The sequence below is a fragment of the Streptomyces sp. NPDC041135 genome (assembly GCF_055592085.1).
The window spans coordinates 110,446-168,116 of record NZ_JBVIYZ010000004.1 but is presented as its reverse complement, the minus strand read 5'-3'; the positions used below and the strand labels follow the sequence as shown (position 1 = coordinate 168,116).

Sequence of the window (57,671 nt, the reverse complement as noted above, 5' to 3'; positions counted from 1 at the left end):
CACCACGGCCACGGCCGGCCCGGACTCCCGTAGTTCCGCCCGCACCTGGAGTCGCATGTGGGCCTCCCGCACCAGGTCCCGGGGCCGCCCGCCGGTGCCGCAGGTCTCCCGCAGCGCCGTCATGGCCTCCTCCAGCGCGGCGAACGGCGCCCACGCGTCCCGCTCCCCGGGCCCTCGGTGCTCGACGACGTCCTCCCACCAGCGCTCGGGGTCGTCGTATCCGGCGGCCCCGGCGAGCATGCCGAGAGGGTCGACCCGAACGTCGCGCGTACGGTCGCAGGGCTCACCGCCGGGCTCGTCACCGGGCCCCTCGCCGGTGTCCGCGTCGCCGGGCAGAGCCGTCCGCCCGCTGTCGCCCTCCCACGCCAGCGTGTGCGTGGCGGGCAGGTCGATGAAGCGGACCGCGGCCCCGTGCTCCAGGGCCCACCGGATCGCCACCCACTCGGGGCTGAACCCGGCCATCGGCCAGAACGCCGAGCGGCCGGGCTCGTCCACGGCGTGGGCGAGGAGGGCGACCGGCGGCCGCATCGCCGGGTCGGCGGCGAGCGGGAGCAGCGCGTCGGCCTCGGGCGGCCCTTCGATCAGTACCGCCCGCGGCCGGGCGGCCTCCAGCGCGGCCCGGACCGCACGCGCGGACCCGGGCCCGTGATGCCGCACCCCGAGCAGCAGCGGTCCGGACGCGTACGCCCCGGCGGCTCCGGTCATCCGCCGGCCTCCCGGCAGGCGCGGTAGAAGTCCGTCCAGCCGTCGCGCTCGCGGACCACCGTCTCCAGGTACTCCTGCCAGACGACGCGGTCGGCGGCCGGGTCGCGGACGACGGCGCCGAGCAGGCCGGCGGCGACGTCACCGGCCCGCAGCACGCCGTCGCCGAAGTGGGCGGCCAGCGCGAGGCCGTTGGTGACGACGGAGATCGCCTCGGCCGTGGAGAGGGTGCCGCTGGGCGACTTCAGCCGGGTCCGCCCGTCCGCGGTGACGCCGTCACGCAGCTCGCGGAAGACGGTCACCACGCGGCGGATCTCCTCGATGCCGTCGGGCGCGGCCGGCAGGTCGAGGGAGCGGCCGATCTGGTCGACCCGGCGGGAGACGATGTCCACCTCGGCGTCGGCGCTCCCGGGCAGCGGCAGCACCACGGTGTTGAAGCGCCGGCGCAGGGCGCTGGACAGCTCGTTGACGCCGCGGTCGCGGTCGTTGGCGGTGGCGATCAGGGTGAAACCGCGGACCGCCTGCACCTCCTGGCCCAGCTCCGGGATCGGCAGGGTCTTCTCGGACAGGATCGTGATCAGCGTGTCCTGCACGTCGGCCGGGATGCGGGTCAGCTCCTCCACCCGGGCGGTCATGCCCTCCGCCATGGCCCGCATGACGGGGCTGGGCACGAGGGCGGCGCGGCTGGGGCCGTGCGCGAGCAGCTCCGCGTAGTTCCAGCCGTACCGGATCGCCTCCTCCGGGGTGCCGGCGGTGCCCTGCACCAGCAGGGTGGAGTCACCGCTGACGGCGGCGGCCAGGTGCTCCGACACCCAGGTCTTGGCAGTGCCGGGGACGCCGAGCAGGAGCAGGGCGCGGTCGGTGGCGAGCGTGGTGACGGCGACCTCGACGATGCGGCGCGGGCCCACGTACTTCGGGGTGATCACGGTGCCGTCGGGCAGGGTGCCGCCGAGCAGGTAGGTCGCCACCGCCCACGGCGACAGCTTCCAGCGGGCCGGGCGCGGCCGGTCGTCCTGCGCGGCCAGCGCGGCGAGTTCGGCGGCGAAGGCGTCCTCCGCGTGCGGACGCAGCACCTGCGCGACCCCACCGTCCGCGCCGCCTGCTCCGGTGCCGCCCTGCCCGGCGCCGCCGTCACCGCCGCCGTCGTCCTCCCGCGTCTGCCCCATGGACACAGTCATGGCCGAGGCCCCCTCCAGCTCTGCCGGTTCGGATCTGCTGTCCACCGTGCACCACACCACTGACAATCGCCCTGACCTGCGAGGACGCGCCGGCCGGGGCGATTGTCAGTGGGGGGATCTACCGTCGTTCGCATGACTTCGCAGGGGGTGCGCCGGACGGCGGAACAGGTGCTGGCACTGGCGCCCGACGCCGCGTCACGCACGGCGGGAAGCAGGCTCGGCACGGCCGGGCCGTGGTCCGGCACGGGCACCCGCGACGAGGCGGCGGTGTGGGGGCTGTGCAAGGGCGGCGGCGCCGTCCCGTACCGGACGGTGGTCGACCTGGCGGACCCCGCGGCCCCGGCCTGCACGTGCAGTTGCCCGAGCCGGAAGGTCCCGTGCAAGCACGCCCTGGGCCTGCTGCTGCTGTGGGCTGACGGGGCGGTGCCGCCGGCGGAGGGTGCGCCGGACTGGGCCGAGGAGTGGCTCGCGGGCCGACGCGGGCGCACCGCGGGCGAGCGCCCGGCGGACGGCGGGGGCGCCGCGCCCGGCGGCGGTGATCCGGAGGCGGCGCGGCGCCGGGCGCTGCGGCGGGCCGAGCGGGTCACGGCGGGCGCGACGGAGCTGGAGCAGCGCCTGGCCGACCTGCTGCGCGGCGGTCTGGCCTCGGCCGAGCAGGCCGGTCACGGGCTGTGGGAGGAGACGGCGGCGCGCATGGTCGACGCGCAGGCACCCGGGCTGGCCGCGCGCGTGCGGGAACTGGCGGCGATCCCGGCGTCCGGTCCGGGCTGGCCGGTGCGGCTGCTGGAGGAGTGCGCGCTGCTGCACCTCCTGGACCAGGGCTGGCTGCGTCACGACCGGCTCCCCGGCGCCCTCGCGGCGACGGTCCGCTCCCGCGTCGGCCTGCCCGTCTCCGCGGACGGCCCGCCGGTGCGCGACCACTGGCTGGTCCTGGCCCAGTACGACACCGCGGACGCCCGGCTGACCACCCGCCGGATCTGGCTCTACGGCACCCGTTCCCACCGCGTCCACCTGCTGCTGTCCTACGGCGCGGCGGGCCGGGCACCGGAGCTGGCGCTGCCGGTCGGTCTGGCCGTGGAGGCGGAGCTGTCCGCGTATCCCGGTGGCGGGCGGCCGCGAGCGGCCCTGGGCGAGCGGTTCGCGCCGCCCGCGCCCTCCGCCGTCCGGCCGCCGGGTGTGCGTACGGCCGAGGCGGCGGCCCGCTACGGCGAGGCGCTGCGCGCCGACCCCTGGCTGGACGCCGTACCGGTGACCCTGGACCGGGTGGTGCCGGTACCGGACGGGGAGGGCGGCGGGTGGCAGCTGGCCGACGCCGGCCAGGACGCGGCGCTGCCGATCACCCCGGCCGCCCGTGCCCGGCCCGGCCTGTGGCGGCTCGTCGCCCTCTCCGGCGGCCTGCCGGTCACGGTCTTCGGCGAGTGCGGCCACCGCGGCTTCACCCCGCTGGCGGCCTGGCCGGAGGGCCCGGGAGAGGCGGTGGCCCTGTGCTGAGCGGACCGACGCCCCCGGGACACCCGACGGAAGGCACCCCTATGCACGGCACGCACGGCACCGGCACCGGCACCGGGTCCTCCGCAGACCTGCGGGCGGCTTCCGCGGCGCCCGGGGCCGCACACCCCGGGCCGGCCTCCTGGGAGGACCTGGTCAGCACGGCCCTGCTGGGCACGGACCGGCGTCCCTTCCCCGGCGCCGCCGGTCGGGAGGCCCCCTTGGCGCTGCTGGACGCGGCGGCCGAGGCGACCGTACGGCGGCGGGCCGGTCTGCGGCCCGCCCGGGCGGCACGGCGCCCGGAACCAGCCCCCGACGACCCGCGCCCCGCGCTGCCCGCCGCGGCGGCGCGCAGGCTCACGATGCTGCTCGCGGACCGCTCCGGTGCCCCGGGCGGCGGCCGCCGCAGCGCCGCCCCCGACCTCATGGAGCTGCTGCCGCAGTGGCTCGCCGCGGCCAACGCGCGCGGTTTCGCGGCGCCTCCGCAGGCGCTGCCCGCGCTGCTGGACGCGGCCCGGGGGCGGACCGACCTGCGGCCGGCGGCGCTGGCGTTCGCGGGCCCGCGCGCGCTGTGGCTGGCCCGGCTGAACCCGGACTGGCGGTTCGCGCTGCGCGCCGCCCCGGGCGGCGGGACGGCGCTGCCCGGCCCCGAGGACGTCGCCGCGGTGGACCGGCTGTGGCAGGAAGGGCTGTTCGCCGAACGGGTCGCCCTGCTGTCGGCCCTGCGCTCGCACCGGCCCGCGGCCGCCCGCGAGCTGCTCGCGGCGACCTGGGCGACCGAACGGGCGGAGGACCGGCTGATGTTCCTCGACTCGCTGCGCGCCGGTCTGTCCGCCGCGGACGAGCCGTTCCTGGAGCAGGCGCTCGCCGACCGCAGCCGCAACGTCCGGGCGACGGCCGCCGAGCTGCTGTCCGCGCTGCCCGGCTCGGCCCTCGCCGCGCGGATGGCGGTGCGGGCCGCCGCGTGCGTGGCCGTCGACCGCACCGGCACCGCCCGTGCCCAGGACGGCGGCGCCCTGGCCGGACCGGTGATCGCGGTCGAGGCACCCCCCGAGTGCGACGCCGGGATGGAGCGCGACGGTGTGGTGGCCAGACCTCCCGCGGGCCGGGGCGAGCGGTCCTGGTGGCTGGGCCAGCTGGTGGAGGCGGCGCCGCTGCGGACCTGGCCGGCGCGGCTGGGCGGACGGACGCCCCGGGAGATCGTGGCCCTGCCGGTGGCGGACGGCTGGCAGCAGGAGCTGCACGCGGCCTGGTGCCGGGCGGCGGTGCGGCAGCGGGACGCGGAGTGGGCGCAAGCCCTGCTGGGAGCGCCCTCGGCACCGGAGGCGGGCGGCCCCGGCGCGGTGTCCCTGGCCGAGCGGGCCAAGCTCCTCGGCACGCTGGGAGCGGCGCCGCGGGCGGACTGGGTCGCCGGGTTCATAGCGACGCACGGGCTGTCCGAGGCGTTCCAGCTGCTCGGCGTGTGCACCGTGCCGTGGGCCCCGCCGCTGGGCCGGGCGGTCGTGGACGCCCTGGACATCGCCCGGGAGGCGGGCAGCTATCCCTGGAGCTTCAGCGGGGTGATGGGGCTGGCCGAGCGCTGCCTGGACCCGGCCGAGGCCTCGCGGCTGGACGGGCTGCTGGCCGTACCGGACGAGCGGGAGGACGCGGCGCCGGGGGCCGGGGGCTACTGGGCGGAGGCGTTCCAGCGGCTGGCGGGCACCCTGCGGCTGCGGGCGGCGATGGCCGCCGAACTGACGGCGGACGAGGAGGACGGCTAGCTCGGCCACGGCAGCGGCACTGCCAGCCGGAGCCGTAGGGAACGTGCAGGGCCAGCAGGTAGCCGGGAGCGGGCAGGGGGCAGCGGGCAGCAGGCAGCAGGCAGTGGGCAGCGGATCGTGCGGCCGCTGCCGCGCTCTCCGCCGCTTCCTCCGACCGCTCAGCCGCCGGAGGCGGCCGGCTGCCGTACGTTCTCGCGCACCCAGTCCACGATCGAGGTCGTCGTCGCCCCGGGGGTGAAGATCTCCGCCACGCCCTTCTCCTTGAGCGGCGCGATGTCCGCCTCGGGGATGATGCCGCCGCCGAAGACCAGGATGTCCGCGGCGTCCCGCTCCACGAGCAGGTCGATGACCGCGGCGAACAGCGTGTTGTGGGCACCGGAGAGGATGGACAGCCCGATGGCGTCGGCGTCCTCCTGGATGGCGGTGTCGACGACCTGCTGCGGCGTCTGGTGCAGGCCGGTGTAGATGACCTCCATACCGGCGTCCCGCAGCGCCCGCGCGATGACCTTGGCCCCGCGGTCGTGGCCGTCGAGCCCCGGCTTGGCCACCACGACGCGGATCGGACCGGCTGCCACACCCATCACTGCCTCCATGAAGCGACTGCAGAAGCGACTGCTTCCGTCCGTACGGACAAGTACCGCACACCCCGCGCGGTCCGTCACGCGCCGCGAAGTGAACGAACGTTATCTCCAGGATCCCGCAGCCGTCAGTTTTACGAAACGGACAGAGGGGGAAATCACACAGTGGGACATGAGGGCACACGGGGCTTCGATGCATCATCCCGTGTGCCGACAGGAGGTCGGCCAATGAAGGTCACCGGGATACTGGAGCCGTTCTCTCCGCTGTGCCACCGGTTCCTGCCCGGCAGACTCGCGGGTCTGTCGCTGGCGGTGCTGAAGGCGGCGGCGCTGGAGGCCGCGATCCTGGCGGGCCACCTGCTGCTCTATCCCACCGGCTTCGCCCAGGAACGCCGCGCCTCCGCGCTGCCCGCCCCGGACGGCACCGCGCGCCTGCCGGTGCGGGCCGGCCCCCCGGTCGTCCTGCTGCACGGGTTCATCGACAACCGCTCGGTCTTCGTCCTGCTGCGCCGCAGCCTCGCCCAGCACGGCGGGCAGCGCGTGGAGTCGCTGAACTACTCGCCGCTGACCTGCGACATCCGGATCGCGGCCGAGCTGCTCGGCCGGCACATCGAGGAGATCTGCGAGCGTACCGGCAGTGCGCACGTGGACATCGTGGGGCACAGCCTGGGCGGGCTGATCGCCCGGTACTACGTGCAGCGGCTCGGCGGGGACCTCCGGGTGCGCACCCTGGTGACCCTCGGTACGCCGCACTCCGGGACCCGGGTGGCGCCGCTGGCCAACGCCCACCCCATCGTCCGCCAGATGCGCCCGGACTCCCAGGTCATCGAGGAGCTGCGGCGTCCCGCGCCGGGCTGCCGGACGCGGTTCGTGGGCTTCTGGAGCGACCTCGACTCGCTGATGGACCCGCTGGAGTCGGCCTGTGTGGACCACCCCGACCTGCTGGCGGAGAACATCCGGGTGACCGGGATCGGGCATCTGGCCCTGCCCGTGCACCCCGCCGTCGCGGCCGGGATACGGCAGGCGCTCGACTCCATGCGTCCGGAGGACCGGCGCGCGGGTGGCCTGACGGTGGCCTGAGCCGCCTGGCGAGGGCACCGGCACGGCCGGTCCACAGGGCCCGGACAGCTCCCGGTATCGAACGAGCATCGAACACAAGGCCAAGCCCGCGCCCAGCGCCCCCCGAAACACGGCCGAATGCCCGTTTCCGGCCGACGGGAAACCTGCCGAAGATTGTCGCGCCCGCATACCGCCGGGTACAGTCGCCGCACTGCTCTGGCAGCCCCTGTTGTCGAGGCGAAAGAGAAGTTGGTGAACGACCGTCACCCGTCGGGGACCATGACCACCCCGGCTCCGGCTTCCGACGCCTCCCCCGCGCCCTACGCGCCGTACGGAACACAGGAAGCGCAGTACGGCGACTTCACCACGTACGGGGACTACGGTGCCACCGGTTTCCCCGATGCCGCCCAGGCAACCACCACTTTCGCCAGCGACCCGCTTTTCGGGGACCTGCCGGGCACGGCCGCGGGCACCGGCGCCTACGACGGCACGCAGTGGCAGACCGGCGCCGGTCACACCCTGGACTACGACCAGGGCGCGGGCTACGACCCGTACGTGGCCCAGCAGCACGCCGCCTACGACACCGGCGCCTACGACACCACCGGCTGGACGGTCCCGCCGCAGGCCGCGAGCCCCGACACCGGCGCCCACTGGGACACCGGCGCCTGGGCCGGGCCCGAGCAGGCGGGCACCGCCGACCCGACCCAGCAGTGGGAGTGGGGCACCCAGACCTTCGACACCGGCGCGTACGACGCGACCGCGTGGAACTCCGGGGAACCGGCCGGTCCCGCCGAGCCCGAGCAGCCCGGCGAGCCCTTCGAGCAGCAGGCCCCGGCGACGTTCGAGCAGGCCGGCCACGAGGAGACCGTTTCGGCGGAGGAGGGCGAGGACCCGACCGCCACCGGTGAGCTGCCCGCCGTCTCGCCCCTGCTCGACGACCAGGAAGAGGCCGCCCCCGTCCCGGCGACCCGCGCGGCCGCCCGCGGTGCGGCGCGCTCCCGCCGCCGTACGCCTCCCAAGCGCTCCGCGCTGCTGACCGTCGCAGTGCCGTCCGCCTGCGTGATGGGCGTCGCCGGGATCGCCGCCGCCTCGATCACCACCCTGACCGGCGACGGGGGCGGCAGCGACACGACGGCGTCCGCCTCGGACGCCCACGCCGTGAAACCGTCCGCCGCCAACAACAAGCTGGACACCCAGCTCGCAAGCCTCTCGGCCGGCGCCGACGACTTCGCGGACCGGGCCAGCCGTACGCAGGAACGCATCGACCTCAAGGCGCAGCAGGAGGCCGAGAAGAAGAAGGCGGCCGCCGAGGCCGCGCTCAAGGAGCGACTGCGCCCCAAGTTCGCCCTCCCGGTCACGCAGCAGGGGCTCAGCGCCTACTTCGGCCAGGCCGGCGTGAACTGGATGTCCGTCCACACGGGCATCGACTTCCCCGTCTCGTACGGCACCACGGTGATGGCCGCGACCGACGGCACGGTCCGCACCCAGTGGAACAGCGCCTACGGCAACATGCTGATCGTGACGGCGAAGGACGGCACGGAGACCTGGTACTGCCACCTCTCCAGCTACCGCGTCGCCTCCGGCACCACCGTGAAGGCCGGCCAGGCGGTCGCCTACTCCGGCAACTCGGGCAACTCCACCGGCCCGCACCTGCACTTCGAGGTCCGGCCGGCCGGCGGGTCGGCCATAGACCCGCTGCCCTGGCTGCGCAGCCACGGACTCGACCCCACGTAGTCACCCCGGGACCGGCCCCCCGGGGTGAGTTCCCAGGGGGAGTCCGTGTGCTGAGTGCTGAGTCCCTACAGCTTCTCCACCGGCGCGTACCGCAGCAGCAGCCGCTTCGGCTTGGTGTCCCCGAAGTCGATCGTCGCCTCCGCGTTGGCGCCGGTTCCCTTGACGCCGACGACCGTGCCCAGCCCGAACTGGTCGTGCGTCACCCGGTCCCCGACGGACACCGACACCACCGGCTTCTCCGCACCCCGCCGCGTGGCGAACCCGGAGGCGCCCGACGCCGACGAGCGGGAGCGCGACGAGGACAGCGACGCCGCCACCCCGGCGGCCGGCCCCGACGACACCGGGGAGGTCCCGCCCGTCCGCTTCCACTCCACGTGGGCGGCCGGGATCTCCTCCAGGAAGCGGGAGGGCGGGTTGTACGACGGCTGCCCCCACGCGCTGCGCAGCGCGGACCGGGTGAGGTACAGCCGCTCCCGCGCGCGCGTGATGCCCACGTACGCCAGGCGCCGCTCCTCCTCCAGCTCCTTGGCCTGGCCCAGGGCGCGCATGTGCGGGAAGACGCCGTCCTCCATGCCCGTCAGGAACACCACCGGGAACTCCAGGCCCTTGGCGGTGTGCAGCGTCATCAGCGTGATGACGCCGTCGCCGTCCTCCTCGTCGGGGATCTGGTCGGAGTCGGCGACCAGGGCGACCTGCTCCAGGAAGTCCGACAGCGTGCTCGACTCGTCCTCGCCGCGCTCCTGCTCGAACTCCAGGGCCACGGCGGCGAGTTCCTGGAGGTTCTCGATCCGGGTCTCGTCCTGCGGGTCGGTCGAGGACTGGAGCTCTGCGAGGTAGCCGGTGCGTTCGAGGACGGCTTCCAGCACCGTCGCCGGGCCCGCGCCGGACTCGACGATGGTCCGCAGCTCCTCCATCAGCACGTTGAACCGCTTGACGGCGTTGGTCGACCGCGCGGCCATGCCGTATGCCTCGTCGACCCGGCGCAGCGCCTGCGGGAAGCTGATCTTCTCGCGCTGGGAGAGGGCGTCGATCATCGCCTCCGCGCGGTCGCCGATGCCGCGCTTGGGCACGTTCAGGATGCGGCGCAGCGGGACCGAGTCCTCGGGGTTGGCGAGCACGCGCAGGTAGGCCAGGACGTCCCGGACCTCCTTGCGCTCGTAGAAGCGGACGCCGCCGACGACCTTGTAGGGCAGGCCGACGCGGATGAAGACCTCTTCGAAGACACGGGACTGGGCGTTCGTGCGGTAGAAGACCGCCACGTCACCGGCCTTGGCGTCGCCCGCGTCGGTGAGGCGGTCTATCTCGTCGGCGACGAACTGGGCCTCGTCGTGCTCGGTGTCGGCGACGTAACCGGTGATCCGCGCGCCCGCGCCCGCGTTGGTCCACAGGTTCTTCGGGCGGCGCGACTCGTTGCGCTCGATGACCGCGTTGGCGGCGGAGAGGATCGTCTGCGTGGAGCGGTAGTTCTGCTCCAGCAGGATCGTCGTCGCGTTCGGGTAGTCCTCCTCGAACTGGAGGATGTTGCGGATCGTCGCGCCCCGGAAGGCGTAGATCGACTGGTCGGCGTCGCCCACGACGCACAGTTCGGCGGGCGGCAGGTCGTCCTCGCCGGGCGGCACGTCGACCGGGTGCTCGGCGGTGCCGACCAGCTCCCGCACCAGCGCGTACTGGGCGTGGTTGGTGTCCTGGTACTCGTCGACCAGGACGTGGCGGAAGCGACGGCGGTAGTGCTCGGCGACGTCCGGGAAGGCGCGCAGCAGGTTCACCGTCGTCATGATCAGGTCGTCGAAGTCGAGGGCGTTCGCCTCGCGCAGCCGCGACTGGTACAGGACGTAGGCCTGGGCGAGGGTCTTCTCGAAACCGTCGGTGGCCTGCGCGGCGAAGTCCTCCTCGTCGATCAGCTCGTTCTTCAGGTTGGAGATCTTGGCGCTGAAGGACTTCGGCGGGAACCGCTTGGGGTCGAGGTCGAGATCACGGCAGACGAGCGCCATGAGCCGCTTGCTGTCGGCGGCGTCGTAGATCGAGAACGACGACGTGAAGCCGAGCCGCTTGCTCTCGCGGCGCAGGATGCGCACGCACGCGCTGTGGAAGGTCATCACCCACATCGCGTTGGCGCGCGGGCCGACGAGCTGCTCGACCCGCTCCTTCATCTCGCCCGCGGCCTTGTTGGTGAAGGTGATCGCGAGGACCTGACCGGGGTGCACGTTCCGCTCGGCCAGCAGGTGGGCGATGCGGTGGGTGAGGACCCGGGTCTTGCCGGAACCGGCGCCGGCCACGATGAGCAGCGGCGAACCCGCGTGCACGACCGCGGCGCGCTGGTTCTCGTTCAGCCCCGCCAGCAGCGCGGCCGCGTCGAGGGCCGGCCGCGGGGCGCCGTCGCGGTAGTAGGCGTCCCGGTCCGGCGGCACGTCGAACCGGCCGCCGAACAGGTCGTCCGGCACCTGCTCGGGAGCGTGGTCGTCGTCGGGCGGCGGGGGCTCCTCCTCGTGGGCGCGGGGGCCCTGGAGGTCGGCCAGGAAGCTGTCGTCAAAGAGGCTGCTCATCGCTCTCCGAGTCTAGGGCGCCGCACTGACAGCCGACCGCCACCCTGAGAAGTCGGCCCCCACGACCGCGAGATCTCGCCCACGCACGAGGGAGGAAGCGGGTGATGACGGCTGCACGCCGGTCGCCCACCGCGCGCGTGGGAGGTCCGGCGTGAGCCCCGGCGCGCCCCGGCTCCCGCGTCGCGCGCGGCTGCCTAGCATCGGGGAGTGCCCGGCTTCACACCCTTGAGCGCCTGGTGGGCGCACCGGCGGCCGGCGGCCGGGGCCGCCGTGATGGCGACCGGCATCGTCTCGGTGGGCCTGCACCTGACCGGCGACGAAACCCTGTCCCGGTGCGCCCTCGTGCTGACCTGCGTCGCCTGGCTGGCACTCGCCGCCGGTTTCGCCGTACGGCTGCTGCGGGAGCGGCGGCGGTGGCTGGCCGACGCCGAGTCGCCGGGGGCGCTGACCGCCGTCGCCGCGACCTGCGTCCTCGGTACCCGGCTGGCGGCCCTGGGCCGGCACGGAGTGGCCGAGGCACTGCTGGCGCTGGCCGCGCTGCTGTGGCCGGGCCTGCTCCTGCTGGTCGTACGGCACTGGCGGCGGCGCATGCCGGGAACGGTGTTCCTGGCATGCGTGGCCACCGAGGGGCCCGCCGTCCTGGGGGCCGCCCTGGCCGGCGCCGAGGCGAGCGCGTGGCTCGCGCACACCGCGCTGGTGCTGTTCTGGCTGGGCCTGGTGCTGTACGGGCTGGCGCTGACCCGCTTCGATCCGCGGCAGCTGGCCGAGGGCGCCGGGGACCAGTGGATCGCGGGCGGGGCACTGGCGATCTCCGCGCTGGCCGGCACGGGGCTGCTGGCCGCCGACAGCGCCCGCCTGTACCTGTGGAACGACGACGACCGCGGTGTCCTGCGCCATGTGACGCTCGCGCTGCTCGTGCTGTCCCTGGCCGGGTACGCCGTCCTGCTGGCCGCCGAGCTGAGGTGGCGGCGGCCGCGCTACGACGTGCGGCGCTGGGCCACGGTGTTCCCGATGGGCATGACGGCCTCGGCGGCGCTGTCCGTCGCGGGGGTGGTCGGCGTGCGCCGGCTGGAGGGGCCGGGACGGGTGCTGGTGTGGGTCTCGGTCGCGGCCTGGCTGGCGGTGGCCGCCGGCGCGGCCCTGGCGACCCGCGCGAGACTCACCGCGGCCGCGGAGGCCCCGGAGGTCACCTAGCCCCCCTAGGTCACCTAGGTGACCTGAGTGCCCAGGGGTCCGGATGGCTCACGTCCACAGCACGGCGATGAGGATGTTCGCCACGGTCAGACCGCCGACCAGCGCGAAGGCATCCTTGTCGACCTTCTCCTCGTCCCGCTTCACGTAGACCAGCCCGAGGATCACGATCAGCAGGGCGAGCTTCACGCCGATCTTGACGGTGTCGACGTGCTGGTCGTCGGCCTGGTTGAGGCCGACCAGGACGACACCGGTGACCAGCATGGTCAGCGCGCCGTGCAGCATCCCCGGCACGAACCGGGCCGTGCCCTGGCCCATCGCCTTCATCTGGGTGAGGAAACCGCCGAGCAGCGCGGCGATGCCGATGATGTGCAGGGCGACGAAGAGATGGATGAGTACGGCCATGGGCCGGAGCCTAATCAGCGGCCGGCCCCGTCCTCCCACCGGGGCCCACCCTTGTCCCACCCGCCGCCTGGGGCGCACAGGCCGCATATATCCACGCCATAGCACCCCACCCTCCCCACGGGTCCCGGAATCCGCGCATCGGTCAGCAGGCAGCGGCAAGCGGAACTCCGCGCCCGGCGAAGCCGGTCACAGGAGGTCCCGCCGCGGTCCGGTGCGACCAGTTCCGTACATCGCGTCACCAAGCCGTCACACCCCGGTTTAGCGTCCTCCCCCAGGTGACCGGCTCTCCGACGCCGCCCGGGCCAGGGGCGGCAGCCGGCCACCACCGCCGGGGAGGTCCGGCGGTGGCCCGTCGCCCCTGTGCGGGCCGCCGCCGGACGCGAGGATCCGGCCTGGTACTCGACTCGTACGGAAGGACGTGACGGGCAGGTGGCAGCGCACCGCAAGCCCAGGCAGCGCTCGGTCAGCGGCAGTACGGCCAAGGCGGCCGCCACCCTCGCCCTCGCGGGCGCCGCGACCGCGACGGGCTTCGACGGGACGGGACACGCGGCGCCCCAACTGACACCGGCTCAGGTCAAGGCCAGGGTGAACACGCTGTACCGGGAGGCGGAGACCGCCACGGAGAAGTACGACGGCGCCGAGGAGAAGGCGGCGGCCGCGCGGCGGCGGCTGACGGGGCTGCGCGACCAGGCGGCCCGCAAGCAGGGGCGGCTCAACTCGGCGCGCGAGGCGCTCGGTTCGGCCGCCGCCGCCCAGTACCGCGACGGCGGCATCGACCCCGCCTGGCAGCTGGCGCTGTCCGGCGATCCCGACAAGTATCTGGACGGGGCCGCGTTCGCCGAGCGGGCGGGCCGGCGCCAGGCCGGGGCCGTCGCCCGGGTACGGCAGCAGCTGCGGGAGATCGAGCAGCTGCGGGGGGCGGCCCGGGTCGAGCTGACGTCGCTGCGCGCACGGCAGGCCGAGCTGAAGCGGCAGAAGCGGATCGTCACCGGGAAGCTGGCCGAGGCGCGGCGGCTGCTGTCCCGGCTGACCCCTCGGGAGCGGACCCTGGCCACCGCCGACGGCTCCCCGGCGGGGCACGCCTCGCGCGCCGCCGCCGACGCCCGGGACGCCCTGGACGCGCCCGGTACGGCCGGCGCCGTGAACTCCCGTGCCGCGGCGGCCGTCGCCTACGCCTACCAGAAGCTCGGCAGCCCCTATGTGTGGGGCGCGACCGGCCCGGACGCGTTCGACTGCTCGGGGCTGGCCCTGGCCGCCTACCGCTTTGCGGGTGTCTCCCTCCCGCGCACCACCTACGCCCAGATCGACGCCGGCCGGCGCGTCTCCCGCTCCCAGCTCCAGCCCGGGGACCTGGTGTTCTTCTACTCCGGGATCTCTCACGTCGGCATCTACGTGGGCAACGGCCAGATGATCCACGCCCCGAACCCGTCGGCCCCGGTCCGGCTGGCGCCGATCGACCAGATGCCGTTCGCGGGGGCGACGCGGGTGGCGTGAGACCCCGCCGGGTGCTCAGACGAGGCGGCGGGCCGTCGCCCAGCGGGTCAGCTCGTGACGGTTGGACAGCTGGAGCTTGCGCAGCACCGCCGAGACGTGGGACTCGACCGTCTTCACCGAGATGAACAGCTGCTTGGCGATCTCCTTGTACGCGTAGCCCCGCGCGATCAGCCGCAGCACCTCGCGCTCGCGCTGGGTGAGACGGTCCAGGTCCTCGTCGACCGGCGGGGCGTCGGTGGAGGCGAAGGCGTCCAGGACGAACCCGGCGAGCCGCGGGGAGAAGACGGCGTCCCCCTCCTGGACGCGGAAGACGGAGGCGACCAGGTCGGTGCCGGTGATCGTCTTGGTGACGTAGCCGCGGGCGCCGCCCCGGATCACGCCGATCACGTCCTCGGCCGCGTCCGACACGGACAGCGCGAGGAAGCGGACCGGCCGCTCGGGGTCCGCCGACAACGCGGCGCAGCGGCGCAGCACCTCGACTCCGCCGCCGCCCGGCAGATGGACGTCGAGGAGGACCACCTCGGGCCGGGTCGCGGTGATCACCGCGACCGCCTGGTCGACGTCCGCGGCCTCGCCGACCACCTCGACGCCGGTCTCCTCGGTCCGGCCGATCTCGGCCTGGACGCCCGTGCGGAACATGCGGTGGTCGTCGACCAGGACCACACGGACGTGCCGCCCCCCGGCAGGTCCGGAACCCGCACCGGCCGCCTCCGCGGCCCCCGCCGTGCCGTTCCCCTCGGTCGCGTCGCTCATGACGTCCTCTCCGCCCTCTCCATCTCCAGCTCGACCTCCGTGCCGCCGTCCGGCACCGCCCGCAGCCGGGCCGTGCCGCCGTTGCGCTCCATACGGCCGATGATCGATTCTCTGACGCCCATGCGGTCGTCGGGTATCGAGTCGAGGTCGAAGCCCGGGCCGCGGTCGCGGACGGACACGAAGACCGTACTGCCCTCGACCTCCGCGTAGACCTGTACGGCGCCGCCGTCGCCACCGTACTTGGCGGCGTTCACCATCGCCTCGCGCGCGGCCTGCATCTGCGCGGCGATCCGTTCGTCGAGCGGGCAGTCGCCGACCACGACGACCTCTATGGGGACGCCGTGCTTGTCCTCGACCTCGGCGGCGTTGCGCTTCACCGCGTCGGCGAGGGTGGTCGGTTCGTCCGCCTCGTCCTTGCCGTTGCCCTCGGGCTTGTACAGCCAGGCGCGCAAGTCGCGCTCCTGGGCGCGGGCGAGGCGGCGGACCTCGCCGGGGCTGTCCGCGTTGCGCTGGATCAGGGTGAGGGTGTGCAGCACCGAGTCGTGGACGTGCGCCGCGACCTCGGCGCGCTCCTGGGCGCGGATGCGCATCAGGCGTTCCTCGGAGAGGTCCTGGGTCATGCGGACCAGGTAGGGGCCCGCGAGGAGCGTGATGCCGACCAGCACCGCCAGGGCGGCCTGGAGCACCGAGCCGAGGTGGGCGGCCGAGCCCTGCATGACGAAGATGGCGGAGACCCCGGCCGTGACCAGCAGGACTCCGACACCGGCGCGCAGCAGCGTGAGCGTACGGCGGCGGCTGCCGACCTCGACCCAGCGGGCCCGGCGGGCGTTGTCCGCCTGGCGCCAGACCAGGGCGACACCGGCGGCGACGAGGACGGCGGGCAGGAGGTAGGCCTTGGCGCCGTTGCTCAGGTTGACGCTGCCCACGAAGACCATGGACACCACGACCATGAGGAGCAGCGCGACCATCTGGCCCCGGTCCGGCTTGCGGGCGACGAGTCTGCGGCGGCCGTCCGGTGAGGTCTCGGTACCGACCAGGGAGGGCGACTTCTGGTCGCCGACGCCGCCGACGCCGAGCGGGACGAAGAACCAGAACGCGGCGTACAGCAGCGCGCCGAGGCCGTTGGCGAGGAACAGGCCGGCGAAGACGAGCCGCACCCAGATCACGGGCAGCCCGAGGTGCCCGGCGAGGCCCCGCGCCACCCCACCCAGCCAACGGCCGTCGCTGCTGCGGTAGAGCTTGCGCGGCGGCCGCGGGTCGTCGAGTGGCAGTGCTGCGGCGTCCGGCATGCCATCGATGGTCACACGGCGGTGGGCGCCGGGCATCAGGGTCCGCCCCCTAGTCGCCCCTGATCTTCCGCCGGGCCACCGGCCGAACACTTCCCGCCCGCCGTCTCGGGGCCGATATCAGGGTCCGGCCAGGGTCGTTCCGACTGCCGCCGCGGCGGCCGGGCCGTCACCATGGACGCATGACGGATCACGAGCACGCCGCGACGGGTCCGGGACCCGGCTCCGGCCCGCGCCCGGCCCCGGGCCCGGGCCCCGGGCCGACGGATGCCGCGTCCGCCGCGACGGGGAGGACCTCGGCGGCAGGGGCGGCAGGGCCGACGGGGACAGAGGGAATGACGGACACCGCCGGAGCCTCGGGCGCCGGCGGCGGGACGGGGCGCGCCGGCGGCGAAGGTGCGGCCGGGGGTGCGGCGGGGGCAGCGGGGCCGCAGACCGGTGCGGTGATCCCGCCCTTCCGCCGGGACCCGCGGCAGAAGGTGATCGCCGGAGTCTGCGCCGGGCTCGGGCGGCAGACCGACCTGGACCCCGTGATCTTCCGGATCACCCTGGCCGTGCTGGCCGCGACCGGCGGCCTCGGTCTCCTCTTCTACGGCTTCGCCTGGCTGCTCGTGCCGTACGAGGACGAGGAGGAGAACGAGGTCCGCAAGCTGCTGACGGGCCGGGTCGACGGACAGGCCCTGGCCGGGGTGCTGTTCGCGCTGGTCGGCTGCGGGGTGTTCCTGACGATGCTGCGCAACGGCGGCGTGCTGACGTTCTCCGTGGTCCTCTCCCTGCTGCTGGCCGGCGCGGGGTACTGGTCGCGGCGGCGCGACGCCGCCGACCCCGACCCGCTGGCCGCCCAGGCGGCCGCCGACGCACCGCCGGAGGCGCAGGCCCCGCCGGTCGTCACCACCTATCCGTCCTGGTGGCGCGATCCGATCGTCAAGGACGGCACGCATGTCGGCGGCACCGGCTACCTGTGGGGCCCGTCGGACGCGCGGACCCCGGACGCCGGCCCGGCGCTCGACGTCGGCGTGGCCTATCCCTGGCGGCATCCCGGCGCCCAGCACCCGCCGCGGGCACCGCACACCACCGCGGCGCCGAAGCCACGCGGACCGCGCTGGATCGGCGGTTGGGTGTTCCTGCTGGCCCTGCTCGCGGCCGCCGTGGGCACCGGCATGTTCTGGAAGACGCATCCGCTCGGCACCAGCCTCCAGGCCGGTCTCGCCGCCGCGCTGGTTGTCCTCGGCGTGGGCATCGGGCTCAGCGCCTTCCTGGGGCGGACCGGGGCGGGATCGGTGTTCCTGGCGATCGTCACGGCGGCCCTGCTCGCCGCCTCGGCGGCCATGCCCCGGGACATCACCACCCACTGGCGGCACCAGTCGTGGCGGCCCGCCTCGACGGCCGGCATACGGCCGGGGTACGACCTCGGCGCGGGCGTCGGCACCCTCGACCTGACGGCCGTGCGGCCCGCCAAGGGGCAGACGGTGCGGACGAAGGCCCAGGTGGACGCGGGCCGGCTGAAGGTGATCGTGCCGGCGGACGCCACCGTGCGGCTGAGCGTCCACGTCGGTCTGGGCGACATCAGACTGCCCGGTGAGAAGGCCGACGACGTGGACGTGGCACCGGACAAGCGCGAGGACGTCACCCTGTCACCGACGACGGGTGGCCGGAACACGGGCACGCTGGACCTGGACCTCCAGGTCGGTGCCGGACAGGTGGAGGTCAGCCGTGCCGCGTCATGAGTTCCAGCCGGGGAAGCTGGTCGCCGGCCTCTTCCTCGCCGCGACCGGTGTCGCCTACGCGGGAGACGCGTTCGGGCGGTGGCGCATCGAGTGGTTCGCGGCGCTCCCGCTGGTCGTCGGCGGCCTGTGCCTGGCGGGTGTCGCGGCGGTCGTCGGCCGGGTGGTGCGCAGACGACGCGGCACCGAGGGCGGCTACCGGTAACCGCCTAGCGGTAGCCGCCGCTCCGGTGCCGCCGCCGGGCACGCAGGGCGGCGTCCACGGAGAAGTAGGGGGTTCCGGCGAGGACGAGCGGCAGCCAGGCCATCAGATAGGCGAGGTCGTTGCCGTAGTAGTAGGGCGTCGACGCCCAGCTCATCGTCAGCCACAGGCTGAGCGAGATCAGCGCGCCGCCGAGGGCGGCCAGGCGGGCCAGCAGGCCGATCAGGATGCCGACGCCGACGGCCAGTTCGCCGAGGGCGACGGCGTAGCCGAAGCCGACGGGGTTGTTCAGGGCCAGGTCGACCAGGGCCGGGACGGCGGAGGAGTCGCGCACGCCGCGCATGATCTCGCCGATGGAGCCGGAGCCGCTGGACTTCATGAAGGCGCTGTCGGTGAGCTTGTCCAGGCCGGCGTAGACGAAGGTGACGCCGAGGAAGACGCGCAGCGGAAGGAGGGCGTAATGAGTGGCCGTGTCCCGCCAGGTACGGGGGCCGTCGAGGGAGGAGGTGTGTGGTCCGGTCCGCATGCCGTACGTCATCGCTGTAGCCGCCTCTCGCCCGCCGTGCCCCGGCCCTTCACAGACCATACGTATGCGGGGCGGTCAGCGCTCGACCCCGTCGGGCACCTTTTTCCGGCTTCGGCGGGAAAGGGGGATGCGGCGTCCTCCGGGGACCGCCCGGGGTCACTCGGTGATCTCCACGGGGCACCGGTTGGTCGCCACCCCGGCAGCCGTGATCACCTGCACGTCCAGGCAGCCGGGCTCCACGTCCGCCGGGACGGGCACGGTCAGGGAGGTGTCGGTGGGGTTGCTGAAACCGCCGGTGACCGGGACGAGCGGGACGTGGACGTGGACCGCGCCGATGCGGACGATCATCCGGGCCAGGTGGTCGGCGCCCTGGGCACCGGGCGGGACGAAGCCGGTGCCGCGGATCTCGATGTCGTCGCCGGTGCGGATGGGACCGTCCAGGTCGCCGGCCTCCCGCACCCGGACCACGGACAGCACCGCCGGTCGCCCGCCCTCCGCGTACTTGCCCGCCAGGTAGGTCGCGGCCGAGATCAGCACCACCGCCACCAGTCCCCAGGGCAGGTCGGGCAGCCGGTCCGGGCGCCGGGCGAGCCGTACGGCGGCGAACACCAGGGCCACGGCGCTGATCGCGACGTACTGGATGTCGGCGAAAGTGCCCCGGCCGGAGTCGTCGGTGAGCAGGTCGGCAGCGCGCGGCCGGTGTGCGCGGATCTTCTGCAGCCGCAGGCCGAGGATGCGCAGGCCCACCACCCGGCGCACGAGTACGGCGATGCCGCAGACCACCGCCAGGACGGTCACCACGCCCGCGGCGCGGCCCAGTGCGAGTCCGGAGATCAGCGCGTCGCGCTCGGCGTGCGCGGACGCGGCGGCCAGGCGGCCGGCCAGCAGCAGGACGGCGTAGGCCACGAACAGCACCCAGGCCGCGGCCACCGTCCGGGAGGTGGACATCCGGTTGTCCTCGCCGACGACCGGGGCCAGCGCCCCGCCGCGCGCCCGGTGGAACCAGGAGGCGGCGGTCAGCGCGGCCGCCACCAGCAGCGCGGCGAGCAGCCCGGCGGTGCGCGCGCTGGTCCAGCCCGCGCCGACGGCGGTGAGCGACTGCGTCAGCAGCAGCACGACGACGGCCGCCCAGACGACGCACACGGTGCGCCGCCACAGCCGGGCCAGCCACGCCTCCCCCTCCGCGCGGCCGCGCCCGGCGACGGTCTCCGCCTGCTGGGTCAGTTCCTCGGAGACCCACTGGCGGGACGCGGACGCCGAGTGCGCCACCGCCGCCGGCAGGCCCTGCCCGGCCGCGAACTCGTCCCGCCTGCGCAGGAAGGCGCTCACCGCCCGCCGGTGCCCCTCGCGCGCGCCGTGCGGGCAGTCCCCGCAGGTGCAGCCGCCCTCGTGTCCCCCGTCGGCGCCCGCTGCCGCGCCCTGTCTCGCCTCCTGCACCGCCACGCCCGAAGCCCGCCTTCCCCACGACCCGAGACACGGCCGGCGGCGCCCTCGAAGGCCCCGTCCGGCGCCGTGCAACTCCCCTGCGACGAGAGCGAATTGTGCCCTACACCACGCCCTCGCGGGCCCGCCGGGTCCGGTGGCCGCGGGTGAAGCCGGGCCCATCGGGTTGACCGTACTGGGAGAATTCGCCCATGGCCGAGATCATCCAGCGGAACGGGACCTGGGCGTTCGACGGCAGCACGGTCCGGATCACGCCGGGGCTCCACCGCTCCGTGCCGCTGTTCCGGCAGACGTACGGGGAGGTCGCCGTGCCCCTGGAGGCGGTGGCCGGTGTGGCCTTCGAGCCCGAGGGCAGACGCGGCCGGCTGCGGATGCGGCTGCGCGAGGGCGCAGACCCGCTGCTCCAGGCCACCGGGGGCCGGCTGCCGGACGCGGCCGATCCCTACCGGCTGGCGGTGGACGCGGACCGCTGCGGGGTCGCCGAGTACGTCACCGAGGAGATCCGCCACGCCCTGCTGCTGGACCGGATTCCGCGGACGCCCACCGCGACCTGTCTGCTGCCCGGTCCGCCGGTGCCGGTGTCGGTGCGGTCCTCCGACGGCACGGTCTCCTTCGACGGTACGCAGGTGCGCGTGGACTGGGCCGACACCTCCGACCGGGTCAAGCGCGCCGCGGGCCCCCGGATCATCGGCCTGCGCGAGGTGACGCGGGTCGAGTGGCTGCCCAACTCGGGCTTCGAGGACGGGTTCCTGCGGTTCGTGACCCGCGAGACGGCGTTCGCGGACCTGCCGCCGGACAAGGACCCCTGCGCGTTGGACCTGTGGGGCAGTGCCCGCCGGGACCTGCTGACGGCGCTGGTCGCGGCCGCCGTCACCGCCCGGCTGCCGCACCCTTCCGCCCCGGAGGGCACCGGCGCGCGGGAGGGCCGGGACCGGGCCGCGGGAACCGTGCCGCGCCAGGGCGACCACCACGACGTGCTGCTGCGCCGCCTGCGTGAACTGGGCGAACTGCACCGGGACGGAGTCCTCACCGACGAGGAGTTCACGCTGACGAAGGCGGCCGTCCTGCGCGGCTTCACCGGCTGACCCGGGGCTGACCAGCGGCTGACCACCGGCCGGCCGGTGGCCAGGTCGGGCGGGCGGGCCCCGTCCGGGTCAGCCGAGCAGGTCCGGTTCGCCGCGGCTGATGTCCCGCCAGAGGGGTTGGTAGTTGATCCAGGCGACCAGGTCGCCGCCGAGCTGTTCGCGGGTGGCGACGGCCAGCTTGTGGTCGATGAGGACCGGGCGCCCGGCCGCCTTCGCCATCAGCTGCACCTGGCAGGAGCGTTCCATCGTCAGGAACCACCAGGCCGCGGCGTCCACGGAGTCGCCGACCGTGAGCAGCCCGTGGTTGCGCAGCACCAGCGCCTTGCGGGAGCCGAGCGCGGCCGCGATGCGGCGGCCTTCCGCGGCGTCGACGGCGACGCCGGTGTAGCTGTCGTAGAGGGCGTGGTCCTCGTAGAAGGCGCAGCTCTCCTGGGTGATCGGGTCGAGCAGGTCGCCGAGGGCGGACAGCGCGCGGCCGTGCACCGAGTGGCAGTGGGCGACGGCGACGACGTCGGGGCGGGCGGCGTGCACCTGGGCGTGGACGGTGAAGGCGGCCTGGTTGATGTGGTAGCGGCCCTGGACGACCTGGCCGTCCCGGTTGGCCAGGACCAGGTCGCCGACGGTGACGTGCCGGAAGGGCATCCCGAACGGGTTGACCCAGAAGCAGTCGGTGAACTCCGGGTCCCGCGCGGTGATGTGCCCGGACACCCCGTCCTCGAAGCCGGACCGCCCGAAGATCCGCAGCGCGGCCGCGAGGCGTTCCTTGCGGTGCCGCCGCTCGTCCTCGACCGAGTCGTACATCGGCGGCATCGCGAACCGCAGCTGGTCGGTGGGCAGCGGCTGGGGCGGGGTGGGCCCGTGCATACGTCCTCCAGCACTGGGTGTGCGTTACGGGGCGGAAGGTACCCGCGGTCGGCCTGGGAGAACAGAGGCGGGAGGTGACGATCCCACGCGCCGCCCGACCGCACGGAGCGCAGGGCCGTCCGCCGCCGCGAACGGCGAAGAGGTGGAACCGCCGCAGCCGTTCCACCTCTCGCGCACCGAGCCGGCCGATGAGCCGGCGGATGCCTTACGGGACGAGCGTCCGCCTAGGCCAGGGGGCTCACTCCCACTCGATGGTGCCCGGGGGCTTGGAGGTCACGTCGAGGACGACGCGGTTGACGTCGCGGACCTCGTTGGTGATGCGGGTGGAGATCTTCGCGAGGACGTCGTACGGCAGCCGCGACCAGTCGGCGGTCATGGCGTCCTCGGAGGAGACCGGGCGCAGGACGATCGGGTGGCCGTAGGTGCGGCCGTCGCCCTGGACGCCGACGCTGCGGACGTCCGCGAGCAGGACCACCGGGCACTGCCAGATGTCCCGGTCGAGACCGGCCGCGGTCAGCTCCTCGCGGGCGATGGCGTCGGCGTCGCGCAGCAGGTCCAGGCGCTCCTTGGTGACCTCGCCGACGATCCGGATGCCCAGGCCCGGGCCGGGGAACGGCTGGCGCTGGACGATCTCCTCCGGCAGGCCCAGCTCCTGGCCCACCATGCGGACCTCGTCCTTGAAGAGCTTGCGGAGCGGCTCGATGAGCTGGAACTCCAGGTCCTCGGGGAGGCCGCCGACGTTGTGGTGGGACTTGATGTTGGCGGTGCCGCTGCCGCCGCCGGACTCGACGACGTCCGGGTACAGGGTGCCCTGGACGAGGAACTCGACCGCGGGGCCCTCGTCGGCGATGATCTCGGCCTGCGCCTGCTCGAAGACGCGGATGAACTCGCGCCCGATGATCTTCCGCTTCTCCTCGGGGTCGCTGACTCCCTTGAGGGCGGTGAGGAAGCGCTCCTCGGCGTCGACGACCTTCAGCTGGACGCCGGTGGCGGCCACGAAGTCCTTCTCGACCTGCTCGGTCTCGCCCTTGCGCATCAGGCCGTGGTCGACGTAGACGCAGGTCAGCTGGGAGCCGATGGCCTTCTGGACGAGGGCGGCGGCGACGGCGGAGTCCACCCCGCCGGACAGGCCGCAGATGGCGCGCTTGTCGCCGACCTGCTCGCGGATCGCGGCGACCTGCTCGTCGATGACGTTGCCGGTGGTCCAGTCGGGCCGCAGGCCGGCGCCGCGGTAGAGGAAGTGCTCCAGCACCTGCTGGCCGTGCGTGGAGTGCATGACCTCGGGGTGGTACTGGACGCCGTAGAGCTTCTTCTCGTCGTTCTCGAAGGCCGCCACCGGGACGACGTCCGTGGACGCGCTCACGGTGAAGCCGTCGGGGGCGGCGGAGCAGGCGTCGCCGTGCGACATCCACACCGGCTGCTCGGCCGGGGTGCCCTCGAAGAGGGTGGAGGACGTCCGGGAGACGTGCAGATCGGTACGGCCGTACTCGCGGGCGCCGGTGTTGTCGACGGTGCCGCCGAGGGTCTGCGCCATCAGCTGGAAGCCGTAGCACATGCCGAAGACGGGGACGCCGGACTCGAAGATCTCGCGGTCGAGGCGGGGGGCGCCCTCCGCGTACACGGACGACGGGCCGCCGGAGAGGATGATCGCCGCGGGGTTCTTGGCGAGCATCTCGGTGACCGGCATGGTGCTCGGCACGATCTCGCTGTAGACCCGCGCCTCGCGGACGCGACGGGCGATGAGCTGGGCGTACTGCGCGCCGAAGTCGACGACCAGGACGGTGTCGGGAGTGGCGGCAGCGGGAGTCGCTGATGACACGGGGTGCCTTCCGGCGGTCTGGGCGGGGTCTTGTACTACCGATTCTACCGGGGTCGCCGCGGGTGACCTCGTCGTGCGCCCGGCGGGACGGCAGGGCCGGGCACACGGCGGCGGAACGGCCGTGGCATGCGGGACGGGACGTGGCATACTGACCCCGTGCTCACGCAGACGACCTTCCTCTTTACCTATGGCGACCGGCCCGCCGGCTGCCATGGTCGTCACGCTTGAGCGAACCGCCGAGCGACTTCCCAGGCGCCCCGGGCCGACAAGGCCCGGGGCGCCTGTCGTTCTCCGGGTTCTGCGGTTCCGGGGCCTCCGCCCTCCCGATCCAGGAGCCCCGACATGACCACCACCACAACCCCCACCCCGGCCGCGGCCATCGCCGGGGCCCGTGAACGCATCGACGTGCTGGACGACCGGATCATCGGCCTCATCCAGGAACGGATGGCCGTCTCCGCCGTCGTGCAGGAGACCCGCATCGCCTCCGGCGGCCGCCGGGTGAACCTCTCCCGCGAGATGGAGATCCTCGGCCGCTACCGGGAGGCGCTGGGCAAGCCCGGCACCACCCTCGCCATGACCCTGCTGGAGCTGTGCCGGGGTCGCATCTGAGTTCGGGCCCGCTCTCACCCGTACGGCGCGTGACCGGCCCGCGCGCGGCTTCGTTGGTCCGGGTGTCCGTGCCAGCCAGGGGCGGGCCCGACGAAACCACGCGTGGCTCGCCGGAGCGATGAGGCGTACGGATCGTGCCGTGCGCCGTGGGACCTCGCTCCGGACAAGTGACCGGACGGCAGGGGACAGCGGCCCGGTCACGCAAGAGAACGGCCGGCTCCGGGGACGCCCGGGGCCGACCGACGGACAACCGCACACCCGCACGACGGGACCCCGACGCGTACCGGTTCTGCTCCGTACCGGCTCCCCTGCGTACCGGGCGTACCGGCGGCACAGGCACTCAGAACCAGCGGCGCGACCCCCCTGCGCCGCTTCCAGGCACCGGCGCTGCCCTGACGTCGGTGCTGACGGAAGAAGGGCCCCGCGGCCTCCGTCCCGCGGGGCCCTTCCCCGTGCCCGGCCCCGGACCGGCACCCGGCACCCGGCACCCGGCACCCGGCACCCGGCACCCGGCAATGTGACCCAGAACACATGGGAACTTCGCGTTCCGCGGGCAACCCTTCGCCGTCCTCGCTGATCCAACCCTGCGAATCAAGGACCTGCGCTCGGAGGGGGGCGCAGGTCCTTAATCATGTCCGGAGTGGCCGGAGCCCGCGGGGGCGTTCTTCGGCGGGACCGCCGGGATGCCGAGGAACGGCAGCCGCAGTGCGCCGAAGGCGTCCGCCGGCACCGCCGGATGCTGCGGCTCCACCGGCTTCAGCCGCTCGTAGGCGGCTCCCTGCGGCGGGCGCTGGTCCTCCTCGCCCTTGTTCGGCCAGAACGACATCGCCCGCTCGGCCTGGGCCGTGATCGTCAGCGAGGGGTTGACGCCGAGGTTCGCGGAGACCGCCGAGCCGTCCACCACCGAGATGCCCGGGTGGCCGTACAGCCGGTGGTACGGGTCGATGACGCCGGTGTCGGGGGAGTCGCCGATGGGGCAGCCGCCGAGGAAGTGCGCGGTCAGCGGGGTGCCCATCAGCTCGCCGACGTTGCTGCCGGCGAAACCGTTGATCTCGGCGGCGAGCGCGGACGCGGCCTCGGAGGCGGCCCTTATCTGCTTGGGGTTCGGCGCGCCGTGGCCCTGCCGGGCGGTGAGCAGGCCCTTGCCGACGCCGCCGGGCTTCAGATAGGTGGTGAGGGAGTTGTCCAGCGACTGCATCACCAGACCGATGATCGTCCGCTCCGACCAGCGGCGGTTGGACAGCGAGCGCAGCACCAGCAGCGGGTGCCGGGCCGCGTTCGCCACCCAGCCCAGCACCCGGGAGGAGCCCTCCGCGTACGGCACCTGGAGGATCGACAGGCTGCCCATCGCGTTGGAGCCCTTGCCGTAGCGGACCGGCTCGATGTGGGTGCTGTCGTCGGGGTGGATCGAGGAGGTGATCGCGACGCCCCGTGTGAAGTCGGCCTTCGCCGCGCCGTGCGCCTTGCGGTAGCGCCGGTCGTCGGTCTGAGCGCCCACCAGGGCCTCGGAGTTGGTGCGGGTGAGGTCGCCCAGGCGGTCCGACAGGTACGGCAGCCGGCGGCCGGCCTTCATGCGGTGCAGCAGGGTCTGGGTGCCGTAGGTGCCGGCGGCGAGGACGACCCGGCGGGCGGTGAAGGTCCGGCCCGCGCCCTTCCTCTTCCGGTCGGTCGGCAGGGTGGCGACCGCGTAGCCGCCCCGGGAGTCGTCGGTGACGGACACGACGGTCGTCATCGGGTGGACCACCGCGCCCGCCTTCTCGGCCAGGTGCAGGTAGTTCTCGTTCAGGGTGTTCTTCGCGCCGTGCCGGCAGCCCGTCATGCAGGAGCCGCACTCGGTGCAGGCGCGGCGCGTGGGACCGGCCCCGCCGAAGTAGGGGTCGGCGGCCTCCTGCCCGGGCCGCGCCCTGCCCTTGCCGTCGCCGTCCTCGCCGTCGCCGAAGAAGACGCCGACCGGGGCCAGGTGGAAGGTGTCGCCCACGCCCATCCGCTGGGCCGCCGCCTTCAGATGGACGTCGGAGGGGGTCATGGTCGGGTTGACCCGGACGCCGAGCATGCGCTGCGCCTGGTCGTAGTACGGCCGCAGTTCGTCGTGCCAGTCGGTGATGTCCCGCCACTGCGGGTCGTCGAAGAAGGCCTTCGGCGGTACGTAGAGGGTGTTGGCGTAGTTGAGGGAACCGCCGCCGACACCCGCCCCGGCCAGCACCATGACGTTGCCCAGCAGGTGGATGCGCTGGATGCCGTACATGCCGAGGCGGGGCGCCCAGAGGTAGTTCTTCAGGTCCCAGGAGTTCTTCGGGAGGGTGTCGCGGGTGAAGCGGCGGCCGGCCTCCAGGACGCCGACCCGGTAGCCCTTCTCCGTCAGGCGCAGGGCGGTGACGGAGCCGCCGAAGCCGGAGCCCACGACGAGGACGTCGTAGTCGTACGCCGAATCGTCCTGCTCGGGGACGGAGTTCTCCTGCGACACGTGCTCTCCTCGTCGAGAACGGGATGGGTGGGACCGGGGGCGGGGACTGCGGGATCAGGGGTTACCGGAAGCGGAATGCCTTCATCAGGCGGAGACTGCGGCTCATGAACGCCGCGTACGCCTCGTCGTCCATGCCCAGCGACGGCGCCATGGGCAGCAGCCGCTGCCGGGCGACCGTCTGGGCCTCGGTGTACTTGAGGATGCCCTCCGAGCCGTGCCGGCGGCCGAGGCCGGAGTCCTTCATCCCGCCCATCGGCGACTGCACGCTGCCGTAGGCGGGCGCGTAGCCCTCGTTGATGTTCACGGTGCCGGTGCGCAGCCGGGCGGCGACGTCCAGGCCGCGGCGGACGTCCTTCGTCCACACCGACGCGTTCAGGCCGTACGCCGTGGAGTTGGCGCGCTCGATCGCCTCGTCGTCGGTCGAGAAGCGGTAGACGGACACCACGGGCCCGAAGGTCTCCTGCTCGCACACCGCCATGTCGCCCTCGACACCGTCGAGGATGGTCGGCTCGAAGAAGTACGGGCCGATGTCCGGCCGTGCCACGCCGCCCGCGAGCACCTTCGCCCCCTTGGCGACGGCCTCCTCCACATGGCGCGTGACGGTCTCCAGCTGCCGCTCCCCCACCAGCGAGCCCATGTCGGCACCGTAGGCGAGGGCGGTGCCGAGCCGCATGGCCTTCGTACGGGCCGCGAAGCGCTCCAGGAAGGCGTCGGCGACCGACTCGTGGACGAGCAGCCGCTCGATGGCGATGCACAGCTGCCCGGCGGAGGAGAAGCAGGCGCGGACGGCACCGGCCGCCGCCTTCTCCACGTCCGCGTCCTCCCGCACGATCATGGCGTTCTTGCCGCCGAGTTCGAGGGAGACGCCGACCAGCCGGGCGGCCGCGCCCTGGGCGACCTCGCGGCCGGTGCGGGTGGAGCCGGTGAAGGAGACGTAGTCGGCGTGCCGGACGACCTCGGGCCCGACGACCGGGCCCTCGCCGAGCACCACCTGGAACACGTCGGCCGGCAGCCCGGCCTCGATGAGCAGGTCACGGGCCCACAGCGCGGTCAGGCAGGTCTCGGTGTCCGGCTTCATCACGACCGCGTTGCCCGCGACGAAGGCCGGCAGCGCGTCGCCGACCGACAGCTCGAGGGGGTAGTTCCAGGGGGCGATCTGACCGATCACCCCGCGCGGGTGGCGCAGTTCGGTGACCCGGGTGAGCACGGGCACGGCACCGGCGTGCCGCTTCGGCCCGAGGTAGGCGGGGGCCTTGCGCCCGTAGTGCCGGGCGGCGACGGCGACGGCCTGCACCTCCTCGTGGGCGTGCAGCCGGGCCTTGCCGGTCTCCAGCTGGATCAGGTCGAGCACCTCGGCCTGCCGCTCCAGCACCAGGTCGTGGAAGCGGAGCAGGACGGCGGCGCGCCGGCGCACCGGCGTCCGCTCCCACACGGCCTGCGCGGCGCGGGCGGCCTCGAAGGCCCGGGCCACGTCGTCCGGGGTGGACTCGGGCAGGTCGGCCAGCTTCTCACCGGTGAACGGTGTGTGACTGGCGGTCCGGCCGGAGCCCGCGACGCCCTTGGTGAGCTGGGCGATCAGTTCCGGGGTGACCACGTCGGCGGCGGTGCGCGCACCGGCCGGGGCGGGCGCGAGCGGGTTGGTGCCGGTGGGCGCGGAAGCGGTGCCCGCGGCGCTGTCCGGCACGGTTTCCGGGGCGGTTTCGGGCGCGATGTCCGGGGCCTGCGAGTCCGTCATGAGGCGCAGGGTATGCCGCCGCGCGGCCTTTGGGTACCCGTCGGTAACGGGGATTCACCGACCGCTCACACGCTGCCAGCGATCACTGGCAGCAAACGTGCTGATCAGCGGGTTACCGGGGCGGAACGGCCACCGCCCGGCGCGCCGCGGATTCCCCCGGGACCACCGCTCCGGCACCCGGTCCGGACCCGGTCACCCTGGCACCGGGCGCCCCGCCAGGTGCGCGCGTCCCACTGCCCGGCGCGCCGACGCCGGCCGCGAGCGCCGCGGCGACCTCGTCGGGGGCGGGCCGTCGCCCGGGGTGCGGGTCGAGCAGGCGGCTCAGCAGGGCGGCGAGGGGGCCGAGCCGGCCGGAGACGTGCGGGCGCGATCCCGGGGGCTCCGTCTCGGGGACGCCCTCCGGGTGCGGGGCGGAGGCCGCGCCGAGGTCGCTACGGCCCCGCAGCGGTGGCCGGCCCTCGACGGCGAAGTGCAGCAGCGCGCCCAGCGACCACAGGTCGGAGGCCGGTCCGGCGCCGCGGCCCGAAAGCCGCTCCGGGGCGACGAACCCGGCCGCCGACCGCTCCTCGGGCGCGTGGCCGATGCCGACGTCGGTGAGCACGACGCGGCCGGTGCCGGTTTCGAGCAGGACGTTGGCGGGCTTCACGTCGGGGTGCACGATGCCGACGGCGTGGGCGGCACGCAGAGCCCCCAGCACGGCGAGCCCGACCCGGGCCGCCTCGGCGGCCGGGAGCGGCTCGCGCCGCACGGCCTGATGCAGCGACTCGCCGTCGATCAGCTCCATGACGATCCAGGGGAGCCCGTCCTCGGTGACGACCTCGTGGATGCGGACGGCGCAGGGATGGTCGACGCGGGTCGCGGCGCGTGCCTCGTGGCGCAACCGGTGCGCGGCGCGCTCGCGTTCCCCGTTCCGGTCCCCCGGACCGCTTCGGTCGCCCCGGTCACCCGGCAGCAAGGGCTCCTTGACCGCGACGTCGCGGTGCGCGTGCTCGTCGCGGGCCCGCCAGACGACACCGGCGGGACCGGAGCCGATGCGCTCGGTCAGCCGGTAACGTCCGCCGATCAGCCGGGTTCCGGGCGGGCGCCCGCCGTTGTCGTCCATGCCTGGCGACTACCCGCCCGGCGCCGATAGTTGTCGCCGCGTCAGATGGCGACCGGTCCCGCCTCGCCGCGGCCGCTCAGAGCTTGCCGATGTCCAGGTTGGCGATCGCCGCCCGGGCCACCTCCCGGCCCCGGGCCGTGAAGTCGCCCTTGGACGGGTAGCTGACGGTGAGCCGGTAGAGGTCGCCGGAGGCGGTGCGGTAGTAGAAGAGGCGCAGTTCGCGGGGGCGGGGGTGCTGGGTGTCGTCGGTGGTGTAGTCGACCGTGTTCTCGGCGGCCTGCCCGCCGCGGTACTTCACGTCCGCGTCCGGGTCCGTCCTGGCGGCCTTCCGCATGTCGAGGGAGTAGTCGCCGTCGGTCTTGAACTTCTCGTTGTCGGCGTACATCTGGGCCCGTGCGCTGCTCTTGATCTCGTGCAGGGAGTCGTCGGACCTGCGGGAGAGGTGCAGGCCGACCCAGATGCCGCCGCTCCAGTCGGAGTACGTCACCCAGTCCTGGTCGGTGTCGTCCGCCTCGGGCCTGGTCACCTGGTAGGCCGCCGGCACCCCCAGCGACGCGCCGAGGCCGGGGTTCGCGCGCACCGTCCAGCCGTCGGGGAGCGGGCCCGCGAACGGGTCGGTCAGCACCAGGCAGCCCGCCACCGCCGCCGCGACGGCCACCGCGCCCGCGCCGAGCCGGAAGCGGCGCCCCGGGCGGACGGCGCGGCGCCCGTCCGGGGCACCCGGAACCACGGTGGGGCTCGGGGCCCCGGTGGGACTCGGGACAGTGGTGGGGCCCGGGACCGGTGGGGCGGGCGGCTCGGCGGCCGCCGCCAGCAGGGTCCTGACCCGGGCGGCGTCCGGGCGGTGCGCGGGGTCCTTGCGCAGCAGGCCGTCGATGACCTCGGCCAGCGGGCCGTGCGCGGCGGCGGGCGGGGCGGGGACGGCGTGCAGGACGGACTGGAGGGTGGCGGGGGTGTTGCTGCGGCGGAAGGGGGAGACCCCCTCCGTGGCCGCGTACAGGACCACGCCCAGGGACCACAGGTCGCTGGCCGGGCCGGGGCGCCGGCCCAGCACCCGTTCCGGCGCGATGTACTCGGGCGAGCCCACGAAGCCGCCCGTGTCGGTCAGGTTGGTCTCGCCCTCGATCTGCGCGATGCCGAAGTCGGTCAGGACGACGCGTCCGTGCCGGCCGAGCAGCACGTTGTCGGGCTTGACGTCCCGGTGCAGGACGCCAGCCGCGTGCGCGGCCTCCAGCGCGCCGAGGACCTCCAGGCCGATCCTGGCCGCCTCGCGCGCGTCGAGCGTGCCCTCCTGGAGCGCGCTGCCCAGCGAGCGGCCCCGCACCAGCTCCATCACGATCCAGGGCCGGCCGTCGACGACCGCCACGTCGTGCACGTTCACCACCGCGGGGTGGTCGAGCCGGGCCGCGGCGCGGGCCTCGCGGCGCATGCGCTCGAACGCGTTGGCCTGTTCGCGTTCGGGAAGGTGGTCCGGTACGCGGGGTTCCTTCACGGCGACCTCCCGGCCCACCGTCTCGTCCTCGGCCCGCCAGACCGTGCCCATGCCGCCGTACCCGAGCCTGGCCAGCAGGCGGTAGCGTCCCGCGATCAGCCGCCCGGCCCCGGGCTCGGGCGACGGGTACGCCGGCGGCTGCGGCGACGGGTGCGCCGGCGGCTGGAGCTGCGCAGGTGCGTGCGGCTGCGGCTGCGGCGGGACCGCCTGGGCGGGCACCGCGTACGGATTGCCGGGATGCGGTACGTGCACCGGCGTTCTCGGTGGTTGCAGACCGAAATTCGTCGGCTCGTCGGCCCCCTGGCGGGCTCCCCCGTCGTTGCTCATGGTCCATCCATACCGCGCGCCGGGCGTCCGCTTCCAGCACGAGCGCGAACCGGTCACAGACCCGTGACCGAGGCGCGGCGCGGCACCCCTCAGTCCGCGACGAAGGTGTCCACCGCGACGTCGAAGTGCTCCCGTGCCTCCCGGACCTGCCCGACCGGCGCCGACACCCACACGTCGTACAACCGCCCGGACTCCTCCCAGCACAGGTCGTAGGTGTGCCGGGGGCCCTCCGTCGCGCTGAAGCCGTTCCAGGTGAACTCCCAGAGCGCGGCGGGGTGTCCGGCGTGGGTCGTGTCGGTGACCCGGCCGTCGTGGTACCCGGGGTTGGCGTCGCCGCCGTCGGCCGCCGCCCGGCGCATCACCGCCGACGGGCCGCCGGGCTCGGGGTCGCTCACCTTGACGCCGAGGCGGAAGGTGTCGCCGGGCGACAGGTAGAAGACGCGCTCCCCCTGCCGCTGGCGGGTGAAGCCCTCCGGTACGGCGAGGGAGAAGCCGGCCGGGTCCCGTGCGACGCGGTAGCCCGAGGGGGCCGTACGCGCGCCCGCTGCCGTGGTTCCCGCCGACGCGGAGCCGCCCGCACCGGTGCTTCCCGTACCGCCCGTGGCCGGGGAGCGGGTGACGGTGACCGTCGGGGCGGGTGACGGGGACCGCGAGGCACTCGTGCCGGGGCGCGGTGCCGGGCTCGACGTCGTCCCGTGCGGGCTGCCGCCGCCGTCCCCGCCCTTCATCAGCAGCGCCGCCGCCGACACGCCCGCCCCGGCCATCGCCGCGACGAGCAGCGCCGCGAGCAGCAGGCCGCGGGTGTTCTGCCGGGCGGGCGGCGGCGGTCCGGCGGTCGCGGGTGCGGGGGCGCCCGTTCCGCCGGGGCGCGGCACGTCGCGCTGGGTCGGCGTGTAGGGCGGCGCGGCCGCGGCCCGGGGCGTACGGCCCCCGGTGCGCCAGTGCGTACGGCGCCAGGTGCCGGACCCGGCCGCCGTGCCGTCCGCCGCGGGCGGACCGGGCGGGGTCCGTCCCGTCGCCAGGAACTGCCGCAGCATGGCCTCCGCCTCGGCCGCCCCCAGCCGCCGGTCGGGATCGCGCTCCAGCAGGCCCCGTACGACGGGCAGCAGCGGCGCGGCCTGCGCCGGTGGCCTGATCTCGTCGGCGACCACGGCGTGCAGGATGCCGCCGAGCGAGTCGCGGCGGAACGGGGACTCGCCGCTGAGCACCGCGCACAGCAGCGCCCCCAGCGACCACAGGTCGGACTCCGGCCCCGTGCGCACCCCGGCCATCCGCTCCGGCGCGGTGTACTCGGGCGAGCCGACGAAGGAGCCGGTCTCGGTGAGCGTGGTGGCTCCGGCGACCTGCGCGATGCCGAAGTCGGTCAGGACCACCCGCCCGGTGCCCGCCTCGATCAGCACGTTCGCGGGTTTGATGTCACGGTGCAGCACCCCGGCCGAGTGCGCGGTGTGCAGCGCGCTCAGCAGGGCGACGCCGATCCGGGCGGCCTCGGCGGCGTCCACCGGGCCGTCGGCGGAGACCCGGTCGGCCAGCGAGCCGCCGTCGATCAGCTCCATGACGATGTACGGGCGCAGGTCCTGCTCGACGACGTCGTGCACGACGATGATGTGCGGGTGCCGCAGCTGGGCCACCGCCCGCGCCTCGCGGAGGGTGCGGTCCCGGCGGCGGCGGGCGTCGTCGTCCGGGAGCGAGTCGTCCTGGGTCAGCTCCTTGACCGCGACCCGGCGGCCCAGCAGCAGGTCCTCCGCGTGCCAGACGACACCCATGCCGCCGCGCCCGACCCGTGCCCGCAGCCGGTAACGGCCGGCGATCACGCGGAAGTCGTCCCCCTCGGTCCCCATGAGCCCCATCATGCCGCACCGGACGGTGCCCCTCCGGGGCGTTGACCGGCCAAGACCGGACAACGACGGCGACCGCCGCGGGCCGTACCGGACGCGCCCGGCGGGACGGGCCGGTCAGGGCGTGCACCTCAAGACCGGCCGGTCAGGACGTGCCGGGCTGCCAGCTCTGGAGCACCCAGGTGAACTGCTTGCTGGTCGTCGCCCAGTCCTGCGCGGGCGAGGACATGTACAGGGCGTACTCGGTGCCGTCGTGGGCGATGTACGTCTCGTCGACGGCGTGCCGCTCCCCGGCCACGTGCGGCGGGTCCTTCTTCAGCGCCAGCCAGGTGTACTCCCACAGCGAGGCGTCGCGGTCGCGGTAGAGGTTCTTCTCCAGCTTCAGGCGGTGGTAGTCGACGAGCCCCTGCAACCGCTGCTCCAGGTCGACCTGGTGCAGGCGCGGGTCGGCGTAGTCCGGGGAGCTGTCGATGCCGACGCGGAGGAAGTGCTTGCCGCCGTCCGGCGAGTAGTCGACCTGCTTCAGGTCGCCCTGGATGCCGTACACCGAGCGCTTCCAGCCCTGGGGCAGGGAGAGGCTGAAGCCGAGCGGGTCGTGGACCTGCCGCCAGGAGCCGGGGACCGTGCCGTCCGGTCCGGGGGTGCCGTCGGAGCCCGAGCGGCTGGGGGTGGGAGTGGGGGTGGGGCCGGAAGTGGTGTCCGTGGCGGAGTCCCGCTGTTCCCAGGAGCCCCACTGCTGGAACAGCACCGCCCCGCCACCGCCGACGACGGCCGCGAAGGCGACGACGAGCGCGAGGGTGCGCAGCCGCCGGCGCCGGGGGCGGGTGGGGGCCGAGTAGGGCGGCGGGGCCGTCGCGGTGGCCGCCGTCGTACCGGTCGCCGGGCCGCCGTAGCTCGCGGTGCCCGGCCCGTGCTGGGCGCCGTGGGCACCCGGGCGCGGTCCGGCGGGGCGCGTCGGGACGTGCGCCTGCGCCGCGCCGGGCCGCCGCCCCTCGGCCGCCTCGGCGAGCATCTGCTCGGTCTTGGCCGCGTCCGGTCGCTGGGCCGGGTCCTTGCGCAGCAGCGCGCCGATGACGGGCGTGAGCACGCCGGCGTACGCCGGTTCGGCGGCCTCCTCCTCGACGACCGCCTGCATGGTGCTCAGCGGCGAGGTGCGGCGGAACGGCGAGCGGCCCTCCACGGCCGTGTACAGCGTGGCGCCCAGCGCCCACAGGTCGGAGGACGGGCCGGGGTCGTGGCCGCGCACCCGCTCGGGCGCGAGGTAGTCGACCGAGCCGACGACCTCGCCGGTGCGGGTGATGGTGGAGTCACCCTCGATCTGGGCGATGCCGAAGTCGGTGAGCAGGACCCTGCCGTCCCGGCCGAGCAGGACGTTGCCGGGCTTGACGTCGCGGTGCAGGACCCCGGCGGTGTGCGCGGCGCGCAGGGCCCGCAGCACCCACAGTCCGATGCGGGCGGCCTCCGGCGGCTCCATCCGCCCGCGCTCCTTGACCGCGTCGGCCAGCGAGCAGCCCTCGACCAGCTCCATCACGATCCACGGGCGGCCGTCGTGCTCCAGGACGTCGTGCACGGTGACGACGGCGGAGTGGTTGATACGGGCCGCGGCGCGCGCCTCGGCCCGGGTACGGGCGAGCAGGACGCCCCGGTCGCTGTCGGAGACGTAGAGGGCGGCGGTCAACTCCTTGATGGCGACCGCCCGGTGCAACACCTCGTCGTGGGCGCGCCACACCCGGCCCATGCCGCCGCTGCCGATGGAATCGACGAGCCGGTAGCGGCCCGCGACGAGCAGGCCCTGCATCTGATTCACGTTGCCCCGCAATGCTCTTGACAGGGTCAGAGTAAGTACCGCCCTGCCTTCAGGGAACCGGCGGGGTGGCACGGAGACCGCACTGTGACGGTTGTCGCTTCCACCGGGATACGGGAACCGGACGGCCGGTGACTCAGCCGGTGAACCGGTAGGTGGCCGAGGCCTGTTCGTAGAGCCGGGTCACCTCGTCGCGCTGCGCCTCGGGGCCGCGCACCTGGACGATGTGGTAGCGGCCGTCGAGGAGGACGGCGAGGTTGCGGACGTACAGGTCGCGCCCCTGGCCGTCGGTCCAGGTGAACTGCCCCTCGGCCATGGTCCGTCCGCCCACCTCGATGGTCCGCAGCCCGGTGGCGGTGGCCCAGCTGGAGTCGCGGTAGGGGCGCAGTTCACGCTCCTTGTCCCGCTGGTAGACCATGGGGTCGCTGCCGAACGCCGCCGCGCTGTCCCGGCCGGGTACGACGATCAGCTCGAAGCTGCCCTTGGCGTAGACGACTTGCCCGCTGCCGTTCCTGGGCGTGCGGCCGAAGCCCTCGGCGACGGCGACCTGGAAGCCGTTCGGGTCCGAGCGCAGGGTGAATCCGTCGGCCACGGCCGGGTCGCCGGTGGTCTGGGTCTCGGTGGAGGGGGCCGACGCGGACGGTGTGCCCTGCGGCGTGCCGGACGGGCTCGGCTCCCGCGAGGGCTCACCGCCCCGGTCGCCGCCCGCGGAGGGTGCCGGGCTGAAGTTCCCGGCCGATCCCGCCCGGTCGTCGCCCGTCGCGCCGTCGCCGCCGGCCTTGGGCATGAACAGCATGGCGTAGGCGACCGCCCCGGCCAGCAGGAGCAGGACGAGCAGCAGCAGCGTACGACCCAGACCGCGGGCGGACCTGACCTCCTCCCGACCGCGCTTGTGCCGGCCGTGCGGATGGGTCGCGGGCAGCCGGGCGCGCCGCCTGCGCACCAGTTCGCCGCGCCGCCGCACGATCGGCAGCCGTCCCGGGTCGACGGGCGGCGCGGGCACGACGTGCGCACCGGCGTCCGGCTCGGGCGCGGACCGCACCAGCGACCGCAGCCAGCCGCTCAGTTCCTCGAAGTCGAGGCGCTCGGTGGGGTCCTGACGCAGCAGCGACTCCACGACCGGTCGCAGCGGGCCGCACTCCTCGGCGAAGGCGGGCGGCTCGGCGCACACCAGCTGCACCAGCTCGGCCGTCGACTCCTCCGGGTAGGGCGCGTGCCCCTGGACGGCGCGGAACAGCAGCGCGCCCAGCGCCCACAGGTCGGTGGCGGGTCCGATCGGCGCGGCCAGCTGCCAGTTCTCGTGCACGGGGCCGGCCTGTTCCGGAGCCCAGCGCTCGGTCACCGGGCCCACCACGGTCATCCGCACCTGCCGGGCCCGTTCGGCGGCGAGCGCCGTCGTCGGGCCGCGCCGCGCGGGCGTTCCGGCGGCCGGGTCGTCCCAGCGGGCCGGGGCCGGGCTCGCGGCGGGGGTGAGCCCGGCGCCGGGGGCGTGTGCCGGGGCGCTCGCGGGGCCGGCCGGGGGCAGGGCGGCGCGCGGGGCGGCGCCCTCCGCCACCGGGGCGGGGTTCGCGGAGCGCGGCGCGGCGCCGTGCCAGGGCGAGCCGTGCACGCCGTAGGGGTCGGCTATCTGCCCGGGCGGCGAGCCGGCGGTCCGCCGCCGGCCCTGCCCGGGCTGGTACGGGCCCGGGTCGGGGCCGTCGGTCTCGGGGAACGACCCGGCGAGGGCGGCGGGCGGGTCCGCCCACTGCCCCGCGTCCTGCCGCGCCCCCTGCTGCGGACCGCGCTGCTGGTCCTGCCGCGGCCCCGGTCCGGGCCCGTACGGCGTCCCGTCGGTGCCGTCGGCGGCCGGGCCGGCGCCGGGCAGCGCGGCGCGCCCGTTCTGCTGGGCTCCCTGCACCCGGGCCGCGGCACGGGCGCCCGCACGGTACGCGGCGATGGCCCCGGCCCGCGCGGCGCGGATGTCGTCGCCGGCCTCCAGGGCCCGCGGGGCCGGTGTCCCGGGCGCCGGGTCCGGCTCCGGCAGCCCACCGGCCACCCGCGCCTGGATCGCGGCCCGCCGGGCGGCCTCGGGGTCGGCGTCAGCGGGGCCCGGCGCGCCCCGGACGGTCCCCGGGTCACCCGGCGCGTCGCCATGCGCCGCGGGGCCGCCGGCGGACCGGTCGGGGCCGGGGGGCTCGTCCTCGTCCTGGGCGGGCACCGGGTCGTACCCGCACAGCGCCTCCTCCGCCGCCCCGACCGCGAGGCCGGTGAGCATCACCCGGCCGTCGTCGCAGACGAGGACCGTGCGGGCGGTGATGTTGCGGTGGACCCAGCCGTGGGCGTGCAGCACCCGCAGCGCCATGAGCACGTCGGAGGCGACCTCGGCCGCCCGGTACGGCGACAGCGGCTGCTCGGTCAGCAGCGCGGACAGCGGCCGCGCGGCCACCAGCTCGCTGACGATCCACAGCGAACCGCCCTCGGCGAACACGTCGAAGACCTGGTCGAGCCGCGGGTGATCGGGGACGCGGGCCGCCGCCTGCGCGGCCTCCACCGCCCGCCGCACCGCCGGATCGGCGGGCCGGCGCGTGGCCGTCCGCGCCGCCGGGGTGCGCCGCGCGCCGCCCGCACGGGCGGTGAAACCGTCGGGCAGCCCATCGGCGTCCAGCACCTCCGCCTCGACGACCTCCGGCAACGGCACCTGCCGGACCAGCACTTCCTGCCCGCTGTAGGTGTCGAACGCCCGGGTGTCGGTGAGTTCGTACTCGTCGGAGGGCGGCAGCGGCAGGCGGTAGCGGTCGGCGAGCACCCGGCCCGCGTAGTCGTCCACTGTGCCTCCCCCGGCCACCCGGCTGGTCGAATCCGTTCCCGTCACGGCTCGTTGCGTCACCACGGCTGGATGCGTACGGTCCGCGACCACTCACGATACGTGCCGGAGGCAACCCGCAAAGAGAGCTTGACGGATTCCCGTGTTCGAACAGCGGGCGGCGCCCCGGCTCACGACTTCGGCTTGAACGACTTCGTGAGGGTCCGCCAGGTGTCCGTACGCAGCGCGCCGTGCCACCGCGCGGCCTGCGCGGTGTACATCAGCGCGTAGCCCTGGTGGCTGTTCACCACGAAGCCCCGGTCGATGGTCCGGTAGCCGGTGCCGCCGTCGACGTAGGTGAACTCCCAGTCGGCCGCGTTCCAGCCGCGGTAGCCCACCTTCTCGATGCGGATGCGCTTGTACTGGGAGCGCACCATGTAGTGCTCCTGGTTCTGCCAGTCCGCCACCGGGTCGTTCTTGGGCTTGCTGGTCCAGGCGATGAGCAGCTTCTGCCCCTCGGGGCCGGTGTAACGGTCGCCGGAGACCCCCGTGGACTGGAACTTCCAGCCCTTGGGCAGCCCGATCGAGTAGCCCTGGGTGCCCCGGTGGGTGGACTGCGCGGGCGCGCTGCCGCCGGACCGCTTCGAGCCGTCGGAGGACCCGGACCCGGCGCTGCCGGACGCGCTCGCGCTGGGCGTGCGGGCCGGTGCGGAGGCGGAACTGCCGGTCGAGCCGGACGGCGCGGTGGAACCGTCCGTGCGGGCCGAGCTGCCGGTGTCCTTCTTGGGGGAGGCGCTCGCGCTCGCCGCCGGCCCGCCCCCGCCGCCGCTCCTGTCGTCCTTGCCGGCGCTGTCGTCCCCGCCGAGGGTGAGGGCCAGGATCGTGCCGAGCACGGCGAGCGCCACCACCACGGCGATGATCACCAGCGTCCGCTTCGGCACCACGTCGGTGAGCGGGGCTCTCGGCACCGTCCGCGTCGGTATGTCCGGCGGCGGCACCACGGGCCAGCCGGAACTCGCCCGGCCCGAACCCACGCTGCCTGAACCCACACTGCTCGACCCCACGCTGTCCGAAGCCGTGCCGCCCGAACCCGCGCTGCCCGGACCCGTCACCCCCGGGCCCGGCCGGGCGGAGCCGGTCTTCGGCGCCGCACCGGAGGCCGGGCCCGCGGCCGGGACGGAGGGCGGGGCCGGGGGCGGCGGCACCGGGGACCGGCCCTGGGCCCCGACGGCGCCCGCGAGCGCGCCACCGGCACCGGCCGCGGCAGCGCCCCGGGAGGCGGCATCCGCCGACCGGGCGGCCGTGCCCGCGGCGCCACCGCCCTTGGTCCGGTTCGCCGCCGCCGAGCCGGCCACCTCGGCCACCTTGCGCAGCGCGCCGCGCAGCTTCTCCGCGGCCTCCTCGCCCCGCTTGGCCCCGGCACCGGCACCGGTACCGGCGTCGCGGCCGCCGCCCCGGCCGTCGGGCTGCGCCGGCAGGGGCACCACCCGGGTGGCGTCCAGCGGCTCGGCCGCGGGCGCGTGCAGCACCCGGTTGAGCAGGGCCCGGGCGCCCGCGTCGTCGAGCCGGTCGGCCGGGTCCTTGTTGAGCAGGCCGTAGATGACGTCCCTGAGCGGGCCCGCGTTCTTGGGCTCCTCCAGCGGTTCGGTCATCACCGCGGTGAGCGTGGCGATGGCCGAGCCCCGGTCGTAGGGCGGGGTGCCCTCGACCGCCGCGTACAGCAGCCCGCCGAGGGACCACAGGTCGGCCGCCGGGCCGGGCTTGTGGCCGCGCGCCCGCTCGGGCGAGATGTAGGAGGGGGCGCCGACGAGCATGCCGGTGGAGGTGATGGACGGATCGCCCTCGACCTGGGCGATGCCGAAGTCGGTGAGAACCACCCGCCCGTCCTCGGCGATGAGCACGTTGGACGGCTTCACGTCACGGTGCAGGATGCCCTCGCGGTGCGCGGAGCGCAGCACGTCGAGGATGGCCAGCCCGACCTCGGCGGCGCGCCTCGGCTCCAGCAGGCCGTCCTCGCGGATGACCTCGGCGAGGGACTTGCCCTCGACCAGTTCCATGACGATCCACGGCCGGTCGTCCTCCTCGACCACGTCGAAGACCGTCACCGCGCTGTTGTTGCGGATGCGGGCGATCGCCTTGGCCTCGCGCAGGGTGCGCGTGATCAGGCGCCGTTTCTCGTCCTCGTCGATGTTCGACGGGAACCGCAACTCCTTGACGGCGACCGTCCGGCCGAGGGTTTCGTCCTCGGCGCGCCACACCGTGCCCATACCGCCGCGTCCGAGCACTTCTCCCAGCCGGTACCGCCCGGCGAGAAGACGCTCGCTCTTGTCCTGACGAGTCTCCTGACGAGATGTCCCCGCCCGCTCCGCCTCCGACATGCGTCCCCTCATGCAACCCGCCCTGACAGAGCCTTCATTGTCCCTCACCCGACAAGTGGCCCACGCCCAGGGTGCCCGTGGCCGCACGCCGGGGCCCGCGCACCGCGCACGCGGTGCCGGCCGCCGGTCGCGCACCCGGTGAACCGGCCGTCGCGCGCACCGGGTTGACGGGCACGGGACGGAAAGAGCGCGCGTCCCGACGCTTCGGACCCTCCTGTCCATACCGGTGCCGCCGAAGCCGTTGTCACGCTTCGTCAGCACCGGTTCTGCTCAACCACACCAGCGGATTCGCCGACTCCGCCCCGGTCACCCGGGGCGTCGTCCCCCTGACCGTCCCTCAGGCGTACACATGGCACTCGCCCTCCCTCCGGGGCCGCCGCGGCAGCTGCGCGCCGAGCCCGTCAGGTACCTCCTTCCCTGGATCGCGCTCCGCACTGCCCCCACCGCGCGGCCGGTGCGTCCGGGACGCCGTCACAGGGGTGCGATGTCCGGCGCCCCCAGCCGTGCCGCGTCCGCCGTCAGGTCGTCGGGCTGGCGCTGGGACTCCCGCTCGGCCTCCACCCGCTTCTCGTAGTGCTCGACCTCGCGTTCGACCTGGTCCGCGTCCCAGCCGAGGACGGGCGCCATCAGCTCGGCGGCCTCCCGGGCGCTGCGGGTGCCCCGGTCGAAGGTCTCTATGGAGATGCGGGTGCGGCGGGTGAGGACGTCGTCGAGGTGCCGGGCGCCCTCGTGCGAGGCGGCGTAGACGACCTCGGCGCGCAGGTAGTCGTCGGCCGCGGCCAGCGGCTCGCCGAGCGCCGGGTCGGCGGCGATGAGGGCGAGGACCTCCTCGGCCATGGAGCCGTACCGGTTCAGCAGGTGTTCGACGCGGACCACGTGCAGTCCGGTGCGGGCGGCCGTCCGGGCCCGGGCGTTCCACATCGCCCGGTAGCCCTCCGCGCCGAGCAGCGGGGTGTCCTCGGTGACGCAGTCCGCGACGCGGGTGTCGAAGCCGTGCACCGCCTCGTCCACGGCGTCCTTGGCCATCACCCGGTACGTCGTGTACTTGCCGCCCGCCACGACCACCAGGCCCGGCACCGGGTGCGCGACGGTGTGCTCGCGCGACAGCTTGCTGGTGGCGTCGGACTCGCCGGCCAGCAGCGGCCGCAGCCCGGCGTACACGCCCTCCACGTCGTCGCGGGTCAGCGGCACCGAGAGCACCGAGTTGACGTGCTCCAGCAGGTAGTCGATGTCCGCGCTGGAGGCGGCCGGGTGGGCCTTGTCGAGGTCCCAGTCGGTGTCGGTGGTGCCGATGATCCAGTGCCTGCCCCAGGGGATGACGAACAGGACGGACTTCTCGGTGCGCAGGATCAGGCCGGTGGCGGAGTGGATGCGGTCCTTGGGCACGACCAGGTGGATGCCCTTGGAGGCGCGGACGTGGAACTGCCCGCGCTCCCCCACCATGCCCTGGGTGTCGTCGGTCCACACGCCGGTGGCGTTGACGACCTGCCGCGCCCGGATCTCGTACTCCCCGCCGCCCTCCACGTCCCGCACCCGGGCCCCGACGACGCGTTCGCCCTCGCGCAGGAACCCGGTCACCCGGGCGCCGTTGGCGGCCCTGGCGCCGTAGGACACCGCCGTGCGCACCAGGGTGGTCACGAAGCGGGCGTCGTCCATCTGGGCGTCGTAGTACTGCAGCGCGCCGACCAGGGCGTCCTTGCGCAGCGCCGGGGCGACCCGCAGGGCGTGGGAGCGGGTGAGGTGGCGGTGCCCGGGCAGGCCCCGGCCGTGCCCGCGGGCCATCGACATGGCGTCGTAGAGCGCGACGCCCGACCCGGCGTACAGGCGCTCCCAGCCCTTGTGCCGCAACGGGTAGAGGAACGGCACGGGTTTGACCAGGTGCGGGGCCAGGCGCTCCAGCAGCAGTCCGCGTTCCTTCAGCGCCTCCCGTACGAGGGCGAAGTCGAGCATCTCCAGGTACCGCAGGCCGCCATGGATGAGCTTGCTGGATCTGCTGGACGTGCCGGACGCCCAGTCGCGGGCCTCCACCAGGCCGGTGGACAGGCCGCGGGTGACCGCGTCCAGCGCGGTGCCGGCGCCGACCACCCCGGCGCCGACCACCAGGATGTCCAGTTCGCGCTCCGCCATCGCCGCCAGTGCCTCGGCGCGCTGCGCCGGCCCCAGAGTCGCTGTCCTCACCGCTGCCTCCCGCTCTCCCGCCATCGGTCGCGGCCGCACCCGGTGGGCGAAGCCCGGTTCGATCTCCTCCTGCCCAAAGTCTGACCGTGATGCCCGACTTCAGCCACCACGCGCTCCCCGCCTGTGGACAACGGGCGGGTGACCGGCGAAAAAGGGGCCGAAGACAGCCCAAGACACATGAACACAATCCCGCATAACGGTCATATTTACTCCTAGTCTGACATTGCGCTGGCCCTTCCTGTCCACAGGGCTTGCGCACCTGTCCCGCTTCGGCTACTGGGAAGGACGGCCTACGCCATGCCCGCAGACCTCGCCGTCATCGGACTCGGTCCCTACGGCCTGCCCCTGGCCCAGGCCGCGGTCGCCGCCGGCATCGCCACCCTCGGGTATGCGACCGGGCCGGAGGCGAGTTCCCTCAGCCCCGCCGAGCTGCGCCGGATGTTCGCGGCGGGCTTCCGGCCGGCCACCGACCCCGCCCAGCTCGGCCGGGTCCGCACCGCCGTGATCTGCGCGCCCACCCCGCGCGGCACCGACGGCGCCATCGACCTGAGCCAGGTCGGGGCGGCCGCCCGCACCCTCGCCGAGCGGCTGCGCCCGCACACCACGGTGATCCTGGAGTCGCCCGTGCACCCGGGCACCACCGAGGAGTTCCTGCGCCCCCTGCTGGAGAAGGGCTCGGGGCTGCGCGCGGGCCGCGACTTCCACCTCGCCTACTCGCCGAGCCGGATCGACCCCGGCAACCGCGACTTCACCCCGGCCAACACCCCCAAGGTGATCGGCGGGCTCACCCCGGCCTGCACCGAGTCGGCCGCCGCCTTCTACGGACGGCTGACCGACAAGGTGGTGCGCGCCCGCGGCTTGCGCGAGGCGGAGACCGTGCAGCTGCTGGAGACCAACTACCGGCAGGTCAACATCGCGCTGGTGAACGAGATGGCCGTGCTCTGCCACGACCTCGGGGTCGACCTGTGGGACGTCATCCGCTGCGCGGAGACCAAGCCGTTCGGCTTCCAGGCCTTCCGGCCCGGCCCGGGCGTCGGCGGCCACGGCCTCGCCCAGGAGCTGACCGGCCAGGGGGGCCGCACGCTGCGCATGGTGGAACTGGCCCAGCAGGTCAACCACCGCATGCCCCGGTACGTCGTCCAGCGCGCCGCCGCCCTGCTCAACGAGCACGGCAAGTCGGCCCGCGGTGCGCGCGTGCTGCTGCTCGGCGTGACCTACAAGGCCGACCTCGCCGACCAGCAGGGCACGCCCGCCCAGGAGATCGCGGTGCGGCTGATGGGACTGGGCGCCTCGGTGAGCTACCACGACCCGCACGTGGCTTCCTGGAGCGTCCTGGACCGCCCCGTGCCCCGCGCGGACTCCCTCTACGAGGCCGCCGCCGACGCCGACCTGACGATCCTGCTCCAGCAGCACCGCACCTACGACCTCCAGGGCCTCTCGGTGAAGGCCCAGCTGCTGCTGGACACCCGTGGAGCGACGCCGACGGGGGCCGCGCACCGGCTGTGAGCGCCCGCCTGGCAGCGGGCCCGCCCGGGGGACGTACAGGGGCGCCGCGGTGCGGCCGGGGCCGCCGCGGGGCCGGTCACGAACGGAAAACAGCCGGGGGGATCGTCGGTCCCGGCTGTTAGTCTCCCCCGGACTCGCCGCACACGTGTGCGTGCACGTCGTCCGTTTCGTCATCCAGTTGTGCACAGCACGGGGGGATTTCTGTCATGAGCCAGTCAGCGCCGCCACCATCGCAGCCTCAGCCGCAGTCGGGTCCGGTCGACGGCAACCCGTACGCCCAGCAGCCGCCCGCCGACGTGCCCGGACAGGCCCCGGCGCCCGGACAGGCCCCGGCGCCCGGCGTGCCGTACCCGCAGCCCGGCGCCTTCGCCGCGCCGCCGGCGCCGCCCGCCCCGGCCCGCGGCAACCTGGCTCTCGGCCTGCTCGCCGCCGTCGCCGCCGCGCTGGTCACCGCGAGCCTCTACGGCGTGATCATCGGCACCACCAAGCACGAGATCGGCTGGGCGGCCGTCGGCGTCGGCTTCCTCATCGGCATCGCGGCGGGCAAGGCGGGCGGCCGCAACCCGGCTCTGTGGATCACCGGTGTCCTGCTGGCCCTGGGGGCGGTCTACCTCGGTCAGCTGGTCGGCGAGGCGATGATCATCGCGGACACCGTCCACGTGAACTTCTCCGAGGTGTTCTTCGACCACTTCGACGTGGTCCAGGAGGCCTGGAAGGAAGAGGCCGACCCGCTCACCTTCCTCTTCTTCGGCATCGCCGGGTACGCCGCGTTCTCCAGCGCGCAGAAGGCCGCCCGGTAGCGCGTCGGCGCCCCGCACGGAGAAGGGCCCGGCCACCGCGACGGTGGCCGGGCCCTTCCGCGTCGGCGGGTCAGCGCCGGTGCTGGCTGTCCGCGACCGTCACCTCGACCCGCTGGAACTCCTTCAGCTCGCTGTAGCCGGTGGTGGCCATGGCGCGGCGCAGGGCGCCGAAGAAGTTCATCGAGCCGTCGGGGGTGTGGGACGGGCCGGTGAGGATCTCCTCGATGGTGCCGACGGTGCCGAGGTCCACCTTCTGGCCCCGCGGCAGCTCCTCGTTGACGGCCTCCATGCCCCAGTGGTGGCCCCTGCCGGGCCCGTCGGTCGCTCGCGCGAGCGGGGAGCCCATCATCACCGAGTCGGCGCCGCAGGCGATGGCCTTGGCCAGGTCGCCGGACCAGCCGACGCCGCCGTCGGCGATCACGTGCACGTACCGGCCGCCGGACTCGTCCATGTAGTCCCGGCGGGCCGCCGCCACGTCGGCCACGGCCGTGGCCATCGGGACCTGGATGCCGAGCACGTTGCGCGTGGTGTGCGCGGCGCCGCCGCCGAAGCCGACCAGGACGCCGGCCGCGCCGGTGCGCATCAGGTGCAGCGCCGCCGTGTAGGTCGCGCAGCCGCCGACGATCACCGGGACGTCCAGCTCGTAGATGAACTGCTTGAGGTTCAGCGGCTCGTGCGAGGACGACACGTGCTCCGCCGACACCGTCGTACCGCGGATGACGAAGATGTCCACGCCCGCGTCCACGACCGCCTTGGAGAACTGCGCGGTGCGCTGCGGGGAGAGCGCGGCCGCCGTGACCACGCCCGAGTCGCGCACCTCCTTGATGCGCGCGCCGATCAGCTCCTCCTTGACGGGGGCCGCGTAGATCTCCTGGAGGCGGCGGGTGGCCGCCTCGGCGGGCAGCTCGGCGATCTCGTCGAGCAGCGGCTGCGGGTCCTCGTGGCGCGTCCACAGGCCCTCGAGGTTCAGCACCCCCAGGCCGCCCAGCTCGCCGATGCGGATCGCGGTGGCCGGGGAGACGACCGAGTCCATGGGGGCCGCCAGGAAGGGCAGCTCGAAGCGGTAGGCGTCGATCTGCCAGGCGATCGAGACCTCCTTCGGGTCTCGCGTACGGCGGCTGGGGACGACGGCGATGTCGTCGAAGGCGTACGCCCGGCGGCCGCGCTTGCCGCGCCCGATCTCGATCTCAGTCACGTCTGTGGCCTTTCGTGATGCGTTCAGCGTCTTCCAGTATCCCCGACGGCCGCGGCGCCGGGCCCGGCACGGTGGGCCCGGAGCGGGCCCGCGGTCCCGGAGCCGCCCGGCGGTGCGTGTCCGGCGCGCGCGTGCGTCACGTCCTGGCGCCGCGGTCCGGCCTCTCGACCGGCATCCGGATGTCTCGCGGCCCGTGATCCGGATGTCTCGCGGCGCCTGCAGGGTCGCCGCCCAGCGTGGCCGTATGCGTCACCGGGCCTGCCGCCCGCGGTCACCGGTCGCCCGGGGGAACCGGCCGGCCGGGGTCACTGCTCGGCGAGCGCCCGCAGCCTGCTCAGCGCCCGGTGCTGGGCCACACGCACGGCGCCGGGTGACATGCCGAGCATCTGGCCGGTCTCCTCGGCGGTCAGGCCCACGGCGATCCGCAGCAGGAGCAGCTCGCGCTGGTTCTCCGGCAGGTTGGCCAGCAGCTTCTTGGCCCACTCGGCGTCGCTGCTGAGCAGGGCGCGCTCCTCGGGGCCCAGGGAGTCGTCCGGTCGCTCCGGCATCTCGTCCGAGGGGACGGCGGTGGAGCCGGGGTGGCGCATCGCGGCGCGCTGGAGGTCGGCGACCTTGTGCGAGGCGATGGCGAAGACGAACGCCTCGAAGGGGCGTCCGGTGTCGCGGTAGCGCGGCAGGGCGAGCAGGACCGCGACGCAGACCTCCTGCGCGAGGTCCTCGACGAAGTGGCGCGCGTCGCCCGGGAGCCGCGACAGCCGGGTGCGGCAGTAGCGCAGGGCCAGCGGGTGGACATGGGCGAGCAGGTCGTGCGTGGCCTGCTCGTCCCCGTCGACGGCGCGGTGCACGAGCGCGCCGATCGCCCCGGGGGCCGTGCCCGCATCGTCGTCGCGCATCGGTCCATCGTGCACTGCGGCCGTCCGGTCCGTCGCATCGCGACCGTGGTTGTGCACCGAAGCGTTATGAGCAGGTGCGCCGGCACTCATCTCCTGCGCCCTCCCCTTCCGCTCGACCGACTCGTCCCCGAGAGACTCCACACCTCAAGGATGCGGCATCCGCGGCGAAACGAGCAGCGGGCGTCCGGCGGGTCGCCTTGCGGACGGCACCGGAACCCTGCTCGACACGGGCGGAACGTGCTTCGACGGTACGGCACCGCGCCCGGGGCGCGCGGGCGCACCCGCGCTCCGCCGAGGCCGCGCACCCCCGCCCGCCTGCGGGTGGACCGGACGGCAGGGGTCCGTCCGCACCCGCCGCGGCACTCCTACCGGACCAGGCCCCACCGGAAGCCGAGCGCCACCGCGTGGGCCCGGTCCGAGGCGCCGAGCTTCTTGAACAGACGCCGGGCGTGAGTCTTGACGGTGTCCTCGGACAGGAACAGCTCACGGCCGATCTCGGCGTTGGAGCGGCCGTGGCTCATGCCCTCCAGCACCTGGATCTCACGCGCCGTGAGCGTGGGCGCCGCGCCCATCTCGGCCGAGCGCAGCCGGCGCGGGGCCAGCCGCCAGGTCGGGTCGGCGAGGGCCTGCGTGACCGTGGCGCGCAGTTCCGCGCGTGAGGCGTCCTTGTGCAGGTAGCCCCGGGCACCGGCGGCGACCGCGAGGGCCACGCCGTCCAGGTCCTCGGCGACGGTGAGCATGATGATGCGCGCGCCCGGGTCGGCGGACAGCAGCCGGCGCACGGTCTCGACGCCGCCCAGACCGGGCATGCGCACGTCCATCAGGATCAGGTCGGATCGGTCGGCGCCCCAGCGGCGGAGGACTTCCTCGCCGTTGGCCGCCGTCGTCACGCGCTCGACACCGGGCACGGTCGCGACCGCGCGGCGGAGCGCCTCTCGGGCAAGCGGGGAGTCGTCGCAGACGAGGACGGATGTCATGACCGCCCTCCGCAGCTGATGCGCGTCACCTTGAGCCTCCAGGCTGGTACGGAATCGTCACCTGTGCGGTCGACCGTCTCGGACGCCTGCCCGAGCGCTTCTGTTCTCAACCGCCTCCGCACTCTCAACGACGGTCACTCGAAAGAGTTACGGGCCCGCACGCTGACTTCGGCACTCTACGTGAGGGGACCGACACGGTGCAGACATGCCCGGCGGACCCTCAACTTTTCATCACAAGCCATGCCCCATTTAGACCTTTTTGTTCCCCTTTCGCAGTGTCTGGAGCTAGATTCGCAATGAGTCATATTTTCATCTCCTTAGACCGGACTTTTACGGTCATCGCCACAGTATCCGCCCAGAACGGCTACAAGGGGTCATGCAATGGCAGATTTCTCCCGCCTTCCCGGACCGAACGCGGACTTGTGGGACTGGCAGCTGCTGGCTGCCTGCCGCGGGGTGGACAGCTCGCTCTTCTTCCACCCCGAGGGCGAGCGCGGGGCGGCTCGGAGTGCTCGTGAGAACTCGGCCAAGGAGGTCTGCATGCGGTGCCCGGTCCGCGCGCAGTGCGCGGCACACGCGCTGGCGGTGCGCGAGCCGTACGGCGTGTGGGGCGGCCTCACCGAGGACGAGCGCGAGGAACTGATGGGGCGGGCGCGCAACCGGCTGGTCACGGCCTCGCCGGCCGGCGCGGACGGCGCGTCGGACACCTGACACCTGAAGGAACGTTTCTGCACCATTCGGCCCCGTCCGGATCGTGATCCAGGCCGTCATCCGGGCCGTCGTCCGGACCGCCGCCCCGGCTGTCGTCCGGACCGCCCTCCGGGCCGGGCACGCGCGTGCGTGCCGCGCGGCTCACGGCCGCCGGGCCGCCCGGGCCAACTGCTCCAGCGTCGCCGCCACCGCCGGGACCTGCGCGAGGTCCGGCAGCGTCAGGGCGACGATCTCCCGCCGCACCGCCGGCTCCAGCGCGACCGTGCGCACGCCCCTGGGGCGCACCGACTCCACCGCCAGCTGGGGCAGGACGGCCACCCCCAGACCGGCGCCGACCAGTCCCACGACGGCCGGATAGTCGTCGGTGGCGAAGTCGATGCGGGGCGTGAAGCCGGCGCTCTCGCACACCTGCACGAGCTGGCCACGGCAGCGCGGGCAGCCCGCGATCCACGGCTCCCCGGCCAGCTCCCCGATGGCGACCGACCCCGCGCGCGCGAGGCGGTGCCGTTCGGGCACGAGGCCGACCAGACGGTCCGTCAGCAGCGGCCGCACGACCAGGTCGTCCCACTCCTCCGCGGCCGCCGCGCCCACGTAGCGGAAGGCCAGGGCCACGTCGCAGTCGCCCTCGCGCAGCAGCTCGACCGAGGCCGGGGGCTCGGCCTCCTCCAGGGAGACCCGGGTGCCGGGATGGGCGGCGCGCAGGGCGGCGAGGGCGGTGGGGACCAGGGTGGAGCTGCCACTGGGGAAGGAGACCAGGCGGACCCGGCCCGCGCGCAGGCCGGCGATGGCGGCGACCTCCTCCTCGGCCGCGGTGAGCCCGGCGAGGATGCCGGAGGCGTGCCGCACCAGGGCCTCGCCGGCCTGGGTCAGCCGCATCTCGCGCCCGCTGCGCACCAGCAGCGGGGTGCCTACCGAGGCTTCCAGGGCCTTCATCTGCTGGCTGACGGCGGGCTGGGTGCAGCCCAGCTCGCGCCCCGCCGCCGAGAAGGACCCGGTGGTGGCGACGGCGCGCAGGACACGGAGATGACGGGCCTCGATCACACGTCGAGGATACGTCCGGCCATAAGCCCTGCTTGGACGCACCCCGGGAAAATGCGTCGACGCTTTGGGGTGGGCCCTCGTACCGTGCGCCCATGATGATTCTCTCGCTCAATGTGGGCCGCCCGCGCCCGGTGCCGTACACGGGGCAGCCGGAGGGGCTGACCGGCATCGACAAGCGGCCGGTGGACGGGCCGGTGCGGGTGGCGGCGCCCGGGCCGAAGGGGTACGGGGGCAGCGGGCTGGCCGGGGACGCGGTGTGCGAGAAGCGCCACCACGGCGGCGACGACCAGGCGGTGTACGCGTTCGCGCGGGAGGACCTGGACGGCTGGGAGCGGGAGCTGGGGCGGACGCTGCCCAGCGGGTGCTTCGGCGAGAACCTGACGACCCGGGGCCTGGACGTGTCGGGGGCGCTGATCGGCGAGCGCTGGCGGATCGGTTCCGGGGTGGTGCTGGAGGTGACCTGCGGGCGCATCCCGTGCCGCACGTTCCAGGGCCACCTGGGCGAACAGGGCTGGGTGAAGAGATTCACCCGGAAGGGTGCGCCGGGGGCGTACCTGCGGGTGATCGAGCCGGGTGAGATACGCGCGGGCGACCCGGTGGAGATCGTGCACCGCCCGGACCACGACGTGACGGTCGCGCTGCAGTTCCGCGCGTCCACCACCGAGCGCGAGCTGCTGCCCCGGCTGCTGGCGGCCGGTACGGCGCTGCACCCGGAGTCGCTGCGCGATGCCCGCGAGTACGCCGCCGGCCCGGTCTCCTGAGGGGCCGTCGGGCGGCCGGGCGCACCGCGGCCGCGCCGGGCGGACGGCCCGCCGCGCGGCGCGGGCGCCACCGGTGCGGGTCACTACCCTTGCGGCATGACAACGGCTCTGATTACGGGATCGACCGCGGGCATCGGCGCCGCGTTCGCACGGCGGCTGGCTGCTGACGGGCATGACCTGGTCCTGGTGGCCCGGGACACCAAGCGGCTGCGCGAGCAGGCCACCGAGCTGCACGACCGGCACGGCATCGAGGCGGAGGTGCTGACCGCCGACCTGGCGACGGACGACGGCATCGAGACGGTCGCCGCCCGCCTCGCCGACCGCAGGAACGCCGTCGACCTGCTGATCAACAACGCCGGCTTCGGCAACAAGGGCCGCTACCTCGACGTGTCGATGGCCGACGAGCTGCGGATGCTCAAGGTGCACTGCGAGGCCGTGCTGCGGCTGACCTCGGCGGCGGCCGGGTCGATGCGGGAGCGCGGGCGCGGCGGAGTCGTCAACGTGGCCTCGGTGGCGGCCTTCGTCCCGCGCGGCACCTACGGCGCGTCCAAGGCGTGGGTCGTGCAGTTCACCCAGGGCGCGGCGAAGGACCTCGCGGGCAGCGGGGTGCGGCTGATGGCGCTGTGCCCCGGCTTCGTGCGCACGGAGTTCCACGAGCGGGCCGGGATGGGCACGGACAACATCCCGAAGTGGATGTGGCTGGACGCGGACAAGCTGGTGGCCGCGGCGCTGGCCGACCTGGCGCGCGGCAGGACGCTGTCCGTCCCCGACCCGCGCTACAAGGCGCTGATGGGACTGGTGAAGGTGACCCCGCGCGCGCTGCTGGGCGGGGTCAGCTCCCGCACCGGGCGCAAGTACGGGCCGCAGTAGGCCGTGCGCGCGGGGGGTGGCGCCGCCGTTCCGGTGCGAGACTGGCCGTAGAGGACCGGGCCAGGGGGGCCGGAGGGCGGCGCCATGACGTTCGTACAGCTCATCGACTGCAGGACCAGCCGGCTGGACGAGATGAACCGGCTCATCGACGACTGGGTCGCGCAGACCAAGGGGAAGCGGACGGCGACGCACGCGGTGGTCGCCACGGACCGCTCCGACACCTCGCACGTCATCGAGGTGGTGGAGTTCCCGTCGTACGAGGACGCGATGCGGAACTCGAACCTGCCGGAGACCGACCGGATCTTCCAGGGGATGGTCGCCCTCTGCGAGGAGCTGCCCACGTTCACCGACCTGGACGTGGTGCGCGACGAGCCGCTGGGCACGGAGGCCGCGCGGCGGTTCTTCGACACCGTCGCGGTCGCGGGTGAACTGCCGCCGCTGACCGACGTCCTCGCCTCGCGCTACCACCATCACGACCCGGCGAACGAGCGGGACGTCACCGGCCGGGACGCGATGCGCCGGGAGGTGGAGAGCTGGCGCGCCGCCTTCGACTTCCTCTTCACCGTGGACGACCAGATCGCCCAGGGCGACCGGGTGTGCACCCGGTGGAGCTGGACGGCCGTGCACAAGGGCGAGTTCATGGGGCTGCCGAACACCGGGCGGCAGGTCCGGATGACCGGTACGACGATCTTCCGGATCGACCGGGACGGCAAGATCGCCGAGGGCTGGTGGCAGTACGACCGGCTGGGGCTGATGGCGCAGCTGGGCGCACGGGATACCTGACCACCGCCCGGTCCGGGGACCCCGGTCGCAGACTCCTGGGGTACCCGGTTCAGGACCCGCGAGGGGCGAAGCCCCCGTTCCCGGCAGCGGGAACGGGGGCTTCTGTCAGCGGGCGGGCCTCAGGCGGACGGGCCCCGCGGGGCGGTCCGCCGGGCGCTAGCCCGGTGAGCGTGCCGGTGGGCGCATGCCTCAGTGGGAGTGGCCGTGGCTGTGGCCGTGACCGGCCTCGGCCGGCTCCTCTTCCTTCTTCTCGACGACCAGGGTCTCGGTCGTGAGCAGCAGGGAGGCGATGGAGGCGGCGTTCTCCAGGGCGGAGCGGGTGACCTTGACCGGGTCGATGACGCCGGCCTTGACCAGGTCGCCGTACTCGCCGGTGGCGGCGTTGAAGCCCTGGCCCTTGTCCAGCTCGGCCACCTTGGCGGTGATGACGTAGCCCTCGAGGCCCGCGTTCTCGGCGATCCAGCGCAGCGGCTCGACGACGGCGCGGCGCACGACGGCGACGCCGGTGGCCTCGTCGCCGGTCTTGCCCAGGCCGCCCTCCAGCACCTTGGCGGCGTGGACCAGAGCGGAACCGCCACCGGAGACGATGCCCTCCTCGACCGCGGCGCGGGTCGCGGAGATGGCGTCCTCCAGACGGTGCTTCTTCTCCTTCAGCTCCACCTCGGTGGCGGCGCCGACCTTGATCACGCACACGCCGCCGGCCAGCTTCGCGAGGCGCTCCTGGAGCTTCTCGCGGTCCCAGTCGGAGTCGGTGTTCTCGATCTCGGCCTTGATCTGGGCGACGCGGCCCGTGACGTCGGCGGAGTCGCCGGCACCGTCGACGACGGTGGTGTCGTCCTTGGTGACGGTGACGCGGCGGGCGGAGCCCAGCACGTCCAGGCCGACCTGGTCGATCTTGAGGCCGACCTCCTCGGAGATGACCGTGGCGCCGGTGAGGACCGCCAGGTCCTGCAGCATCGCCTTGCGGCGGTCGCCGAAGCCGGGGGCCTTCACCGCGACGGCGTTGAAGGTGCCGCGGATCTTGTTGACGACGAGGGTGGAGAGCGCCTCGCCCTCGACGTCCTCGGCGATGATCAGCAGCGGCTTGGAGGCGTTGGCCTGGATGACCTTCTCCAGCAGCGGCAGGAGGTCCGCGATCGCGGAGATCTTGCCCTGGTGGATGAGGATGTACGGGTCGTCGAGGACGGCCTCCATACGCTCCTGGTCCGTCACGAAGTACGGCGACAGGTAGCCCTTGTCGAAGGCCATGCCCTCGGTGAAGTCCAGCTCCAGACCGAAGGTGTTGGACTCCTCGACGGTGATGACACCGTCCTTGCCGACCTTGTCCATCGCCTCGGCGATCAGCTCGCCGACCTGGCTGTCCTGGGCGGACAGACCGGCGACGGCCGCGATGTCGGACTTCTCGTCGATCGGGCGGGCCGAGGCCAGCAGGTCGTCGGAGATGGCCTTGACCGCGGCGTCGATGCCCTTCTTCAGGGCGGCCGGGGAGGCACCGGCGGCGACGTTCTTCAGGCCCTCGCGGACCAGCGCCTGGGCGAGCACGGTGGCGGTGGTCGTACCGTCGCCCGCGATGTCGTTGGTCTTGGTCGCCACCTCCTTCACCAGCTGCGCGCCGAGGTTCTCGTACGGGTCCTCGATCTCCACCTCACGGGCGATGGTGACGCCGTCGTTGGTGATGGTCGGGGCACCGAACTTCTTGTCGATGACGACGTTGCGGCCCTTGGGGCCGATCGTCACCTTCACCGTGTCGGCCAGCTTGTTGACGCCGCGCTCGAGGGCGCGACGGGCGTCCTCGTCGAACTTCAGGATCTTCGCCATGACAGCGGGAGCCCTCTCGAATGTCTGGGGTGAAAGAAAAAACTGCGCCCCGGGCGCCCGGCTTCTTCTAGGTCGGGGGCCAGGGGCGCAGTCACGAGCGGAGTGCTCGAGGTGGTACTACTTCTCGATGATCGCGAGCACGTCGCGAGCCGAGAGGACGAGGTACTCGTCGCCGTTGTACTTCACCTCGGTGCCGCCGTACTTGCTGTACAGAACGACGTCGCCGACCTTGACGTCGAGCGGCAGGCGCTCGCCGTTCTCGAATCGGCCCGGGCCCACGGCGAGGACGGCGCCCTCCTGGGGCTTCTCCTTCGCAGTGTCCGGAATGACCAGGCCAGAGGCCGTGGTCTGCTCGGCGTCGAGCGGCTGGACCACAATGCGGTCCTCGAGCGGCTTGATGGCAACCTTGGAGCTGGCGGTCGTCACGATCCGACCTCCCCCTTCGGAGATCTCACGGGGTTAACTGTCTGAGGTGGCGACCAGGTCGATCCGTCGTCGCGGGTGCCGGACCTGCCCGTCGCGTTGTTGGCACTCTCCAGGGGGGAGTGCCAGACCTGAGACTATGACTGCGATTAGCACTCGGTCAAGCGGAGTGCCAGTTGCCGTGCGTCGCGCCGCCTCCGGCGCCCCCTCGGCGCCCGCCCCTGTGACGTCTCGGAGCCCTACCGGCGCCCTAGAGGTAGTCCTCCAGGCGGCCCACCGTCAGGCCCCGCTGCTGGATCCGGCGCAGCAGCCGGGCGGTGCGCTCCCGCAGGGCGGAGCCGTCGTTCTCGCCGGGGCCGACGGCGACGATGTCGCCGGGCCGCAGCCGCGGCGCGCCCCGGGTGTACGCCGGGTCGCCCGCGCCCGCCGACACGCGCCACAGCACGACGGCCGCCACGCCGCAGTCGGCGGCGGCGCGCAGCGTGGTGGTGTCGTACCGGCCGTAGGGCGGCCGGAAGAGGCGGGGGCGGATACCGAAGCGGGATCTGAGCTTGTCCTGCTGGCCGCAGATCTCGGCGCGCTGGCCGGCGTAGGGCAGTCCGGGCAGGGCGGGGTGGTCGAGGGTGTGGTTCTGCAGGTTGGCGCCGACCGCGCGCAGCCGGGCGAAGCGGCCGTAGCCGGGGCCGGCGACGCGGTCGGTGAGGAAGAGGGTGACCGGCAGCCGCAGGTCACGGACCATGTCGACGAACCGGGGGTCCGTCTCGGCGCCGTCGTCGTAGGTGAGGAAGACGACCGGGTCGGAGGTGGCGACGTGGTCGACGACCGGGAGCGGGGCCGCCGGGTCCGCGGTGCGGGGCGCCGGCGGGCGCGCGGCGGGCCGCGGGGCCTCGGCGAGCGGGGCGCTCAGGCCCCAGGCGCGGTAGGAGCGGTCACCGGCCGGGCCGTGCGGCCGTACGCCCTGGGCGGCCTTCTTGCCCAGCCGTTCGATGGGGTCGACCGACTGGGCGCAGCCGCCCAGCAGCAGGGCGGCGAGCAGGAGCGCACAGGTGAGCGGCGAGGCGGCCGGGCTCCGGCGCCGCCCGCGCGCCGGCCGCCGCTGCCGCCCCGGGCGCGTCACAGGTAGTCCTCCAGGCGTGCCACCGCGTAGCCGTCCCGGGTGACCTTGTTCAGGAAGCGGCGGATCATGTCGGGCATGGTGCCCGCCCAGTCCTCGGGGCCGCGGAAGTGGGAGAGCACGATGTCGCCGGGGTGCAGACCGCGGTCGTCGTCGCGGTACTCCCAGTGGTCGACGAAGACCTCCTCGTCCCAGATCGGCGCGTATTTGATGCCGCAGGACTTGGCGGCGCGCAGGGTGTCGCCGTTGTAGTTGCCGTAGGGCGGCCGGAAGACGGCCGGGGCCCGGCCGAACTGCTTCTTCATGATCGCCTGCATGCCGCAGATCTCGTGCTCCTGCTCCTCGTACGACAGCCCCGGCAGATACGGGTGCGTGAGGGTGTGGTTGTTGAGGGTGACCCCCTTGGCCTGCATCCGGCGGAAGAAGCCGTAGTCGTCCTTGACCAGGTAGTCGCTGAGGAAGGCGGTGTACGGGACCTTCAGCTCGCTCATCATGCGCACGAAGGCGGGGTCCTTGTCGGAGCCGTCGTCGATGGTGAGGAACACGACCTTGCGCTTGGTGGGGACGGTGGTGAAGACCGGCGGCAGGTTCTCCTCCTCCTGGCCGTCCACCTCGAAGCCGTCGCGGGGGGTGATGCGCGGCTTCGTCGCCGGCGGGGGCGGCGGGGTCAGCGGCGGCCGCTCCAGGCCCCAGCGCCGGGCGGCGGCGGCCACCGCGGCGCGTTCGGCGGCCAGGCGGGAGGCGGCGGAGTCGCGCGCCCCGGCGGCTCCCTCCGCGCCCGGCCGGCGGCCGGCGGCCGGCCGTACGGCGGTGTCCGCGCCCGGTCCGGCGCACCCGGAGACGACGGCGGCGACGGCGAGTGCGGCGAGCCCACCCCGGATCGCCTGCTGCGCCCTGTTTTTGTCATTTTGTACGACTACTCGCATGGTGCCGGATCCTCGCAGGCCCCGGCCCGCAACCGGCCCCGACACCGCCGCCGGAGGCGCACCGTCCACCGACTGGCCCACAATGAGCCGGTGAACGACCTGCTCCCCTTCCACTCCCTGCTCACCCCCGAGGGCCGCGCCCTCCTCGACGCGGCGCGCGGCACGGCACCGGCCGACGAACTCGCCGTCGCCACCCGGCTGCGCCGCGAGCACCCCGCCGACCTGGTGTCGGCGGCGCTCGGCCAGGCCCGGCTGCGGCAGCGGGCGGCGGCGAAGTTCCCGGCCGAGGACGCGGAGCGGATGTTCTTCACACCCGCCGGGGTCGAGCAGTCGACCCGGACGAGCGTGGCGGCGTACCGGGCGCGGCGGCTGCGGGCGCTGGGGGTGACGTCCGTGGCCGACCTGTGCTGCGGCATCGGCGGCGACGCGATCGCCTTCGCCCGCGAGGGAATCCGGGTGCTCGCCGTGGACCGCGACCCGCTGACGGCGGCGGTGGCCCGGGCCAACGCCGACGCGCTGGGGCTGGCGGAGCTGATCGAGGTGCGGGAGGCGGACGTCACGGAGGTCGCCACCGCCGGGTACGACGCGGTGTTCGCCGACCCGGCCCGGCGGGGCGGCCGCGGCCGCGTCTTCGACCCCGAGGCGTACTCCCCGCCCCTGTCCTGGGCGGTGCGGGCGGCCGCCGCGGCGCCGGTCGCCGCCCTGAAGGTCGCCCCGGGCATCCCGCACGAGGCGGTGCCGGACGCGGCCGAGGCGGAGTGGATCTCGGACGCCGGTGACGTCAAGGAGGCGGTGCTGTGGTTCGGCACCGGCGCGCCGGGCGCCGTCCGCGCCACCCTGCTGCCCGGCCCCCGCTCCCTGCCGGGCCGCGGTCTGCCGGACCCGGGAGTGCGTCCGGTGGGCCGGTACCTGTACGAGCCGGACGGCGCGGTGATCCGCGCCCACCTGGTGGCGGAGGCCGCCGAGGAGGTCGGCGGCGGCCTGCTCGACGCCACGATCGCCTACGTCACCGCGGACACCCTGCGCCCCACGCCCTGGGCGACGCCCTACGAGATCACCGACCACCTCCCCTTCAACGTCAAGAAGCTGAAGGCGCTGCTGCGCGAGCGCGGGGTCGGCACGCTGACGGTGAAGAAGCGCGGTTCGGCGGTGGAGCCGGAGGAACTGCGCCGGAAGGTCAGGCCCCAGGGCCCGAACGCGGCCACGGTGTTCCTGACCCGGGTCGCGGGCGCCCCGGCGATGCTGATCGGCCGTCCGGCCCGCGGGCGGGACGCAACGGCCCCGGGCACGCCTTAGGGCCTGTCGTTTGG

Annotated in this window: 45 protein-coding genes (1 of these 45 running past the window's edge); 17 read left to right on the top strand and 28 right to left on the bottom strand. The window is 74.3% G+C overall.

What is annotated here, in order from left to right:
• Together ACZ6CZ_RS11880 and ACZ6CZ_RS11875 are read right to left on the bottom strand one after the other, a co-directional pair.
• Positions 1-705 carry the start of a DUF5682 family protein gene (locus ACZ6CZ_RS11880; protein ID WP_469018279.1) on the bottom strand. It extends 1,731 nt beyond the left edge of the window, so only the first 705 of its 2,436 coding nucleotides appear in the window; the start codon lies at positions 703-705; the stop codon falls past the left edge of the window.
• Positions 702-1,880 carry an ATP-binding protein gene (locus ACZ6CZ_RS11875; RefSeq protein ID WP_469018276.1) on the bottom strand — a complete coding sequence of 393 codons (1,179 nt, stop codon included), beginning with the start codon at positions 1,878-1,880 and terminating at the stop codon, positions 702-704. The genes ACZ6CZ_RS11880 and ACZ6CZ_RS11875 overlap by 4 nt, the downstream gene beginning before the upstream one ends.
• Before the next feature lie 132 nt (positions 1,881-2,012).
• Here ACZ6CZ_RS11875 and ACZ6CZ_RS11870 point away from each other — a divergent pair, with 132 nt between their 5' ends.
• Together ACZ6CZ_RS11870 and ACZ6CZ_RS11865 are read left to right on the top strand one after the other, a co-directional pair.
• On the top strand, positions 2,013-3,371 hold the full coding sequence (locus ACZ6CZ_RS11870; protein WP_469018273.1) for an SWIM zinc finger family protein: 1,359 nt from the start codon (positions 2,013-2,015) through the stop codon (positions 3,369-3,371).
• 41 nt (positions 3,372-3,412) lie between these two features.
• Positions 3,413-5,128: a DUF5691 domain-containing protein gene (locus ACZ6CZ_RS11865; RefSeq protein WP_469018270.1), complete on the top strand. Its 1,716-nt coding sequence runs from the start codon at positions 3,413-3,415 to the stop codon at positions 5,126-5,128.
• Positions 5,129-5,286: 158 nt separating this feature from the next.
• Here the strand turns inward: ACZ6CZ_RS11865 and ACZ6CZ_RS11860 are convergent, their stop codons facing one another.
• A complete protein-coding gene (locus ACZ6CZ_RS11860; protein WP_469018268.1) occupies positions 5,287-5,709 on the bottom strand; it encodes a cobalamin B12-binding domain-containing protein in 423 nt (140 codons plus the stop codon).
• 225 nt (positions 5,710-5,934) lie between these two features.
• Here ACZ6CZ_RS11860 and ACZ6CZ_RS11855 point away from each other — a divergent pair, with 225 nt between their 5' ends.
• Both ACZ6CZ_RS11855 and ACZ6CZ_RS11850 read left to right on the top strand, forming a co-directional pair.
• A complete protein-coding gene (locus ACZ6CZ_RS11855; protein WP_469018265.1) occupies positions 5,935-6,786 on the top strand; it encodes an esterase/lipase family protein in 852 nt (283 codons plus the stop codon).
• Between the two features lie 231 nt (positions 6,787-7,017).
• Positions 7,018-8,499, top strand: coding sequence for a M23 family metallopeptidase (locus ACZ6CZ_RS11850; RefSeq protein WP_469018262.1), 1,482 nt, complete (start codon positions 7,018-7,020; stop codon positions 8,497-8,499).
• 65 nt (positions 8,500-8,564) lie between these two features.
• On the opposite strand, the gene pcrA is transcribed toward ACZ6CZ_RS11850, so the two are convergent.
• Positions 8,565-11,042: a DNA helicase PcrA gene (pcrA, locus tag ACZ6CZ_RS11845; protein WP_469018259.1), complete on the bottom strand. Its 2,478-nt coding sequence runs from the start codon at positions 11,040-11,042 to the stop codon at positions 8,565-8,567.
• A gap of 207 nt (positions 11,043-11,249) precedes the next feature.
• Here pcrA and ACZ6CZ_RS11840 point away from each other — a divergent pair, with 207 nt between their 5' ends.
• Positions 11,250-12,236, top strand: a complete 987-nt coding sequence (locus ACZ6CZ_RS11840; protein ID WP_469018256.1) for a tellurite resistance/C4-dicarboxylate transporter family protein — start codon at positions 11,250-11,252, stop codon at positions 12,234-12,236.
• Positions 12,237-12,284: 48 nt separating this feature from the next.
• Here ACZ6CZ_RS11840 and ACZ6CZ_RS11835 read toward each other — a convergent pair whose 3' ends face one another.
• Positions 12,285-12,638: a hypothetical protein gene (locus ACZ6CZ_RS11835; RefSeq protein WP_469018253.1), complete on the bottom strand. Its 354-nt coding sequence runs from the start codon at positions 12,636-12,638 to the stop codon at positions 12,285-12,287.
• 429 nt (positions 12,639-13,067) lie between these two features.
• Here ACZ6CZ_RS11835 and ACZ6CZ_RS11830 point away from each other — a divergent pair, with 429 nt between their 5' ends.
• Complete coding sequence (locus ACZ6CZ_RS11830) at positions 13,068-14,132, top strand: C40 family peptidase (protein ID WP_469018251.1); 1,065 nt, start codon at positions 13,068-13,070, stop codon at positions 14,130-14,132.
• A 15-nt stretch (positions 14,133-14,147) separates the two neighbouring features.
• Here the strand turns inward: ACZ6CZ_RS11830 and ACZ6CZ_RS11825 are convergent, their stop codons facing one another.
• Positions 14,148-14,885: a LuxR C-terminal-related transcriptional regulator gene (locus ACZ6CZ_RS11825; protein WP_469018248.1), complete on the bottom strand. Its 738-nt coding sequence runs from the start codon at positions 14,883-14,885 to the stop codon at positions 14,148-14,150.
• The gene (locus ACZ6CZ_RS11820; protein ID WP_469018245.1) at positions 14,882-16,174 is read right to left on the bottom strand and encodes an ATP-binding protein; all 1,293 of its coding nucleotides are present in this window, start codon (positions 16,172-16,174) and stop codon (positions 14,882-14,884) included. The genes ACZ6CZ_RS11825 and ACZ6CZ_RS11820 overlap by 4 nt, the downstream gene beginning before the upstream one ends.
• A 179-nt stretch (positions 16,175-16,353) precedes the next feature.
• On the opposite strand from ACZ6CZ_RS11820, the gene ACZ6CZ_RS11815 reads away from it, so the two are divergent.
• Both ACZ6CZ_RS11815 and ACZ6CZ_RS11810 read left to right on the top strand, forming a co-directional pair.
• Entirely contained in the window at positions 16,354-17,898 is a 1,545-nt protein-coding gene (locus ACZ6CZ_RS11815) for a PspC domain-containing protein (protein WP_469018243.1), read from the top strand.
• Positions 17,885-18,100, top strand: a complete 216-nt coding sequence (locus ACZ6CZ_RS11810; RefSeq protein ID WP_469018240.1) for a hypothetical protein — start codon at positions 17,885-17,887, stop codon at positions 18,098-18,100. The genes ACZ6CZ_RS11815 and ACZ6CZ_RS11810 overlap by 14 nt, the downstream gene beginning before the upstream one ends.
• A 4-nt stretch (positions 18,101-18,104) precedes the next feature.
• On the opposite strand, the gene ACZ6CZ_RS11805 is transcribed toward ACZ6CZ_RS11810, so the two are convergent.
• Complete coding sequence (locus ACZ6CZ_RS11805) at positions 18,105-18,635, bottom strand: DoxX family protein (RefSeq protein WP_469018238.1); 531 nt, start codon at positions 18,633-18,635, stop codon at positions 18,105-18,107.
• Between the two features lie 144 nt (positions 18,636-18,779).
• Entirely contained in the window at positions 18,780-20,066 is a 1,287-nt protein-coding gene (locus tag ACZ6CZ_RS11800; RefSeq protein WP_469018236.1) for a hypothetical protein, read from the bottom strand.
• Between the two features lie 191 nt (positions 20,067-20,257).
• On the opposite strand from ACZ6CZ_RS11800, the gene ACZ6CZ_RS11795 reads away from it, so the two are divergent.
• Positions 20,258-21,151 carry a DUF4429 domain-containing protein gene (locus ACZ6CZ_RS11795; RefSeq protein WP_469018233.1) on the top strand — a complete coding sequence of 298 codons (894 nt, stop codon included), beginning with the start codon at positions 20,258-20,260 and terminating at the stop codon, positions 21,149-21,151.
• A gap of 69 nt (positions 21,152-21,220) precedes the next feature.
• Here the strand turns inward: ACZ6CZ_RS11795 and ACZ6CZ_RS11790 are convergent, their stop codons facing one another.
• Positions 21,221-22,015 (bottom strand): class II aldolase/adducin family protein, encoded by a 795-nt coding sequence (locus ACZ6CZ_RS11790; RefSeq protein ID WP_469018231.1) that lies wholly within the window; start codon positions 22,013-22,015, stop codon positions 21,221-21,223.
• Between the two features lie 238 nt (positions 22,016-22,253).
• Positions 22,254-23,834, bottom strand: coding sequence for a glutamine-hydrolyzing GMP synthase (guaA, locus tag ACZ6CZ_RS11785; protein WP_469018228.1), 1,581 nt, complete (start codon positions 23,832-23,834; stop codon positions 22,254-22,256).
• A gap of 342 nt (positions 23,835-24,176) precedes the next feature.
• On the opposite strand from guaA, the gene ACZ6CZ_RS11780 reads away from it, so the two are divergent.
• Positions 24,177-24,443, top strand: coding sequence for a chorismate mutase (locus ACZ6CZ_RS11780; protein ID WP_469018226.1), 267 nt, complete (start codon positions 24,177-24,179; stop codon positions 24,441-24,443).
• Between the two features lie 625 nt (positions 24,444-25,068).
• On the opposite strand, the gene ACZ6CZ_RS11775 is transcribed toward ACZ6CZ_RS11780, so the two are convergent.
• The 9 genes from ACZ6CZ_RS11775 to ACZ6CZ_RS11735 all read right to left on the bottom strand — a co-directional run bounded on the left by ACZ6CZ_RS11775 (position 25,069) and on the right by ACZ6CZ_RS11735 (position 42,543).
• Complete coding sequence (locus ACZ6CZ_RS11775) at positions 25,069-26,907, bottom strand: GMC oxidoreductase (protein WP_469018223.1); 1,839 nt, start codon at positions 26,905-26,907, stop codon at positions 25,069-25,071.
• A 61-nt stretch (positions 26,908-26,968) separates the two neighbouring features.
• Entirely contained in the window at positions 26,969-28,642 is a 1,674-nt protein-coding gene (locus ACZ6CZ_RS11770) for a succinic semialdehyde dehydrogenase (RefSeq protein WP_469018220.1), read from the bottom strand.
• A 112-nt stretch (positions 28,643-28,754) separates the two neighbouring features.
• A complete protein-coding gene (locus ACZ6CZ_RS11765) occupies positions 28,755-29,744 on the bottom strand; it encodes a serine/threonine-protein kinase (RefSeq protein WP_469018218.1) in 990 nt (329 codons plus the stop codon).
• Positions 29,745-29,820: 76 nt separating this feature from the next.
• A complete protein-coding gene (locus ACZ6CZ_RS11760) occupies positions 29,821-31,563 on the bottom strand; it encodes a serine/threonine-protein kinase (RefSeq protein ID WP_469018216.1) in 1,743 nt (580 codons plus the stop codon).
• Between the two features lie 89 nt (positions 31,564-31,652).
• Positions 31,653-33,404 (bottom strand): serine/threonine-protein kinase, encoded by a 1,752-nt coding sequence (locus ACZ6CZ_RS11755; protein WP_469018213.1) that lies wholly within the window; start codon positions 33,402-33,404, stop codon positions 31,653-31,655.
• A gap of 142 nt (positions 33,405-33,546) precedes the next feature.
• Positions 33,547-35,199, bottom strand: a complete 1,653-nt coding sequence (locus tag ACZ6CZ_RS11750; RefSeq protein ID WP_469019084.1) for a serine/threonine-protein kinase — start codon at positions 35,197-35,199, stop codon at positions 33,547-33,549.
• Positions 35,200-35,341: 142 nt separating this feature from the next.
• The gene (locus tag ACZ6CZ_RS11745) at positions 35,342-38,011 is read right to left on the bottom strand and encodes a protein kinase (RefSeq protein ID WP_469018211.1); all 2,670 of its coding nucleotides are present in this window, start codon (positions 38,009-38,011) and stop codon (positions 35,342-35,344) included.
• Between the two features lie 167 nt (positions 38,012-38,178).
• Complete coding sequence (locus ACZ6CZ_RS11740) at positions 38,179-40,365, bottom strand: serine/threonine-protein kinase (RefSeq protein WP_469018208.1); 2,187 nt, start codon at positions 40,363-40,365, stop codon at positions 38,179-38,181.
• 471 nt (positions 40,366-40,836) lie between these two features.
• Positions 40,837-42,543, bottom strand: a complete 1,707-nt coding sequence (locus ACZ6CZ_RS11735; protein ID WP_469018206.1) for a glycerol-3-phosphate dehydrogenase/oxidase — start codon at positions 42,541-42,543, stop codon at positions 40,837-40,839.
• 297 nt (positions 42,544-42,840) lie between these two features.
• Here ACZ6CZ_RS11735 and ACZ6CZ_RS11730 point away from each other — a divergent pair, with 297 nt between their 5' ends.
• On the top strand, positions 42,841-44,049 hold the full coding sequence (locus tag ACZ6CZ_RS11730) for a nucleotide sugar dehydrogenase (protein ID WP_469018203.1): 1,209 nt from the start codon (positions 42,841-42,843) through the stop codon (positions 44,047-44,049).
• Positions 44,050-44,255: 206 nt separating this feature from the next.
• Positions 44,256-44,849, top strand: coding sequence for a hypothetical protein (locus tag ACZ6CZ_RS11725; protein WP_469018201.1), 594 nt, complete (start codon positions 44,256-44,258; stop codon positions 44,847-44,849).
• Between the two features lie 70 nt (positions 44,850-44,919).
• On the opposite strand, the gene ACZ6CZ_RS11720 is transcribed toward ACZ6CZ_RS11725, so the two are convergent.
• The 3 genes from ACZ6CZ_RS11720 to ACZ6CZ_RS11710 form a co-directional block, all read right to left on the bottom strand.
• Positions 44,920-46,044, bottom strand: a complete 1,125-nt coding sequence (locus ACZ6CZ_RS11720) for a GuaB3 family IMP dehydrogenase-related protein (protein WP_469018199.1) — start codon at positions 46,042-46,044, stop codon at positions 44,920-44,922.
• A gap of 305 nt (positions 46,045-46,349) precedes the next feature.
• Positions 46,350-46,937, bottom strand: a complete 588-nt coding sequence (locus tag ACZ6CZ_RS11715; protein WP_469018197.1) for a sigma-70 family RNA polymerase sigma factor — start codon at positions 46,935-46,937, stop codon at positions 46,350-46,352.
• A gap of 365 nt (positions 46,938-47,302) precedes the next feature.
• Entirely contained in the window at positions 47,303-47,914 is a 612-nt protein-coding gene (locus ACZ6CZ_RS11710) for a response regulator transcription factor (RefSeq protein ID WP_003948568.1), read from the bottom strand.
• Positions 47,915-48,295: 381 nt separating this feature from the next.
• On the opposite strand from ACZ6CZ_RS11710, the gene ACZ6CZ_RS11705 reads away from it, so the two are divergent.
• On the top strand, positions 48,296-48,625 hold the full coding sequence (locus ACZ6CZ_RS11705) for a WhiB family transcriptional regulator (RefSeq protein WP_469018194.1): 330 nt from the start codon (positions 48,296-48,298) through the stop codon (positions 48,623-48,625).
• A gap of 141 nt (positions 48,626-48,766) precedes the next feature.
• Here ACZ6CZ_RS11705 and ACZ6CZ_RS11700 read toward each other — a convergent pair whose 3' ends face one another.
• Positions 48,767-49,666, bottom strand: a complete 900-nt coding sequence (locus tag ACZ6CZ_RS11700) for a LysR family transcriptional regulator (RefSeq protein ID WP_469018191.1) — start codon at positions 49,664-49,666, stop codon at positions 48,767-48,769.
• 92 nt (positions 49,667-49,758) lie between these two features.
• On the opposite strand from ACZ6CZ_RS11700, the gene ACZ6CZ_RS11695 reads away from it, so the two are divergent.
• The 3 genes from ACZ6CZ_RS11695 to ACZ6CZ_RS11685 all read left to right on the top strand — a co-directional run bounded on the left by ACZ6CZ_RS11695 (position 49,759) and on the right by ACZ6CZ_RS11685 (position 52,080).
• Positions 49,759-50,427 (top strand): MOSC domain-containing protein, encoded by a 669-nt coding sequence (locus tag ACZ6CZ_RS11695; RefSeq protein ID WP_469018189.1) that lies wholly within the window; start codon positions 49,759-49,761, stop codon positions 50,425-50,427.
• A 96-nt stretch (positions 50,428-50,523) separates the two neighbouring features.
• Positions 50,524-51,297, top strand: coding sequence for an SDR family NAD(P)-dependent oxidoreductase (locus ACZ6CZ_RS11690; RefSeq protein ID WP_469018186.1), 774 nt, complete (start codon positions 50,524-50,526; stop codon positions 51,295-51,297).
• Positions 51,298-51,381: 84 nt separating this feature from the next.
• Complete coding sequence (locus tag ACZ6CZ_RS11685) at positions 51,382-52,080, top strand: ester cyclase (protein WP_469018183.1); 699 nt, start codon at positions 51,382-51,384, stop codon at positions 52,078-52,080.
• A gap of 189 nt (positions 52,081-52,269) precedes the next feature.
• On the opposite strand, the gene groL is transcribed toward ACZ6CZ_RS11685, so the two are convergent.
• From groL to ACZ6CZ_RS11665, 4 genes are all read right to left on the bottom strand, one after another.
• Positions 52,270-53,898, bottom strand: coding sequence for a chaperonin GroEL (groL, locus tag ACZ6CZ_RS11680; protein ID WP_469018181.1), 1,629 nt, complete (start codon positions 53,896-53,898; stop codon positions 52,270-52,272).
• A gap of 117 nt (positions 53,899-54,015) precedes the next feature.
• Positions 54,016-54,324: a co-chaperone GroES gene (gene groES, locus ACZ6CZ_RS11675; protein ID WP_004955293.1), complete on the bottom strand. Its 309-nt coding sequence runs from the start codon at positions 54,322-54,324 to the stop codon at positions 54,016-54,018.
• Positions 54,325-54,571: 247 nt separating this feature from the next.
• Positions 54,572-55,357: a polysaccharide deacetylase family protein gene (locus ACZ6CZ_RS11670; RefSeq protein WP_469019081.1), complete on the bottom strand. Its 786-nt coding sequence runs from the start codon at positions 55,355-55,357 to the stop codon at positions 54,572-54,574.
• Positions 55,358-55,434: 77 nt separating this feature from the next.
• Entirely contained in the window at positions 55,435-56,361 is a 927-nt protein-coding gene (locus tag ACZ6CZ_RS11665) for a polysaccharide deacetylase family protein (protein WP_469018178.1), read from the bottom strand.
• A gap of 90 nt (positions 56,362-56,451) precedes the next feature.
• Here ACZ6CZ_RS11665 and ACZ6CZ_RS11660 point away from each other — a divergent pair, with 90 nt between their 5' ends.
• On the top strand, positions 56,452-57,657 hold the full coding sequence (locus ACZ6CZ_RS11660; RefSeq protein ID WP_469018172.1) for a class I SAM-dependent methyltransferase: 1,206 nt from the start codon (positions 56,452-56,454) through the stop codon (positions 57,655-57,657).
• Positions 57,658-57,671 lie beyond the last annotated feature (14 nt).

Coding starts and splice junctions, on each gene's coding strand:
- ACZ6CZ_RS11875 (WP_469018276.1), bottom strand. CDS start 1,880: ATGACTGTGTCCATGGGGCAGACGCGGGAGGACGACGGCGGCGGTGAC.
- ACZ6CZ_RS11870 (WP_469018273.1), top strand. CDS start 2,013: ATGACTTCGCAGGGGGTGCGCCGGACGGCGGAACAGGTGCTGGCACTG.
- ACZ6CZ_RS11865 (WP_469018270.1), top strand. CDS start 3,413: ATGCACGGCACGCACGGCACCGGCACCGGCACCGGGTCCTCCGCAGAC.
- ACZ6CZ_RS11860 (WP_469018268.1), bottom strand. CDS start 5,709: ATGGGTGTGGCAGCCGGTCCGATCCGCGTCGTGGTGGCCAAGCCGGGG.
- ACZ6CZ_RS11855 (WP_469018265.1), top strand. CDS start 5,935: ATGAAGGTCACCGGGATACTGGAGCCGTTCTCTCCGCTGTGCCACCGG.
- pcrA (WP_469018259.1), bottom strand. CDS start 11,042: ATGAGCAGCCTCTTTGACGACAGCTTCCTGGCCGACCTCCAGGGCCCC.
- ACZ6CZ_RS11835 (WP_469018253.1), bottom strand. CDS start 12,638: ATGGCCGTACTCATCCATCTCTTCGTCGCCCTGCACATCATCGGCATC.
- ACZ6CZ_RS11825 (WP_469018248.1), bottom strand. CDS start 14,885: ATGAGCGACGCGACCGAGGGGAACGGCACGGCGGGGGCCGCGGAGGCG.
- ACZ6CZ_RS11820 (WP_469018245.1), bottom strand. CDS start 16,174: ATGCCGGACGCCGCAGCACTGCCACTCGACGACCCGCGGCCGCCGCGC.
- ACZ6CZ_RS11815 (WP_469018243.1), top strand. CDS start 16,354: ATGACGGATCACGAGCACGCCGCGACGGGTCCGGGACCCGGCTCCGGC.
- ACZ6CZ_RS11805 (WP_469018238.1), bottom strand. CDS start 18,635: ATGACGTACGGCATGCGGACCGGACCACACACCTCCTCCCTCGACGGC.
- ACZ6CZ_RS11795 (WP_469018233.1), top strand. CDS start 20,258: ATGGCCGAGATCATCCAGCGGAACGGGACCTGGGCGTTCGACGGCAGC.
- ACZ6CZ_RS11790 (WP_469018231.1), bottom strand. CDS start 22,015: ATGCACGGGCCCACCCCGCCCCAGCCGCTGCCCACCGACCAGCTGCGG.
- ACZ6CZ_RS11780 (WP_469018226.1), top strand. CDS start 24,177: ATGACCACCACCACAACCCCCACCCCGGCCGCGGCCATCGCCGGGGCC.
- ACZ6CZ_RS11770 (WP_469018220.1), bottom strand. CDS start 28,642: ATGACGGACTCGCAGGCCCCGGACATCGCGCCCGAAACCGCCCCGGAA.
- ACZ6CZ_RS11765 (WP_469018218.1), bottom strand. CDS start 29,744: ATGGACGACAACGGCGGGCGCCCGCCCGGAACCCGGCTGATCGGCGGA.
- ACZ6CZ_RS11760 (WP_469018216.1), bottom strand. CDS start 31,563: ATGAGCAACGACGGGGGAGCCCGCCAGGGGGCCGACGAGCCGACGAAT.
- ACZ6CZ_RS11755 (WP_469018213.1), bottom strand. CDS start 33,404: ATGGGGACCGAGGGGGACGACTTCCGCGTGATCGCCGGCCGTTACCGG.
- ACZ6CZ_RS11750 (WP_469019084.1), bottom strand. CDS start 35,199: ATGCAGGGCCTGCTCGTCGCGGGCCGCTACCGGCTCGTCGATTCCATC.
- ACZ6CZ_RS11740 (WP_469018208.1), bottom strand. CDS start 40,365: ATGTCGGAGGCGGAGCGGGCGGGGACATCTCGTCAGGAGACTCGTCAG.
- ACZ6CZ_RS11730 (WP_469018203.1), top strand. CDS start 42,841: ATGCCCGCAGACCTCGCCGTCATCGGACTCGGTCCCTACGGCCTGCCC.
- ACZ6CZ_RS11725 (WP_469018201.1), top strand. CDS start 44,256: ATGAGCCAGTCAGCGCCGCCACCATCGCAGCCTCAGCCGCAGTCGGGT.
- ACZ6CZ_RS11715 (WP_469018197.1), bottom strand. CDS start 46,937: ATGCGCGACGACGATGCGGGCACGGCCCCCGGGGCGATCGGCGCGCTC.
- ACZ6CZ_RS11710 (WP_003948568.1), bottom strand. CDS start 47,914: ATGACATCCGTCCTCGTCTGCGACGACTCCCCGCTTGCCCGAGAGGCG.
- ACZ6CZ_RS11705 (WP_469018194.1), top strand. CDS start 48,296: ATGGCAGATTTCTCCCGCCTTCCCGGACCGAACGCGGACTTGTGGGAC.
- ACZ6CZ_RS11695 (WP_469018189.1), top strand. CDS start 49,759: ATGATGATTCTCTCGCTCAATGTGGGCCGCCCGCGCCCGGTGCCGTAC.
- ACZ6CZ_RS11690 (WP_469018186.1), top strand. CDS start 50,524: ATGACAACGGCTCTGATTACGGGATCGACCGCGGGCATCGGCGCCGCG.
- ACZ6CZ_RS11685 (WP_469018183.1), top strand. CDS start 51,382: ATGACGTTCGTACAGCTCATCGACTGCAGGACCAGCCGGCTGGACGAG.
- groL (WP_469018181.1), bottom strand. CDS start 53,898: ATGGCGAAGATCCTGAAGTTCGACGAGGACGCCCGTCGCGCCCTCGAG.
- ACZ6CZ_RS11665 (WP_469018178.1), bottom strand. CDS start 56,361: ATGCGAGTAGTCGTACAAAATGACAAAAACAGGGCGCAGCAGGCGATC.